The organism is Amycolatopsis roodepoortensis, from assembly GCF_014873915.1.
GTDB lineage: Bacteria > Actinomycetota > Actinomycetes > Mycobacteriales > Pseudonocardiaceae > Amycolatopsis > Amycolatopsis roodepoortensis.
On record NZ_JADBEJ010000005.1, the window covers coordinates 1,309,536 to 1,367,206 of the forward strand.

Sequence of the window (57,671 nt, forward strand, 5' to 3'; positions counted from 1 at the left end):
CCACTGAGGACCCAACCGTCGGCGTCCCGCTTCGCGGTGGTGGTGATCTTGTGCGAGTTCGACCCGGCGTCCGGTTCGGTGATCGCGAAGACCATCCGCCTGCTGCCGTCGGCGATGCCCGGCAGCCAGCGCTTCTTCTGCTCGTCGGTGCCGAAGCGCGAGATGACCGTGCCGCAGATCGCCGGCGAGACGACCATGAGCAGCAGCGGGGAGCCCGCCGCGGCGAGTTCTTCGAGCACCGCGGCGAGATCCGCGATACCCGCTCCCCCGCCGCCGTACTCTTCGGGCAGGTTCACGCCGAGGTAGCCCAGCCGTCCGGCTTCGGCCCAGAGTTCCTCGGTCTTGAGCCCGGCGCGCGCCTGCTTGGCGTAGTACTCGTACCCGTACTTTTTGCCGAGTTCGGTGACCGCGGCCCGCAGCGCGACGCGCTCCTCGGGCTCGGTGAAGTTCATCGCGTTCATTCGTCGTCTCCTACCACCGCGAGGATCGTGCCCACTTCGACCTGTTGTCCGACCACCACCGGGAGTTCCGTCACGACGCCGTCGGCCGGCGCCGCGATCCGGTGTTCCATCTTCATCGCTTCGAGCCACAGCAACGGATCGCCGGTCTTGACGGTGTCGCCCGCCTCGACCGCGAGCCGGACGACCGTGCCCGGCATCGGCGCCACCAGCGATCCGGCGGCGAGCGCCGCGTCGGGGTCGGTGTACCGCGGCACCACAGCCAGTTCGACGGAACCGTCCGGCGAATCGACGTACACCGTGTCGCCGTACCGCGCGACGGCGAACTTCCGCCGCACCCCGGAGACCTCCAGGACCACGCCACCGTTCTCGGCGGAAACCAGTTCGACACCCTCGAAACCGTCGGCGCGCAGACCGTCACGGCCGAGGCTGTAGCCGACCTCGATCTCGTCGTCGCCATGACGAAAACGTTTGCGCTGCCCTTGGGACCGGACGTTGCGCCAGCCGCTCGGCAGCCTGCTCTGCACCCGGGCCTCCGAGCGATTCGCGGCCGCACCGGACAACGCCGCCGCGAGCGCTGAAATCCGTACAGTGTCCACAGTGGCCAGTGGGGCCGCCAGGGTTTCGAGCCCGTGCCGGTCGAAGAACGCCGTGTCGGTCTCCCCGGCGAGAAAAGCCTCGTGCCGCAACACGTTCACCAGCAGGTCGCGGTTGGTCACCACGCCGTGGATCTCCGCGCCGGCCAAGGCCCCGGCCAGTGCCCGCGCCGCGCTCCGGCGATCCGGGGCGTACGCGATGACCTTGGCGAGCATCGGGTCGTAGTGCACGCCGACGGTCTGCCCGCTGACGAACCCGGAGTCCAGTCGGACGCCCGGACCGACCTCGAATTCCCGCTGTGCGGCGGATAGCTCGAACCGGTGCAAGGTGCCGCTCTGCGGTTGCCAGCCCGCAGCGGGGTCCTCGGCGTAGAGCCGGACCTCGATCGCGTGACCGGTCGTCTCCGGCTCGTCGATCGGGAGGTGCTCGCCCTCCGCGATCCGCAACTGCAGCGAGACGAGGTCGAGCCCGGTCGTGGCCTCGGTGACCGGATGTTCCACCTGGAGCCGCGTGTTCATCTCCAGGAAGTAGAACCGCCCGTCCGGACCGGCGAGGAACTCGACCGTCCCGGCTCCGACGTAGTCGATCGCCTGCGCGGCCTTGCGCGCGGCGTCGAACAACGCCTCCCGCATGGCTTCGTCGACGAACGGCGACGGCGCTTCCTCGACGACCTTCTGGTGGCGGCGCTGGATCGAGCACTCACGCTCCCCCACCGCCCACACCGTGCCGTGGGTGTCGGCGAGCACCTGGACCTCGATATGCCGCCCGGTCTCCAGGTACCGCTCGCAGAACACGGTCGGGTCGCCGAACGCCGACGCGGCCTCCGCGCTCGCGCCTTCGACGGCCTCGGCGAGTTCGCCGAGCGTGCGCACGACACGCATCCCGCGTCCGCCACCACCGGCGGACGCCTTGACCAGCAACGGAAGGTCGGCTTCAGTGACCTCGGCCGGGTCCAATTCGGACAGGATCGGGACACCGGCTTCGGCCATCATCCGCTTGGACTCGACTTTGGAGCCCATGCTTTCGATGGCTTCCGGCGGTGGGCCGACCCAGGTCAGCCCGGCGTCGATCACGGCGCGGGCGAACGCGGCGTTCTCCGACAGGAAACCGTAGCCGGGGTGGATCGCGTCGGCGCCGGTCTCGACGGCTGCCTTGATCAGCAGTTCGGCACGGAGGTACGTGTCGGCGGGCGCGTTGCCCGGCAGCCGGACGGCGACGTCAGCCTCGGCGGTGTGCGGCGCGTCGGCGTCCGCGTCGGAGAACACCGCGACCGTGCCGATCCCGGCGTCGCGGCAGGTGCGGAACACACGGCGGGCGATCTCACCGCGGTTGGCGACCAGAAGTTTCTCGATCATGCCGCTCACATCCTGAAGACGCCGAAGCCCTCGGCGCCCTTCACTGGTCCATTGTGGATCACGGACAGGCTGAGCCCGAGCACCGTGCGGGTGTCGCGGGGATCGATGATCCCGTCGTCGTAGAGCATCCCGGAGAGGAACATCGGCATCGACTCGGCCTCGATCTGGCCCTCCACCATGGCGCGCATGGCGGCGTCGTGCTCCTCGTTGTACTCCTGCCCGCGCGACGCGGCGGCGGCGCGGGCCACGATGGACAGCACGCCAGCCAGCTGCTGCGGCCCCATGACCGCGGATTTCGCACTGGGCCAGGCGAAGAGGAACCGGGGATCGTAGGCACGGCCGCACATCCCGTAATGCCCGGCACCGTACGACGCGCCCATGAGCACCGACAGATGCGGCACCTTCGAGTTCGACACGGCGTTGATCATCATCGCGCCGTGTTTGATGATGCCGCTCTGCTCGTATTCCTTGCCGACCATGTAGCCGGTGGTGTTGTGCAGGAAGACCAGCGGCGTGTCGATCTGGTTGGCCAGCTGGATGAACTGCGCGGCCTTCTGCGATTCCTCGCCGAACAGCACGCCTTGGGCGTTGGCGAGGATGCCGACCGGGTAGCCGTGGATACTCGCCCAGCCGGTGGCGAGGCTGCTGCCGTACAAGGGTTTGAACTCGTCGAAGTCCGAACCGTCGGCGACCCTGGCGATCACCTCGCGCGGGTCGAACGGCACCTTGAGGTCGGTGGGCACGATGCCGAGCAGATCTTCCACGGAATACAGGGGCTCGGCGTAGTCCGGTTTCGGCGTCGGCCCCTGTTTGGTCCAGTTGAGCCGTTTGACAATACTGCGGCCGAGCCGGATCGCGTCCTCTTCGTCCGCCGCGAGGTAGTCGGCGAGCCCCGAGGTCCTGGCGTGCATCTCGGCGCCGCCGAGCGATTCGTCGTCGGACTCTTCGCCGGTCGCCATCTTGACCAGCGGCGGGCCGCCGAGGAAGACCTTCGCTCGTTCCTTGACCATCACGACGTAGTCCGACATGCCGGGCAGGTACGCGCCGCCCGCGGTCGAGTTGCCGAACACCAGCGCGATCGTGGGCACCTTCGCCGCCGAAGACCGTGTGAGGTCACGGAAGATCCGGCCGCCGGGGATGAAGATCTCCTTCTGCGTCGGCAGATCCGCCCCGCCGGACTCGACGAGGTTGATCACCGGCAGGCGGTTCTGCGCGGCGATGTCCGCGGCGCGGTAGCTCTTCTTGGCCGTCCACGGGTTGCTCGCCCCGCCTTTGACCGTCGGATCGCTGGCGGAGATCATGCACTCGACGCCTTCGACGACGCCGATGCCGGTGATCACGCTGGCGCCGACCTGGTAATCCGAACCCCAGGCCGCCAGCGGCGACAGCTCCAAGAACGGCGAATCCTCGTCGAGGAGGAGCTCGATCCGCTCGCGGGCGAGCAGCTTGCCGCGTTTGCGGTGCCGGGCGACGTACTTCTCGCCGCCACCCGCGATCGCCTTCGCGTGCTCGCCGTCGATCTCGGCCAGCTTGCCGAGCATGGACTCGCGGTTGGTGGCGAACTCCTCGCTCCGCGTGTCCACAGTGGACCTGATCGTGCTCATGCGGTGTATCCCAATCGCTTCGCGGCCAAGCCGGTGAGGATCTCGTTGGTCCCGCCGCCGATGCCGAGGATGCGCACGTCACGGTAGTGACGCTCCACTTCGGACTCGCGCATGTAGCCGAGTCCGCCGTGCAGCTGCACGGCCTCGTTGACCACCCATTCGGCGGTCTCGACGGCGGTGTTCTTCGCGAAACAGGCTTCGGCGATGACCTCTTCGCCCGCGACGTGCCGCTGGGCGACCTGCCGGGTGTAGGTCCGGGCGACGTCGATCTTCCGGACCATCTCGGTGAGCTTGTGCTGCACCAGCTGGCGGGAGATCAGCGGACGGCCGAAGGTCTCGCGCAGGCGGCACCAGTCCAAGGTCAGGTCGAGTGCCCGCTGCGCGTGCGCGTAGCCCTGCACGGCCAGCGAGACCCGCTCGGTGACGAACTGCGTGGCGACCTGTGCGAAGCCGCTGTTCTCGGCGCCGATCAGGTTTTCGGCGGGCACACGGACGTCCACATAGGACAGCTCGGCGGTGTCCGAGCAGAGCCAGCCCATCTTCTCCAGCTTGCGGGAGACGGTGAAGCCCGGCGTACCGCGTTCGACCACGATGAGCGAGATCCCGTGGGCGCCGGCCTCGCCGGTGCGGACCACGGTGGTCACGAAGTCGGCGCGGCAGCCCGAGGTGATGAAGGTCTTGGCGCCGTTGATGACGTACTCGTCGCCCTCGCGCACCGCCGTGGTGCGGATCCCGGCGACGTCGGAGCCGCCGTCGGGTTCGGTGACCGCGAGCGAGCCGATCTTGTGGCCCTCCAGGGTCGGCCGGACCCAGCGTTCGATCTGCACCGGATCGCCGGCCGCCGCGATATGCGGGACGGCGATACCGCAGGTGAACAGCGAGGCGAACAGCCCGCCGGAGCCGCCCGCGTAGTGCAGTTCCTCGGCGATGACCACCGCGTCGAGGTAGTCGCCGCCTCCGCCGCCGACCTCTTCGGGGAAGCCGACACCGAGCAGCCCGAGCTCCCCGGCCTTGCGGTGCAGTTCGCGGGGCAGTTCGCCCTCGCGTTCCCAGTCTTCGAGGTGGGGAAGGATCTCGGTTTCGGCGAACCGCCGCACGGTCTTGCGCAGTTCGGCGCGTTCCGGCGTGGAGAAGGGGTCGGTCACAGGAGGGCCTCCGGGATGTCGATCTCGCGGGAGCGCAGCCATTCCCCGAGCGCCTTCGCCTGCGGGTCGAACCGCGCCTGCGACGCGACGCCCTCGCCGAGGATGCCTTCGACGACGAAGTTGATCGCCCGCAGGTTCGGCAGGAGATGCCGCCGGACCTCGAGGTCCGCGGTCTCCGGGAGCAGCAGTTTGAACTCGGTGACGGTGAGCCGGTGCGCGAGCCAGCGCCACGCCTCGTCGGAACGCGCCCAGACGCCGACGTTCGCGTTGCCGCCCTTGTCGCCGCTGCGCGCGCCGGCCACCTTGCCGAGCGGTGCGCGACGGACCTGCGCCTGGGTGAACGGCGCGGGCAGCCGATCTTCGTCCACATCGGATAGTGGCAGCGTTTCGGCGGCGGGCGCGATGTCGCGGCGCGTTCCGTCCGGCAGGACGGCCACGTGCGGCACCTCGTGCGCGTCGACGAAGGCGGGCCGGTACACGCCGTAGGGCGAAGCGGCCGCGGGCGGCGCGGTGACGTGGAACCCGGGATAGCTCGCCAGCGCAAGCTCGATGGCCGCGCCGCTGAACGCGCGCCCGGCGACCTCCGGATCGGCGTCCTTCACCGCGACGTGCAGCAGCGCGCTCGCCTGCTGCTCGGTCTCGGCGTCGGGATGATCGGTGCGGGCCAAGGTCCACTGGACGTCCGCCGGCGGCTTGGCCTTGAGCGCGCCTTCGAGTTGTTCCTTGACCAGCGCGGCTTTCGCCTCGATGTCCAGTCCGGTGAGGACGAACGTCGTCTCGTTGCGGAAACCGCCGAGTCCGTTCAGGCAGACCTTCAGGGTCGGAGGCGGCGGTTCTCCGGTGACGCCGCTGATCCGGACGCGGTCCGGGCCGTCTTCGGTGAGCGTCAGCGTGTCGAACCGCGCCGTGACGTCCGGCCCGGCGTACCGGGCGCCGGTGATCTCGTAGAGCAGTTGTGCGGTAACGGTTCCGGTGTTCACCACACCGCCGGTGCCGGGGTGTTTGGTGATCACGCTGGAGCCGTCGGCGGAGATCTCGGCGATCGGGAACCCCGGGACGCCGATCTCGTGTTCGGTGAAGAAGGCGTAGTTTCCGCCGGTGGCCTGCGTGCCGCATTCGATCACGTGCCCGGCCGCGACCGCGCCCGCCAGCGCGTCGTAGTCGTCGCGCGCCCAGCCGAAGTGCGCGGCGGCCGGGCCGACGATCACCGAGGCGTCGGTGACACGCCCGGTCACCACGATGTCGGCGCCCGCGTTCAGGCATTCCGCGATGCCCCACGCGCCGAGGTAGGCGTTCGCGGTCAGGGTCTTACCAAAGCCGAGCTCTTCCGCGCGCTGGATGAGGTCGTCGCCCTCGACGTGCGCGATCGCTATGTCGACACCGAGTTTCGCGGCGAGTTCGCGGAGCGCGTCCGCGAGCCCGGCGGGGTTGAGCCCACCGGCGTTGGCGACGATCTTGACACCCTTTTCCTTGGCCAGCGCGAGATTCTGTTCCATCTGGCGCAGGAAGGTCTTGGCGTACCCGCGGTTCGGGTCCTTCATCCGGTCGCGGCCGAGGATGAGCATGGTCAGCTCGGCCAGGTAGTCGCCGGTCAGCACGTCGAGCGGGCCGCCGGCGAGCATCTCGTGGACCGCGGAGAACCGGTCGCCGTAGAACCCGGACGCGTTGCCGATCCTGATCGGGGCCGGGGTCACGCGAACTGCCCCGGCTTCCGTCCGGCGCCGGGAGGCCCGGCGAAGGCCTGCGCGATCCCGAGCCATTCCTCGACGTCCTTGCCCGTGGCGACCAGGTCGGTGTCGGCGGGGTGACGGCGCTGGGTGATCACGAGACAGAAGTCGACCGCGCTCCCGGTGAGCCGCTGCGCGGCGTCCTCGGGTCCGAACGCCCAGGTGGTGCCGTCGGGCGCGGTCAGCTCGACACGGAACTCTTCAGTGGGCGGCGCGAGCGAGTTGAGTTTGTAGGCGAAGTCGCGGGTGCGGGTCCCGAACCGGGCGATATGCCAGATCCTGGCCGTGTTCTCCCGTGCGAGGCCCAGTGCGTCGTAGATGTCCTGACCGTGCGCCCAGGTCTCCATCAAACGCGCCGTCACCATCGACGCGGCGCTCATCGGCGGGCCGTACCAAGGGATCTTCTGCCCGTCGGGCACCGCGGCGAGTGCTTCAGCGAGTTCCGCGCGGCCGGCGCGCCACTCCGCCAGCAGCTCGCGGGGCGGCGTCTTCGCGCCCTCCGCCGCGCCGTCGTCGACGTAGGACTCGCCCGTCGCGAGGAGCCCTTCGATCTCTGCCTGCCACTCGGCCTCGGATCCGCGCGCCGCGATCAGCGCTTTCTTGTCCGTCCAGGCCAGATGAGCGATCTGATGGGCGATCGTCCAGCCTTCGGCCGGGGTCTTCCTCGCCCAGTCCGACGCGGGCAGCTCCGCCACCACGTCGTCGATGGCCTGCGATTCCGCCGCGAGATCCCCAAGGATCACGCCAAGGTCAGCCATGCCCGCCTCCTCGCGTCCTCCCCAGGCTGGCACCCCGCGATGGAAAAATCAAGCACGCCTGATTGTTTTGCGGAGACGAGGTCAGCCGGAGATGATGCCCAGCGCGACGGAACGTCCGCCCTCCAGCGCGCGAATGCCCTCGTCCGCCGCCAGCTTCACCTGCTCCGGCGTGGCGCGCTCGGGGCCGAGAAGCGCGGTGATGGACGCGGCGAACACCCGCGCGGGATCGTCGACCGGCAGCCTGCCCTTGAGCGAAGGGGCCGACGTCAGGAAACCCGCGAGGAGGGCCTGCAACGCGAAGGCCTGATCGGCCACGGCCCAATCGGTCCTGGCGAGGTCGTGCCGCCGCCAGATGGGCAGGATGTGATGCAGGAACGCGCCCGCGCCCAGCGTTTCGAGCAGGGTCGCCGACCGGGGGTCGTCGGCGAGGACGCCGAGCAGGACGTCGTCGCCGGTCTGCAGCGCGTTGACGTACGGATGCCGGGCCGCGACCTCCAGCATGTTCGGGCCGAGGCGCGACGGCCGGGCCAGCTCGGGGTCCGCGGTGACCGCCGCGACGACCTCGTCGGCGAGCGCGATGAAATCGCGGCTGATCAGGCCGAGCAGCAGGTCTTCCTTGGTCTTCCAGTACAGGTAGACGGTGCCCTTGCCGACGTGGGCCTTGGTGGCGACCTCCGCGATGGTGACGCCCTTGCTGCCCCGGCCCAGGAGCAGTTCGCCCGCCGCCGCCAGGATGCGTGCCGCCTTGGGCGAGCCGTGTTCAGGCAGTTCCGCCAACTGTGGTCCTCTCCGGTATCGCGCCGACGATATCCGCATTCTTGTACAGCGCGATCTCGTCGAGCCGCATGATGCGGTCGGTCAGGCGTTTGCCGAGTTTGAAGCGGCTCAGCATCGGAACCGCGCGCCGGAGCAGAAGCTGCGCCCGGTTGTCCACGACGAAGATCTTCCGGTCGGCGAACGCGCCGTCCTGGTAGTGGTCGACGTAAGGCCGCAGTGCTCGTTCCCAGGCGGAGAGGGCGGCGCCGAGATCACCGGGGTGCCGCTCCAGCATGCCGCCGAGCAGATCGGCCCCGGTGAGCCCGGACGAGACACCCATGCCGGCGTAGAGCGTGACGCACCAGGCGGCGTCACCCATCAGGACCACACGTCCCTTGTGCCAACGGTCCAGGCGCACCTGCTCGACGGAGTCGAACAGGACGTCATCGGCGGACTCCAACGCGCCGACGACGTCACCGAGCACGTTTCCCAGCGGCCGCGGGCCGAACGCCGCCCGCACTCGTTCCGCGGGTGGCCGGGTGAACTCGGCGTCGACGTCGTCGGTGCGGTAGGTCAGCATGATCGTCGGGTCGTGGTCGGAGAACGCGAAGACCCACATCGAGCGGTCCGGTTCGAGCAGCGTGGCGCCCTGGCCGGGGGCGAGACCGGCGGGCGTGCCGGTGTACTGGAAGGCCGCGACCATGTAGCCCATCCGCCGCAAGTACTTCTCGTGCGGCCCGAACACCAGCGACCGCACCGTGGATCGCAGCCCGTCCGCGCCGACGACGAGGTCGAAGCGTTCGGTCGTCGCGGTGTTCGACGTGGTGTCGAGCAAGGTGACGTCGACACCGTCGGCGTCCTGCTCGATGGCGGTGGGGACGGTCGAGTACCGGATCTCCACATCGTCAGGGAGAACGGCGAAGGCGGCCTGCTCGACGTCACTCCGCAGCATCATCCAGGGCTTGCCGGGCAGGTCGGCGTACGACATCCCCGGACGGCTCGAGCCGTCACGGGCGAGGTCGAGGCCCTGCGCCAGCGAGGCCCGGTCGTGGATGGCGCCGGCCATGCCGAGCCTCCTCGCGGCGGCCTGGCCCGCCCCGAACAGCGCGACGAAGTACCCGCCGGACCGCCTTTCCGGCGCCTTCTCGATCAGCACCGGCCGCCAGCCGGCCCTGCGCAATCGGGCCGCCGTCGCGATCCCGCTGACACCCATTCCGACGACGAGTACCCGTCCCGCTTCGCTCTCGGTCATACTTCCGAACATACTGACCAAAATGTTCAGTTGGTCAGTATGTTGTCCGCGTCACAGCCGTGTCGTCCGCTCAATCACGCGTGTCGTCCTTCCAGTCCCGCGTGTCGTCCGTCTGATCACAGCTGCCGTCCGCCCAGTCACGTGAAGCCCCGGCGGGCGGGCACGCCGCTCGTGTCGCGCCCAACCACCTGGGCAAGCCGCGGGCGTTGCGAAAGCCACTTTCGCAACGTTGAAGGTTGCGAAAGTGGCTTTCGCAACGCGCCACCTTCACAGCCCCCGCCCCCACAGGCCCGGACAGACGGCTCGCGTGATCAGACAGCCGGCACGCGTGCCCCGGAAGCACTTAAGGCACGCTCTACTCCCCCGCCCGCTCGAATTCCCGGATCAGCACCGGGTACTGCTCCCCGCCGTGCCCGGCGGCGATCGCGCGGTCGGCCATCGCCTTGATCAGCTTCGGCAGTTCGGCGTTCACGCCCAGCGCCTCGCTCTCCTCGACCATGTGCGCCATCGCCCGCGCGTCGGTCTCCAGCGCCGACACCTCCGCTGGGAAGGAATCCTTGTCGATCTGTTCCGCGTAGCCGGGCAGCCAGTCCGCCACCCCAGCGGCGATCTGCCGCGCGAAGGGCGCGTACGTCGCGGCGTCGACGCCGGCCGTCTTGAGCATCGCGGTTCCCTGGAGCCACGCGTTCAGGACGCTCCACATCATCGTCAGCCCGGCGACGTCGTACAGGGAAGCCAGCCCGGGGTCCTCGCCGAGGTAGCTGATCGTGCCGAGCGCGCCGAGCTCGAAGTCCGGCCGCGGCCCGCTCAGCAGGATCACCGCCTCGGCGGTCCCGATCGCCGACGGGATGGCCATGATCGCGCCGTCCACGTACCGGGCGCCCTGCTTTTCGGCCCAGGCGGCGGTTTCCCGCGCCTGAGCGGAGTCACCCGAGGTGAGGTTGACCAGTGTCGTGCCCGCCAAGCCAGCGTCGCCGAGCAGTTCGCGCACGGCGGAATAGTCGGTGAGGCACAGGATCGTCACGGCGCCGAGCGCGTCGCCGATCGTCGGCGCGAGCCGCGCACCTTCGGCCACCAGGGAGTCCGCCTTGGCGGCCGTGCGGTTCCACACGGTCGTGGGATGCCCGGCCTTCAGGAACGCGCGGGCGAGCGCGGTGCCCATGAGACCGAGGCCGACGACGGAAATCGGGGTGTTCGCGTTGTCTGTCATGGCACGATCGTCAACGTTGATACCGGTATGAAGGTCAAGTGGGGAAAGCGATGAAGATCGGTGAACTGAGTCACCGGACGGGCGTCAACGCCCACCAGCTGCGCTACTACGAAGCACAAGGCCTTTTGGAGGCGAGCCGCGGTTCGAACGGCTATCGCGAGTACGACGAGACGGCTTTGCTGCGGGTGAAGCAGATCCGCCATCTGCTCGCCGCCGGGCTGTCGTCCGAAGACATCGCGTACCTGCTCCCCTGCGCTATCGGCGAGGAACCCGAGCTCATCGGCTGCCCCGAGCTGCTGGCCGCGATGCGCGAGCGGCTCGGCCGCCTGGACGAGCAGCTGGCCAAGCTGACCCGGTCGCGCGACGCGCTGGCCGAGTACATCGTCGTGGCCGAGCGTGTCGGCGGCGACGCCTACCCGCCCTTCGACGGCGCCGTCGCGTGAACGAGGCGATCCGGCTGCGGGAGCAGGGCACCGACGAGGCACGCCGGCGGTTGATCGAATTGGCCGAGGGGAATCCACGGGACGCCGTGATCGCCTACCAAACCGCGTGGGCGCACGATTCTGCCGGGCTGGAAGCCGAAGCGGCCCCGTTCTACGAACAGGCGCTCGCCGGCGAAGGTCTGTCCACAGAGGACAGGCACGGCGTGTTCGTCGGGCTCGGCAGCACTTATCGCGTCCTCGGCCGGTACGACGAGTCGCTCGCGACGTTGCGGCGCGGCCTCGGCGAGTTCCCGGACGACGCGGCGCTCAGGACGTTCCTCGCGATGGCGCTCTACAACGTCGGCGAGGCGCGCGAGGCGGCGGGAACCCTGCTGAAGGTGCTCGCCGCGACCAGCACGGACGACGGGGTCCGGCGATACCGGCGGGCGGTCGAGTACTACGCCGACCATCTGGACGACGTCGAATGAGTCTTGTTGACACCTTGTCAACGTAGCCTTACTTTCACGTCATGAGCGCGTACGCCGAAATCACCTACGAGGTCGCCGACCGCATCGCGACGGTCACGCTCAACCGGCCAGAGGCCCGCAACGGCTACACCATCCGCATGGCCGACGAACTCGGCGACGCGATGGACCGGGCCGACCGCGACGAGGACGTCCGCGTGGTGATCCTGACCGGCAACGGCAAGGATTTCTCGGTGGGCGCCGACCTTTCGCAGGGCGGTTTCGACTTCGACCCCGAGTCCGGGCCCGACGCGGCATGGCAGGAGCCGGCGGGACGCTGCTCGAAACGGATCTTCACGATGAACAAGCCGGTGATCGCGGCCCTGCGGGGCGCGGCCGTCGGCGGCGGCGTCACGATCACGCTGTCCTGCGACTACCGGCTGGCATCCACGGACTCCCGGTTCGGTTTCGTGTTCGTCCGCCGCGGGATCTACCCCGAAGGCGCGTCCGCGTGGTTCCTGCCGCGGCTCGTCGGCATGGGCACGGCACTCGACTGGATGATCAGCGGGCGCGTCTTCGGCGCCGAGGAAGCGAAAACCGCCGGGCTGGTCCACAGTGTTCACGAGCCCGAAGAAGTGCTCGGCAAGGCACGCGAACTGGCCATCGAGATCGCCACGACCACGTCGCCGGTGTCGGTCGCGGTGACGCGGCAGCTGTTGTACCGGATGGCGAGCGCGGAGTCGCCGTTCCCCGTGCACGAACTGGACTCCAAGCTGATCGGCGGCCTGGGCTCCAGCCCGGACGCGATCGAGGGGGTCATGTCCTTCCTGCAGAAACGACCACCGGAGTTCTCCATGCGCGTCGACACCGACCAGCCCGCCTACCTGCCGTGGCGGAACTCGTGACCGCCTATCCCCCGGAGCCGTGGAACCTGGCGGGTCAGGCGTACCTGTCGATCTGGCGTGTCCCGGTGAGCGAACTGCCCGAACTGCCCGGCGGTGTCGAGCCGGTGACCGTGGGCGGCCGCGCCCAGGTGTTCACCGCGTGGATCGACTACCAGGAGCCAGGGCAGCTCCAGTACCACGAGCTGCTGGCGACCGTCGCGGTCCGCGGCCGGCGCCTCTCCAGCTCCATCACCGACATCTGGGTCGACAGCGAGGTCTCGCTCGCCGGCGGGCGGGCGCTGTGGGGCATCCCCAAGGATCTCGCCGCGCTCGATTTCACGCATGGGCGGACCTTCACAGCCTCGGCGGCCACCCACGAAGACTGGATCGCGACGGCGGCCTTCACGCCCCGCCCGAGTCTCCCGGTGCGGATGCCGGCGGCCTTCGACGTCGTCCAGATGCTGGACGGCCGTCTCAAAAGGAGCCCCGTCCGGGCGACGGCACGTCCGCGCCCGGCGGCCGCGGACTGGCGGATCAACGAGTCCGGCCCGTTCGGCTTCCTCGCCGGTCAGCGGCCCGCGCTGAGCGCGTGCCTGCACGATTTCAAGATCGTCTTCGGCGGCTGACCAGCCGCTCAGCGTGATCGTCTAACCCGCCAGGGTGAGCCGACGACACGCCACCCATTGGGGCACGTGCAGCCTCCGACCCCTACATGTAGTCTCTGGGAACCGGCACCGCCCAGCGACGGGGAGACCGCTCGGGAGCGGTGGTCGGACAGCTTTGTGAACGTGCAGCGCACGGCCTTGTGAGGCCTTGTGGTGCTTCAACGCGCCCTTTTTGGAGTGACGCATGTCAGTCGATACCGGTCAGCGGCCACCTTCGTCTTCGGACACCACGCCCGCGACCGTGCGGGTCATCCGGCGGGACGGCAGCGTGTCCCCCTTCGACGCGAACAAGATCTCGGTCGCCGTGACCAAGGCCTTCCTCGCCGTCGAGGGCGGTGACGCGGCCGCCTCGTCGCGGATCCACCACCTGGTCAAGGAATTGACCGAGCAGATCGAGACCACCCTGCTCCGCCACGCCGGTCCCGAGACCGCGCTGCACATCGAGCAGATCCAGGACATCGTCGAACTCGCGCTGATGCGCGGCGAGCACCACAAGGTCGCCCGCGCGTACGTCCTGTACCGCGACGAGCGCGCGAAGGCCCGCGAGGCCGAGAAGCCCGCTTCGTCCGACGTCGCCATCAGCGTCAAGGCCGCCGACGGCTCGCTCCGCCCGCTCGACTGGGCCCGCGTCTCGCACGTCGTCGGCGAGGCCGTCGCCGGTCTCGAAGACGTTTCGGCCGAGCCGGTGCTGGCCGAGACCAAGCGCAACGTCTACGACGGCATCAGCGCCGACGAACTCGCCCTCGCCCAGATCATGGCCGCGCGCGTGCTCGTCGAGCAGGAGCCGAACTACTCCTACGTCAGTGCCCGGCTGCTCGCGGACAAGCTCCGCGGCGAGGCGCTCAGCTACCTCGCCGGTGTGCCGCAGCAGGCCAGCCAGGACGAGATGACCGCGCGGTACCCGCAGTACTTCCGCGACTACCTCAAGCGCGCCATCGAGCTGGAGCTGGTCAACCCCGAGCTGCAGACCTTCGACCTGGACAAGATCACCGCGGCCATCCACGCCGAGCGTGACCTCGACTTCGGCTTCCTCGGCCTGCAGACCCTGTACGACCGGTACTTCCAGCACCACGACGGCGTCCGTTTCGAGCTGCCGCAGGCGTTCTTCATGCGCGTCGCGATGGGCCTGGCGATCCGCGAGGATGACAGGGAATCTCGTGCGATTGAATTTTATGAGCTGCTCTCGACGTTCCACTTCATGGCGTCCACCCCGACGTTGTTCAACTCGGGCACCACGCGCCCGCAGCTGTCGTCCTGCTTCCTGACCACCGTGGACGACGACCTGGACTCGATCTTCCAGGCGTACAAGAACAACGCGCTGCTGGCGAAGTACTCGGGCGGCCTCGGCAACGACTGGACCCCGGTCCGCGGCCTCGGCGCGCACATCAAGGGCACCAACGGCCAGTCGCAGGGTGTCGTGCCGTTCCTCAAGATCGCCAACGACACCGCGGTCGCGGTGAACCAGGGCGGCAAGCGCAAGGGCGCGGCCTGCGCGTACCTCGAGACCTGGCACGTGGACATCGAGGAATTCCTCGACCTGCGCAAGAACACCGGTGACGACCGTCGTCGCACGCACGACATGAACACCGCGAACTGGGTGCCGGACGAGTTCCTGCGCCGCGTCGAGGCCGACGCGCAGTGGACGCTGTTCTCGCCGAACGAGACGCCGGACCTGCACGACCTCTACGGCAACGCGTTCGCCGAGCGCTACCGCGAGTACGAGGCCGCCGCCGAGCGTGGCGAGCTGAAGGTGTTCCGCAAGGTCCGCGCGGTCGACCTGTGGCGCCGCATGCTGACCATGCTGTTCGAGACCGGCCACCCGTGGATCACCTTCAAGGACCCGTGCAACCTGCGTTCGCCGCAGCAGCACGTGGGTGTCGTGCACTCGTCCAACCTGTGCACCGAGATCACCCTGAACACCACCACCGACGAGGTCGCGGTCTGCAACCTCGGCTCGGTGAACCTGCTCAAGCACGTCACCCCCGAAGGCCTCGACACGAAGCGCCTCGAGAAGACCGTGCGCACGGCCGTCCGCATGCTCGACAACGTGATCGACATCAACTTCTACACGATCCCGGAGGCGCGCCGCTCCAACCTGCGTCACCGCCCGATCGGGCTGGGCCTGATGGGCTTCCAGGACGCGCTGTTCGAGATCGGTGTCCCGCTGTCCTCGGACGAGGCCGTCCAGTTCGCGGACACCAGCATGGAGCACATCAGCTACTACGCGATCTCGGCGTCGACCGACCTCGCCGAGGAACGCGGCCAGTACCAGACGTTCGAGGGTTCCTTGTGGAGCAAGGGAATCCTGCCGATCGACTCGATGCAGCTCCTGATCGACGCGCGACAGGGCGACGCGCTCGACGTCGACACCTCGTCCACTTTGGACTGGGCACCGCTGCGCGAGCGGGTCAAGACCGTCGGTATGCGCAACTCCAACGTGATGGCGATCGCGCCGACCGCGACGATCTCCAACATCTGCGGGGTCGGGCAGTCGATCGAGCCGTTGTTCCAGAACCTGTTCGTCAAGTCGAACATGTCCGGTGACTTCACCGTGGTGAACCCGCACCTGGTCCGCTCGCTCAAGGAGCGCGGGCTGTGGGACGAGGTCATGGTGTCGGACCTGAAGTACTTCGACGGCAGCCTCGGCCAGATCGACCGCGTGCCGGACGACCTGAAGGCGCTGTACGCGACCGCGTTCGAGATCGAGTCCAAGTGGCTGGTGGACGCCGGTTCGCGGCGCCAGAAGTGGATCGACCAGGCACAGTCGCTGAACCTGTACATCGCGGCGCCCAGCGGCCGCAAGCTCGACGAGCTGTACCGCTACGCCTGGCACAAGGGCCTCAAGACCACGTACTACCTGCGGGCGCGGTCCGCGACGCACGTGGAAAAGAGCACCCTGCGCGGCACCGACGGCAAGCTGAACGCGGTCTCGGCCACCCCTGCCCCGGCCACGCCCAAGCCCGCCGCCGCTCCGGCTCCCGCCGCTTCGCCCGCCCCGTCGGCTTCCGCTTCGGTCTCGCCGTCGCCCGCCGCCGCGGTCCCGGCCGTCCCGGTGACCGCCCCGGAGCCGAAGGAGATGCCGCAGGTCTCGGACGTCGACTTCGTCGCCACCGACGGCGCCGCCTGCCGGATCGACGACCCCGACTGCGAAGCCTGCCAGTAAAAACATCCTCGTGAGTGGTAAGGGCGGTTCTAACCGTCCTTACCACTCACGACGCCCTCTTGGAGCTTTGATGACCACCTTTGACGCCTCCGCCGACGCCACCGGCCTCGGTGAGATCGAAGTCGGCGCCGCCCGTATCAACGTCGACGACAAGCGGATGATCAACGCCCGCGCCGACGTCAACCAGCTGCTGCCGATGAAGTACACCTGGGCGTGGGAGAAGTACCTCGCCGGCTGCAACAACCACTGGATGCCGACCGAGGTCGCCATGCAGGCCGACATCGCGCTGTGGAAGTCGCCCGACGGCCTCACCGAGGACGAGCGCACCATGCTCAAGCGCAACCTCGGCTTCTTCGCCACCGCGGAATCGCTGGTGGCCAACAACATCGTGCTCGCGGTGTACCGGCAGATCACCAACCCCGAATGCCGCCAGTACCTGCTGCGCCAGGCGTTCGAGGAGGCCGTGCACACGCACACCTTCCAGTACATCTGCGAGAGCCTCGGCCTGGTCGAGGGCGAGCTGTTCAACATGTACCGCGAGGTCCCGTCCATCTCGGACAAGGACGCGTGGGCGCTGAAGTACACGCAGAACCTGGAGAACCCGGACTTCGAGACCGGCACCCCGGAAGCCGACCAGGCCTTCCTGCGCGACCTCGTCGCGTTCTACGTGATCTTCGAGGGCATGTGGTTCTACACCGGCTTCGCGCAGATCCTCTCGCTCGGCCGCCGGAACAAGATGGTCGGCATCGCCGAGCAGTACCAGTACATCCTGCGCGACGAGTCGATCCACCTGAACTTCGGCATCGACTGCATCAACCAGATCAAGATCGAGAACCCGCACCTGTGGACCGAGGAGTTCCAGGCCGAGGTCCGCACCATGCTGACCGAGGCGTGCGAGCTCGAGGTCGCCTACGCCCGTGACACCATGCCGCGCGGCATGCTCGGGCTCTCGGCCGAGCTGATCGAGCAGTACATGCACTTCATCACCGACCGGCGGGCGCAGCAGATCGGTCTCGCGCCGATCTTCGGCGAGACCGAGAACCCGTTCCCGTGGATGTCGGAGGCGATGGACCTCAAGAAGGAGAAGAACTTCTTCGAGACCCGCGTCATCGAGTACCAGTCGGGCGGCGCCCTCGACTGGGACTGACCCCCGCACGCAACTCGCGTGCTCGAATACGCCACTCGCGTGATCAGACGCGTAACTCGCGTGATTGAGCGGCGAACTCACGTGATCAGACGGACGACACGCCGGGCGGCCTCCGCCCGGCGTGTTGCGTTTCCAGACACGCGAGTTACGCCCCCGATCACGCGAGTTACGCCCCTGATCACGCGAGTTACGCCCCTGATCACGCGAGTTCGCCGTTCAATCACGCGTGTCGTCCGTCTGATCACGCGTGGCGTCCGGTTCGTCACATGTCCAGCGGGCCACTAGCGCGCCTCGGTACGCTCCGGGGTGCTACTGGTTCGCCCGGCCTCCCCGGCCGGTCGAGGTAACAGGGAACCCGGTGCGAATCCGGGACTGCCCCGCAGCGGTATGTGGGAACGAAAGCCGTCACCGTGCGAGACACGGTAAAGCACTGGGACATGGCGCCCCGGGAAGCGACGGCCGGTAGGCGCGAGCGAGTCGCCCACGAGTCCGAAGACCTGCCTGTGGTACGCGCGCCGACGGCGTGCGTGAGTCCGGGCCTCGTGGGATGGGCGCGACCGAATGGCGGTCACTCCTGCGCGCGCTCCGGGCTCTCACGACAAGCTCGCGAGGAGAGAGCTGTGACCGAAATCGGCACGACAGTGCTGGGCTACCCCCGGATCGGACCGGACCGGGAACTCAAGCGTTCACTCGAACGCTATTGGGCAGGCAAGATCGACGAGGCCGAACTGCTGGCCACCGGCCGTGCGCTGCGCACCCGGGCCTGGCGGGAACTCAAGGCCGCGGGACTGGATTCCGTCCCCTGCAACACCTTCTCCCACTACGACCAGGTGCTCGACACCGCCGAGCTGTTCGGCGCGCTGCCGGAGCGCTTCACCACGCTCGGCCTCTCGCCGCTCGACACCTACTTCGCCGCCGCGCGCGGGGTGCAGGACGCGCCGGCGATGGAGATGACGAAGTGGTTCGACACGAACTACCACTACATCGTCCCCGAACTCGGCCCGGGCACGACGTTCTCGCTCGACGGCACCAAGCCGCTCGACGAATACCGTGAAGCCCGCGCGGTCGGCGTCGAAACTCGGCCGGTGCTGGTGGGCCCAGTGACGTTCCTGCTGCTCGCGAAGCCGTCGGAGACCGCTCCGGAGGGCTTCCGCCCGCTGGATCTGCTCGACGGCCTCCTCGACGGCTACGTCGAACTACTGCGTCGCCTGTACGACGAAGGCGTCGAATGGGTCCAGTTCGACGAGCCCGCCTTCGCGGCCGACCGCACCGAGCGGGAGCTCAACGCGCTCATCCGCGCCTATCACCGGCTCGCGAAGGAGACCGCGCGGCCCAAGATCCTGGTCGCCGGGTACTTCGGCGGTCTCGGTCGCGGTTTGGGTGTGCTCGCCCGCTCCCCGATCGACGCGATCGCCGTCGACCTCGTCACCGACGAGTCCTTTGTAGACGCCGTCGCCGCCGAGCCCGCCCTGCGGGACAAGGAGGTTCTCGCCGGTGTCGTGGACGGGCGCAACGTCTGGCGCACGGATCCGGCCCGCGCGCTCAGCCGGGCGGCGACCCTGCTGGGCACCGCGCGGTCGGTCAGCGTGTCGACGTCCTGCTCGCTCCTGCACGTGCCCTACGACGTCGAACGGGAGGACGGGCTCCATCCGCGCCTGAAGGGCTGGCTCGCCTTCGCCAAGCAGAAGGTCGACGAGGTCGTCCTGCTCGGACGAGCGCTGACGGAAGAAGGGGTCGACCTCGCCGCCGCCCGTGCCGCGGCCGCGGATCGCGCGGCGGCGGCCGATCTCGCCGACTCCGGAGTGCGCGCCCGGCTGGAGGCACTGCGGCCGGAAGACACGGTCCGCTCCCCCTACGTTCGGCGCGCGGCGGCACAGCAGGCCGCGCTGGAACTGCCACCGTTGCCGAGCACCACGATCGGCTCGTTCCCGCAGACCACCGAGGTCCGCAAAGCGCGGGCGGCGCACAAGGCGGGTTCGCTGGACGACGCGGGCTACGAGGCCGCGATGAAGGCCGAGATCCAGCGCGTCATCCGGCTGCAGGAAGACCTCGGCCTGGACGTTCTGGTGCACGGCGAGCCCGAACGCAACGACATGGTGCAGTACTTCGCCGAGCGGCTGGCGGGCTTCGCGGCCACCGACTTCGGCTGGGTGCAGTCCTACGGTTCGCGCTGCGTCCGGCCACCGATCCTGTACGGCGACGTCTCGCGTCCGGAGCCGATGACCGTCGAGTGGGCGCGCTACGCGCAGAGCCTGACCGGCAAACCCGTCAAGGGCATGCTGACCGGTCCGGTGACGATCCTGGCGTGGTCGTTCGTCCGCGACGACCAGCCGCTCGGCGAGACCGCCCGCCAGGTGGCGCTGGCCATCCGCGACGAGGTGCACGACCTCCAGGCGGCGGGCATCCGCGTCATCCAGGTGGATGAGCCGGCCCTGCGGGAACTGCTCCCCCTGCGCGCCGCGGCGCATGAGGCGTACTTCGCGTGGGCCGTTTCGTCGTTCCGCCTCGCGACGTCCGGGATCGACGACGCGACGCAGATCCACACGCATATGTGCTACTCGGAATTCGGCGACGTGGTCAAGGCGATCGACGCGCTCGACGCCGACGTCACCAGCATCGAGGCCGCGCGGTCGAAGATGGAGGTCGTCACCGACCTCGGCGCGGCAGGCTTCGGCCGCGGCGTCGGGCCGGGCGTCTACGACATCCACTCGCCGCGCGTCCCCGGCGTCGACGAGGTCAGCGGGCTCCTGCGGACCGCGGTCGGTGCCGTGCCCGCCGAGCGGATCTGGGTCAACCCGGACTGCGGCCTGAAGACCCGCGCCTACGCCGAGGTCGAGCCGGCCCTGCGGAACCTCGTCGCGGCCGCCCGCACGGTCCGCGCCGAACTCGCCTGACCGGCCCGTGAAGGCCTCCTTCCCTACCCTCAAGGCAGTGAAGGAGGCCTTCACGGAACTTCCATCGAGGTATTGTCAGGACGTCAACAAGGGTGCGATGGTGGAGCGGTAACCGATCTCAGCGGGGAGATGGTCACCCATGGCGAACGCCGTCGAAAAGGTCACCGGGGCGCTGCGCGAGCGGGTTCCGCCGCTCACCTCGATCCCCCTGCCACGTTCGGTCGACCAGCGCTGGCTCGGCGCGACGTGGCCGGTCCGCGAACTCGCGCCCGCTCCTCCCGGCCTCAAACCGGTCCTCGGCGACGAGGGCCCGCCGGTCATCGGCCACGCGCTGGACTTCATGCGCTTCGGCATCGAGTTCGGCCTGAAACGCTACGAGACCTACGGACCGGTGTCGTGGATGGGCGCGTTCGGGCGCCGCATCGTCGCGCTCACCGGCCCGGAGGCCACCCAGATCGCGTTGGTGAACAAGGACAAGGCCTTCTCCCAGGAGGGCTGGAAGTTCTTCATCGAGCAGTTCTTCGACCGCGGCCTGATGCTGCTCGACTTCGGCGAGCACCATCTGCACCGCCGGATCATGCAGGCGGCGTTCACCCGGCAGCGGCTCACCGGTTACGTCGACCAGATGGGACCGGCCCTGCGCGAGGGCGTCGCCACGTGGGCGGACCGGCCGAACCCGCGGATCTACTGGTCCCTCAAGCAACTCACGCTCGACGTCGCGACGCGTGTGTTCATGGGCATGCGATCCGGCGACGACGCGGCCTCGATCAACCGCGCGTTCGTGAACTCCGTGCGCGCCGGCACGGCCATCGTGCGCTTCCCCGTTCCCGGCGGCCGCTGGGCGGCGGGCCTGCACGGCCGCAAGGTCCTCGAACGCTACTTCTCGGCGAACCTGCCCGCGAAACGGGCGGGCGACGGCGACGACCTCTTCACCGCGTTGTGCCACGCCACCACCGAAGACGGTGACCGCTTCACCGACGCCGACGTCGTCAACCACATGATCTTCCTGATGATGGCCGCGCACGACACGTCGACGATCACCAGCGCCGCCGCCGTCTACCACCTCGCCAAGAACCCCGAGTGGCAGGAACGCGCGCGCCAGGAATCCCTCTCGCTCGGCGACGACGTGCCGGACATCGAGGCGCTGGAGACCCTGACGACGCTTGACCTGGTGATCAAGGAAGCCCTGCGGCTCGTGGCCCCGGTTCCTTCCCTCACCAGGAAAACCGTGAAGGACACCGAGGTCCTCGGGCATTTCATTCCCGAAGGGACACTCGTCGGGGTTTCCCCCACCGTCAACCATTTCTCGCCGGAGCACTGGACCGACCCGATGCGTTTCGACCCGGACCGCTTCGGCGAGGCACGCCGCGAGGACAAGTCGCACCGCTACGCGTGGATGCCGTTCGGCGGCGGCGCGCACAAGTGCATCGGCCTGCATTTCGGGACGTTCGAGGTGAAGGCACTGCTGCACGAGATGCTGCGGGCGTATCGGTGGTCGGTGCCGGAGGACTACACCGCACGCTGGGATTACGTGTCCCTGCCGGTTCCGGCGGACGGCCTGCCGATCCGCTTGCGGTCTCGATGAAGCCACACCACGATCGAGTACTCTTGGTAACTTCCGGTCACCACTCGTGTAGCAGCGATCACCCTTTCAGCCGGTAGACACCCCGGATCGCGCATGATGCCGTGGCACTACACCCGGCCGGCTCATACCTAGTGTGGGTCCATGGGCTCGGACACCCGGTCTGAGCTGGCCATCGACCGCGCATTAAGAGGTGAAGTGTGCCCGAACCTGGTTCCGCGCCAGGGTTGGTGGACGTCGCTCGGAGATGGGCCGAGACGCTCGCTGACACTAAAGGAGTATCGCTTCCCAAGGAGCAACTCGAACAACTGCTGCTCGGAGTCGCCCAGGACGCCGTTTTGGCCGAGCCCGACCATCAGCCTGCCGTGCTGCGCTTCTCCAAGCTCTATTCCGCTTCTCCCATCGGGATCGCCCTCGCCGACGCCAACGGCGTGATCGTGGAGGCGAACGCCGCGCTCGGCCGTCTCCTCGGCTGCCGCCCCACGGCGCTGCGCGGCCGGGAGATTCCCGATCTCGGCTCCGCCGACCACGACGTCGCCCGCCTGCGGAACGCGCTCGCACAGCTCATGACGCACGGTCAGCCGACGCAGCAGGAACGCCTGCTGGTGAAGCACAGCGAGGAGGGCTCGCTCTGGGTCGACGTGACCCTGACCGACCTCCCGGGTGACCGGCCCGGTTCGGCCTATCCGGTGCTGATGGTCGCCGACGCCAACGAGATCCACCTGCTGCAGGAACGGTTGCTGCACCAGAACGTGCACGACCCGCTGACCGGCCTGCCCAACGCCACCGCCTTCGGCAACGCCCTCGAAACCGCGCTGGCCGGGTCCGGCAGCGATCAGGTCGCGCTCGTCTACCTCGACGTCGACGGCTTCAAGGTGATCAACGACGGTCTCGGGGCCGGCGTCGGCGACCAGGTGCTGCGCGGAGTCGCGAAGAAGCTCACGTCGGTCTTCTCCGGCCGGTACGACAGTTCGGTCGCCCGGCTGTCCGGCGACGGGTTCGCCGTCCTCCTGCGCGGCGACTTCACCTCACCCCAGGTGATCGCGCTGGTCGAGCAGGCCCTGGACGAACTGGTCGAGCCGATCTACCTCGGCGGGCACGGGATCGGGGTCAGCGCGAGCGCGGGCATCGTCGTCCGCCCGGTCGCCGAAGGCGGGCCCGAAGACCTGCTTCGCGCCGCGGAAATCGCCCTGCACCGCGCCAAGGAGGCGGGCAAGGCGCAGTGGATGCTGTTCGATCCGGAACTCGACGCGCGTGACCGGAGCCGCTACCAGCTCGGCGCGGTCATCGCCGGCGCGCTGGAGAACGGCGAGTTCTCGCTGATCTACCAGCCGACGGTGAAGCTCGCGAATCCCGACCAGCTGGCCGCGGTCAACGCCGGATTGCGCTGGAGCCACCCGGAGAAGGGCGAGCTGGACTCGGACGAGTTCTATCCGCTCGCGCAGATCACCGGGATGACCATCCCGCTCGGCCGGTGGCTGCTGGCCGAATCGCTCGCCGCCACCGCGCGATGGCGGAACAGGTTCGGCGAAGCCGCACCCGATGTCTGCGTGCGGCTGCCGAACCGGCTGGCCATCGAGCCCGATCTGGTGCTGCTGGTCAAGGAACAGCTCGACCGGCACAATCTGCCGGCCCAGGCGCTGCGGCTGTGCACGGACCGCGAATCCATCCTCGACGGAGGCGGCGAGGTGCTCGACTCCTTCGCCGTACTTGCCGATCTGGGCGCCCAGCTGGTGCTGACCATCTCCGGTTCGGACGATCTGGAGCTGATCCCGCGGCACGGGCTGCCGGTCCGCCACGTGATCCTGTCCGGCGCGGTCGTCGACGCGCTGGCCGACGGCGAGGACGAGGCCGACGTCCGCCACTTGTGCCAGCTGGTCGCCAGGGCCAAGGAACTGAAGCTGCGTATCGGCGCGGAAGGCGTCCTCAGCCATGAACAGGCCGAACGGCTGCGGCGGTACGGCGTGCTCGCGGCGCGTGGTTCGTTCGTGGCGGATTCCGCGACCGGGGACGAGGTCGACGAGCTCATCGAACGGCACGCCCACTGACGTGACAGGATCGGTCCATGGACCAAGGTGACATCGCCCCGGACTTCACCCTGCCCGACGACAAGGGCGAGCAGCGCACGCTGTCGGACTTCCTCTCGTCCGGCCCGGTCGTGCTGTTCTTCTACCCCGCCGCGATGACGAGCGGCTGCACCGCGGAAAGCTGCCACTTCCGCGACCTGGCCGCGGAATTCGCCGAGGTGGGCGCGCACCGCGTCGGCATCAGCCCGGACGCCGTCGCCAAACAGCAGGAGTTCTCGGCCAAACACGGTTTCGACTATCCCCTGTTGTCCGATGTGGACGGTGTGGTGGCGAAACAGTTCGGTGTCTGGCGCAAGTTCAGCCCGCTGCACGCCAAACGGCACACCTTCGTCATCGACACCGACCGCAAGGTGCTCGAGGTGATCAAGAGCGAGCTGAAGTTCACCGTGCACGCCGACAAAGCCCTCGCCGCCCTGCGGGAGCGCAAGACTAAGAGCGCTTGAGCCGCCAGATCCGGTTGACGCCCGCGCAGGCGGGAGCGAGCGGTGGTTCGGCGGCCTCGTCGCCGATCATCGTGAACCCCAGCCGCGCGGGCACGGCACCGCTCGCGAGGTTCTTCTCGTCGTGCCGGATCTCGACCTCCGGCGCGCCGAGCCGGAAGGCCTCGGCAGTCAGGAGCCGCGCGGCCCTGGTCGCGTAGCCGCGGCCGGTGTGGTGCCTGCCGAGCCAGTAGCCGATCTCGATCCGGTCGGGATGCGTGATCATGCCGGCGCCGCCGACGAGGCCTTCCCCGGCGAGGATCGCGAAGTCGTAGGCCTTGCCCTCGGCCCAGTTCTTCGCGGTGTTCTCCAGGAAGTCGGCGGCTTCGCGACGGCCGTACCCGTAAGCGGCCCAGATCATCCACGCGCCGAGGTGCGCGGCCGAATCCCCCGCGACGGCGGCGAGGGTTTCGAGCTGCTCCGGCTGCCAGCGGCGCAGGGTGACGGCTTCGTCGGCGAGGGTCTCGGCGGGCGCTTCCATCAGTCTCCTCGTGAGTGGTAAGGACGGTTCTAACCGTCCTTACCACTCACGAGGCCGAGGGTCAGGTGAGGATCGCGCTGTCCGGGATCTCCGTGTCGTTCTTCAACGCGTCGAACAGCAGCTTCGACTTCGTCTTGTCCCAGTTCTCCGCCGAACCACTGGTCACCGGCACCGTCGTGGTGACGACGCCGCCGGAGGAGATCCCGCGCATCGCCAGCGCCAGCCCCACCAGGTTGTGCACGTGGTCGCCCGAATCCATCGTCAGCGCGTCCGGCGCCGTCGACAGCAGCGGGAACAGCGAGAACGGGTTGAGCAGGGTGCCGGGGCTGCCGATCTCGCTGACCATCGCGCCGATGAACTTCCGCTGGTTGGCCACACGGTCGAGGTCCGAACGCGGCGTCGCCTCGCTGTGCCGCATGCGGACGAACCCGAGCGCCTGCGGACCCTGGAGGTCCTGGCAGCCCGCGGGGATCTTGATCTTGGTGAGGGTGTCCTCCATCGGCTTGTCCACGCACATGTGGACCCCGCCGATCGCGTCGACGATCTTCGCGAAGCCACCGAAGCCGATCTCGGCGTAGTGGTCGATGCGCAGGCCGGTGGCGCCTTCGACAGTCTGCGCGAGCAGCGTCGGGCCGCCGATCGAGAACGCCGAGTTGATCTTGTTCTTACCGTGCCCGGGAATGGTCACCTGCGAGTCGCGCGGAAGGCTCAGCAACGTCGGTTTGACGCTGTTGGACGGGATGTGCGCGATCATGATGGTGTCGGTCCGCTTGCCGCCGCCGGCGGCCTTGCTGTCCCCGGTGACGAGCTTCTCCTGCTCTTCGGGGGTCAGCCCGTCCCGGCTGTCGGAGCCCACGATCAGCCAGTTGGTGCCTTCGGCCGCGACGGGGCGGCCGGAGTAGTCGGCCAGCGCGTCGACGCGGTTGATGGAGAACTCCAGGTACACCCACACCCCGGCGAGGAACACCACGAACACGGTCAGCAGGGTGAGCAGCACCTTGCCGAAGCCCCAGCGCTTACGCCGCCGCGGCGGGCGCGCGTCGTCCATCGGGCGCCCCGGAGGGGGCTGCGGCGGGCCTGGACGGCGCGGGGGCGGGCCGGCGGGCCGTTCCTGGCCGCCGTGCCCCATGGGCCTGGTCCGCTCGTCGTACGGGCTGCTCCCCCGGCCCGGCAGCGGCATCATCTGCGCGGGCTGATGCCGCCGGGGGCGGCCGGACGGCGGCCGCTGCGGCGGCGGCATCCGTCGCCCTCGGTCGTCGCCTCCATACGTCATGCCGAATCACCCGTCCCGATCTCGCGTGTGGGGCCCAGTCAACCGCAGACCCTAGGTGAAGGACGTCCGGCACCCCGCATCGGTTGGGTGGACCTCACCGTCCGTTTTCGGCGAATCCGAACTGGTGGACCTTGAGGTACCCCGAGCGGAACCCCGCTTCGGAGTACGCCAGATAGAACTCCCACATCCGTTTGAAGACGTCGTCGAAGCCCAGTTCGGTGATTTCGTCCCACCGCTGAGTGAACTTCTCCCGCCATCCCCGCAACGTCCGGGCGTAGTCCTGGCCGAACTCGCGCACGCCCTGCAGTTTCAGCCGGGTGTGTGCCAGCACACCCTGTTCGATCGAAGTGGTCGACGGGATGAGCCCGCCAGGGAAGATGTACTTGTGCATCCAGGTGTAGGACCGGGCCGCGGCGAGCATGCGTTCGTGGTCCATGGTGATGGCCTGGAGCCCGAACCCGCCGCCCGGCTTCAGCCGCTTCCCGACGGTCTCGAAGAACGTCGGCCAGTACGCCTCCCCGACCGCTTCGATCATCTCGACACTGACCACGGCGTCGTACTCGCCGCCCGCGTCGCGGTAGTCGCACAGCCGGACGTCGACCCGGTCGGCGAAACCCGCCGCCGCGATGCGCTCGGTCGCCAGCTTCGCCTGCTCTTCGGAAATGGTCAGTGACGTCACTCTGGCCCCCCGCGCGGCGGCCCGGATCGAAAGTTCGCCCCAGCCGGTGCCGATCTCGAGCACGGTGCTGCCTTCGCGCACCCCGGCGTAGTCGAGGACGCTGTCGATCTTGCGGTGCTGGGCGGCCGTGAGGTCGTCGTCCGGGCCGAACAACGCGGACGAGTACATCATCGACGGATCCAGGAACGCGCCGAACAGGTCGTTGGACAGGTCGTAGTGGCGATGGATGTTCGACCGCGCGCCCTCGACGGTGTTCTCCTCGCCCGCGGGGTGACCGCGGTCGACGAACCGGCGGAACCGTTGCAGCAGCGGCGGGATGAGCGTCGCCATCCGTTCCGCGAACGGGGTCAGCACCTCGGCGAGCGCGTCGCTCGTCCAGTCGCCGACCATGTAGGCCTCGCCGAAGCCGATCTTCGCGTCCACGCCGAGGCGGTGGAAGAAGGCGGCGGGGCGGTTGAGCCGCATCTCGGGCGCGTCCGGCCCGCCCGCGCCGAGCTGCGAACCGTCGGGCATGCGCACGCGGACGTTAAGCGGGCGCACCGCGTGCCGGAACAACTGCTCGGCGATCCGCGCCCGGAAAGGGGAATGCGGCGGGGTGGCCAGCCCCGGCCACCGGTTTTCGTCAGGGGTGGGCGGGCCGGACGAACCGGCCGTCCGATCGACGCTCGACGTGGACATGAGAACTCCCTCCCGCCCGGTCTAGACCGGGATCCGCAGCCGTTCCGAACTCGGACGCCCCCAGGCGCCGCTCAGCGTCTCGTCGCTTCCCCCGGCTTCGATCAGCTCCAGGGTGAACGCCCGTACGAGCCGGTTCCAGACGCGAGACCTTCGTAGCATCGCGTGCCCCTCGCCGCCTATTTCAAATCGCGCCGACCGCGATGTCACCTTTTCGGCGCGTTCCGCGAAAGCGTGTGACGCCACGGGATCGGTCATGCGGTCCTTGGTCCCGTGCGCGATGAGGACGGCGCGGCCGCCGACGGCGTCGATGGGTTCACCCGGTGGTGTCCACGGCGCCAGCGCGCAGACGCCGATGACGGCCGGATCGTCGGCGACGCGCAGCGCGACCCGTCCGCCCATCGAATGGCCGACGAGGATCACCGGGACCCCGGGGTGATCGTCGTGGATCTGTTTCAAGGCCCAGCGCGCGTCGGCGAGCGCGTCGGTGCCGTGGTCGTTCCAGCCGTAGATCCGGTTGCGCAGGAGGCGCACCTCGACCCCGTGCGCCCGGCCCGCCCGATGGACGTCCTTCGCCAGCGGCACCATCCGCTGGTAGGCCAGCCGCCACGGCGCCACGCGGGCATGACTGTGCTCCGCGCCGCCGTGCAGGACCAGCACCACGCCGTTCACCCGGCCGCGTGCCCGCCAAGTCCGCACCGCGGGATCAGCCTCGCTCACCCTGGACCCTCCAGTCTCCGAAACCCCGGCCGCAGTGATCGGGTCAACCTCGATCATGACCCGATGTATTCCACTTCGGCCATTGGTCCACGCGATACATTCGTCGCTGATCTCCAGACGGAAGGGCGGATGTGGTGAGCACCACCGAACGTTGTGCAGGCGTCGCCGAACGGCTCGCGGAGGCCGAACGGAGTAACGCGGAGCAGATCCGGGAGTCGGCGGAGCTGATCCTGGGGGTCATCCGGGCGGACGCCCTGGTGTTCACCGCCGGAGCCGGGCATTCACTGGCCGCGGTCGCCGAGACCTTCTACCGGGCGGGCGGGCTCGCCTGCGTGTACCCGGTCTACCACCCCGAACTGCTGCCCCTGCACGGCGCGCAGCACAGCACCAAGACCGAACGCCGCTCCGGGCTGGCCGAAGAGGTGCTGGCCGAGCGCGCGCCGGGCCCGGACGACCTGCTCGTGGTGTTCTCGACGTCGGGGGTCAACCCGTATCCGGTCGAACTGGCCGCCGGCGCCCGCAAGCGCGGGGCGTCGGTCATCGCCGTGAGTTCGGCCGCGTCGGTGGCCGCGGCGCCCAAACGCGCGGCCACGACGCTCATCGAAGAGGCGAGCATCGTGCTCGACTCCCACGTCCGTCCCGGGGACGCGAGCTACCCGGCGGACGCGCCGCGGACCGCGCCGCTGTCCACGGTGATCAACGCGTTCCTGTGGAACCTCGTGCTCGCCGAGGTCGTCGACCTCGGTGCGGCGCAGGGCGTCGACATCCCGTTGTGGCGCAGTTCCAACGTGGACGGTGGCGACGAGGCCAACGCCGCGCTGCTTGCCAAGTACGGCGCCCGGGTTCCGGCTCTCCGCTAGCTCCTCCACCGCGCGGACGAGTTCCTTGACTCGTCCGCGCGGGGCTTCTACGGTCACATACCGACCGGTCGGTGTCCGCAGGAGGTCCGTGCCATGACCGAGATCCACGGCGAGTGTGCGGCGGGCTTCGAACCCGTGCGCGCCGCCTTCGAGGAGAACTTCGCCGAACGCGGTGAGCTCGGCGCCGCGTTCTCGGTGACCCGGCACGGCGAGACCGTGGTCGATCTCTGGGCGGGCTGGGCCGATCCGGACCGGACGACCCCGTGGCGGGCGGACACGCTCACCAACGTCTGGTCGACCACCAAGGGCATGACCGCGCTCTGCGCGCACCACCTCGCCGACGCCGGGCTGCTCGACCTCGACGCGCCGGTCGCGAAGTACTGGCTGGAATTCGCGGCGGCGGGCAAGCGGGAGATCCCGGTGCGCTGGCTGCTCTCGCACCGCTCGGGGGTGACCGGGATCGGTCTCGAGCGGCCGGTGGCGGTGAATGAACTGTACGACTGGGACCACATCACCGGACTGCTCGCCGCGCAGGCGCCGCTCTTCGAACCGGGCACCGCCAGCGGCTACCACGCGCTGTCGTTCGGGTTCCTCGTCGGCGAGGTGGTCCGCCGGGTGAGCGGGCAGGACGTCCGCGCGTACTTCGCCCGGCACATCGCCGGCCCCTTGGACGCGGATTTCCGGATCGGCCTGGACTCCGAAGCCGATCTGGCGCGCTGCTCAACCCTCGTCGAACCCGTGCTCAGCGAAGAGATGACGACCGCGCTGACGCAGGCGTTCGCCAACGCCGGACCGGTCGCCCTCGCGGCGCTGGCGAACCCGCGCGTGCAGGGCCTCGACGCCAACGAACCCGAGTGGCGGCGCGCGATCCTGCCCGCCCTGAACGGGCACGGCACCGCCAGGGCCATCGCGACCATCTACGGAGCACTGGCTTCGGGTCGGCTGCTTTCGGCCGGAGCGCTCGCGACCGCCCGCGAAGGACAGGGCCGCGAGGCCGACCTCGTCGGCGGGCTGGGCAACGAATGGGCGCTGGGGTTCTACCTCGGCAGCGAGGAACGTGGTTTCGGACCGAATCCGCGCGCCTTCGGGCACGACGGGTTCGGTGGCTCGTCCGGCGGCGCGGATCCCGAAAGCGGGATCGCCTTCGGCTACACGATGAACCGGATGGGGCCGCTGATGCGGGACGATCCGCGGAAGATGGCGCTGGTGAACGCGACCTTCGCCGCTCCCGCCCTCGTGAGTGGTTAGGACGGTTCTAACCGTCCTAACCACTCACGAGCCACCTGAGGGTCACGCGGCCGCGGGTTCCTCCGAGAACTGCGTCAGGTACAGCGCCGCGTAGCGCCCTTCCCGGGCGAGAAGCTCTTCGTGCGTCCCCCGCTCGACGATCTCCCCGTGCTCGATCACCAGGATCTGGTCGGCCGCCCGGACGGTCGACAACCGGTGCGCGATGACCAGCGCGGTCCGCCCGTCGAGCGCGTCGGTCAGCGCCTCGCCCACGGCCGCCTCGGACTGCGAGTCCAGATGCGCGGTCGCCTCGTCGAGGACGACGACCCTCGGCTGTGCCAGCAGCAGCCGGGCGATGGTCAGCCGCTGCCGCTCCCCGCCGGAGAGCCGGTAGCCCCGCTCCCCCACCACGGTCTCCAGCCCGTCCGGCAGCTCCCGGATCAGCTCAACCAGCCGTGCCTTCTCCAGCGCCGCCCAGATCTCGGCGTCGGCGACCCCGGGCCGCGCGTATTCGAGGTTCGCGCGGATCGTGTCGTGGAAGAGGTGCCCGTCCTGGGTCACCACGCCGACGGTTTCCCTCAGCGAGGCGAAACCCAGGTCGCGGACGTCCACATCGGACAGTTTGACCGAGCCGGCGTCGACGTCGTAGAGGCGGGGCAGCAGTGAGGCGATCGTCGACTTGCCCGCGCCCGACGAACCGACCAGCGCCACCATCTGGCCGGGTTCCGCGCGGAAGCTGATGCCGTGCAGCACCTCCTCGCCGCCCCGGTGATCCAAAGTGGACACATCCTCCAGCGACGCCAGCGAGTACCGGTCCGCCGCCGGGTAGCCGAACCGGACATCGGAGAACTCCACCGAGACCGGACCTTCGGGAACGCGGCGCGGCTCCGGCTTCTCCTCGATCATCGGCTTGAGGTCGAGCACCTCGAAGACCCGCTCGAACGACACCAGCGCGGTCATCACGTCCACCCGGACGTTCGCCAGCGCGGTGAGCGGCGAGTACAGCCTCGTCAGCAGCAACGCGAGCGCCACGACGGTGCCCGGCGCGAGCGCCCCGGTCAGCGCGAGGTAGCCGCCCAAACCGTAGACCAGTGCCTGCGCGAGCGCGGAAACCGTGGTCAGGCTGGTGAGGAACCAGCGCGTCAGCATCGCCGTGCGCACGCCGATGTCGCGCACGCGCCCGGCCCGCGCGCCGAACTCGCCCGCTTCACGAGCAGGGTCGCCGAACAGCTTCACCAGCGTCGCGCCCGGCGCGGAGAACCGTTCGGTCATCTGCGTGGTCATCGACGCGTTGAGCTGACCGGCCTCCCGCTGCAGCGCGGCCATCCGCCGCCCGAGCCGCCGCGTCGGCAGGATGAACACCGGCAGCAGCACCAGCGCCAGCAGGGTGACCTGCCAGGACAGCGTCACCATGACCACGAGCGACAGCACGAGCTGGATCACGTTGGTGACCAAACCGGACAGTGTCGCGGTGAAGGTCCGCTGCGCGCCGATGACGTCGTTGTTGAGCCTGCTCACCAGCGCGCCGGTGCGGGTGCGCGTGAAGAACGCGACCGGCATCCGCTGCACGTGGCGGTACACCGCGAGCCGCAGGTCGAGGATGATCCCCTCGCCGATCCTCGAAGACTGCGCCCGTTCGGCCAGCCCGAGCCCGGCGTCGATCAGCGCCAGCACGGCGATCACGACGGCGAGCCACACCACGAGCGAGACGTCGTGCCCGCCGACGATCGCGTCGACCACCTTCCCGGCCAGCACCGGCGTGCTCACCGCCAGCACCGCTGAGACGACGGTGAGCACGAGGAATATCAGCAACCTCCGCCAATGTGGCCTGGCGAACCGCGCGACCCGGCGCAGCGTGCCCTTGTGCAGCCCCTTCGGAACGTCGGCCGACTTCATCGCCGAGTTCATCAGCGACCAGGTGTTGTCCATGAGAACCCTCTCTTCGCCCCCAGAACCTCGATATTAGTCGAGAGTTTTCCCGGATATACGCATGACCAACACCAGACCACACCGGATGCTTCCCGGTTTCCGCGTCCTCTTTCCGGCGGATGCCGCCGCGTCGGTAGCCTGAGCCGGTGACCACCGACCCAGACCGGCGACGACTGACCATCGACCTGGTCTTCTACACGGGATGCCTGATCTTCGCCGTCGTGAACACGGCCGTCGCGGAGTTCTACGGTTATCGCGTGTGGGCGAACTTCGCCGTAGCGGGTTACGGCCTCGCCGTGGTCCACACCGGCCGGCTGACGATCGCCGCCCGGCGCGGCAAGCCGCTGTCCGGCGCGCTCGGTTCGCGGTGGCTCGGTATCGGCGCCATCGGCCTGTTCGCCATGATCCTTCCGTTGGGAATGCTCGTCATTCGCCGTCTGACCGGAGTGGACTGGCTCGTCACGCCGAACTCCTGGGCGGCGCAGCCCGAGGTCTGGGTGATCGAGCGGTCGGCGAAACTCCTTCTGGAGAACGGAACCCCGTACGTCGACGTCACCGCGCTCGGTCGCGCGGTGGAAGTAAACGATTACACGCCATACGGTCCGGTGATGACCGTCTTCGGTCTGCCGCGCGCCCTCTTCGGTGGCGGGCCGGTCGCGGACGCCCTCACCGACGCGCGCTGGATGTTCGCGCTGGCGGCAGTGGCGTGCGTGCTGCTGACGCTGCGGCTGCTGAAGTGGCCGGAAATCCCGGTCAGCGCGGCCCAACTCGCGCTCGCCTGCCCGCTGACGGCACTGACCTGGGCGGTCGCCGGCCCGGATCTGGCCATCGTCGGACTGCTGGTGCTGTCCTTCGCACTGGCCGCGACCGGACGCGCGATCCTGTCCGGTCTGGTGCTGGCCTTGGTGGTCAGCGCGAAACTCATCGTCGCGCCCGCGATCGTGGTGCTGGGTGTCCTGTTGATCACGCGCCGTGGCCCTCGCGCACTGGGCGGATTCGCCGCGGCACTCGTGGTGACGACCCTCGTCCTGCACGTGCCCGTCTACCTGGTCGACCCCAAGGCCTTCGTCGAGCACGTCTTCCGGTTCCCGATGGGAATCGGCGTGATCAAGTCACCGGCGGCGAGCCCGTTGCCCGGCCACCTCATCGCCTCGCTCGGCCCGGTGGGCACGGCGGTTTCCTTCGCCCTGCTCGGGATCGCCGCCGTCGCGATCCTGGTCTGGTTGCTGCGCCGTCCGCCCTCGACCGGCTCGGACGCGCTGCTGCGCATGGCTGTCGGGCTCGTCGCGCTGATCATGCTCACTCCGGCGACGAGGTACGGCTACCTGGTGTATCCGCTGGTCCTGCTCGGTGCCAGGCTGGCCTTCCTGGCCGCGGAAACCCGTGAAACAGCGGTCCCTGGAAAGGGAACTGCGCCCCCCGCGCAGCAGTCCGCTACTTCCTCGTGACTACTTCTTCTTGACCCTGGTGGCACCGCCACGGCCGCGCAGCTGGACGCCGGACTCCGAGAGGACCCGGTGCACGAACCCGTACGAGCGACCCGTGGACTCCGCGAGAGCGCGGATGCTCGAGCCCTTCTCGTATTTCTTCTTCAGGTCAGCGGCCAGCTTGTCACGCGTGTTGCCGGTGATCCGCGCGCCTTTCTTGAGATCAGCCACGTCGATCGCCTTCCCGCCGAGAGTGTTCTGGGCCACATAACGGCCCCTGTCGCCGCAATGATCGAACACTGAGCGCCGGAATGCCAGACGACGAGCGCAAAACTGCTGAAACCGCGATCACATTGGGCCATTTCAGTGGCCGGATGGCATCGATCAAGCACCCGAACGGACGCAGGCCTCACGCAAGCTGGACAAGTTCCAGATAATCCGCCGACCAATGGTCCTCGGTGCCGTCCGGCAGGAGGATCACGCGTTCCGGCTCCAGCGCCTCGACGGCGCCCGGGTCGTGCGTGACCAGGACGACGGCTCCGGCGAAGCTGCGCAAGGCGTCCAGGACCTGGGCGCGGCTGGCCGGGTCCAGGTTGTTCGTCGGCTCGTCGAGCAGCAAAACGTTGGCAGCGCTGGACACCAGCCCGGCGAGCGCGAGCCGCGTCTTCTCACCGCCGGAGAGCGTGCCGGCGGGCTGATCGAGCTGCTCGCCGGTGAACAGGAACGAGCCGAGAAGGTTCCGCAACTCCTGCGCTCCGGTGTCCGGCGCGAGGTGACGGATATTTTCCCACACGGACGCGTCGTGGTCGAGAGTTTCATGTTCCTGTGCGTAATAGCCCAGACGCAATCCGTGACCCGGAATGGTCTCGCCGGTATCCGGAGTTTCCATTCCGCCGAGCAGCCGGAGCAATGTGGTCTTTCCGGCACCGTTCAATCCGAGCACGACGACCTTCGACCCGCGGTCGATGGCGAGGTCGACTCCGGTGAAGATCTCGAGCGAACCGTAGGACTTCGAGAGCCCCTCGGCGGTGAGCGGCGTCCGGCCGCACGGGGCGGGCTCGGGGAACTTGATCCGGGCGACCTTGTCGGCCTGCCGGGTCTCGTCGAGCGCGGAGAGCATCTGCTCGGCACGGCGGGCCATGTTCTTGGCGGCCACGGCCTTCGTCGCCTTGGCGCCCAGTTTGGCGGCCTGCTGCTGCAGCGCGGACGCCTTCTTCTCGGCGTTCGCGCGCTCGCGGCGGCGCCGCTTCTCGTCGGTGGCGCGCGCGTCGAGGTAGCGCTGCCAGCCCATGTTGTAGAGGTCGAGCTCGCCGCGGGTCGCGTCGAGGAACCACACCTTGTTGACGACGTCCGCGAGCAGTTCGACGTCGTGGCTGATGACCACGAGACCGCCGTCGTGCTGCTTCAGGAAGCCGCGAAGCCAGTTGATGGAGTCGGCGTCGAGGTGGTTGGTGGGCTCGTCGAGCAGCAGGATCGTCTCGGATTTCCCGCCCGCGCCCGCTTCGGCGGCGGCGAACAGAATCCGGGCGAGCTCCACCCGGCGGCGCTGACCACCCGAGAGCGTCTGCAGGGTCTGCTCGAGCACCCTGTCTGCCAGGCCGAGGTTGGAGCAGATCCGCGCGGCCTCGCTCTCGGCGGCGTACCCACCGAGAGAGGCGAAGCGCTCTTCGAGACGGCTGTAGCGGTTGACCGCCTTGTCGCGTTCCTTCTCGTCCGCCAGCTCCGACATCGCGGTCTGCGCTTTTTCCATGTTGCGCAGCAAGGTGTCGAGGCCGCGCGCGGAGAGCACGCGGTCCTTCGCGGTGACGGAGAGGTCGCCCTCGCGCGGGTCCTGCGGGAGGTAGCCGAGCTCGCCGCTGCGGCGGACCTCGCCCGCGTACGGCTCACCCTCCCCCGCCAGCACCTTGAGCGAGGTGGTCTTGCCGGCGCCGTTGCGGCCGACCAGGCCGATGCGGTCGCCCTGCTGGATGCGGACGTTGGTGTCGTCGAGCAGAATGCGCGAGCCGGCGCGCAGCTGCAGGCCAGAGGCCGTGATCACGGGAACTCCCGGTACAAGGGGTGGATGAGCGGACAGCTTCGACTCGTCTGCCGTCGGGCAGACGAGGAGCTACTCCAAGAGGATGTCCACGCGATCAGTGTACGGGCCGGTGTCGAGCGGTTTTATCCGACCGTGCCCGACGTCACGGCCCGGAGAGGGTGATTTCGACCGCGACCGCCCGCTCCGCCGCGTCTTCGAGCACCGTGCGGCGCGGTTCGGCGATGTCGAGGACGCGGGCCTCGGCACGCTCGAACAACGGCGCGAGACGCTTGTCCTCGCGCAGGGATTCCAGGGCGCGGCGGTCACCACCGAGCACGACCGCGTCCACTTCGGACAGTTGCGGGACGAGCACCTCGAAGGCGTCGTCCGCGGCGGAACGAAGCGCCGAGCGCGCCTGCCCTTCCCGCCGCCGCGCGAACCGTTGCTGAGACCAGCCGCCCGCCGCTGAACGGCCCTGGACGAGATGGCGGTCCGTCCTGGACTGGACGACCACTCCCCCGCGCGCGATCCCGACGCTGTGCCCGCCGCGGCGCACCAGCAGGAGCGCGATCCTCCGCGAGATCAGCGCGTGTTCGATGAGGGGGCCGACGGCGAGACCCGGCACGGTTCCTTCGGCGTTCAGCGGTCCGAAAGGGACGGTCGCGACGGCCACCACGCCGTTGCCCGCGACGACGGTGACGGTGTCCGCCTTGTGTTCTGTGAGGCGGACGCCATCGTTGCGGACGGCGAAACGGGCGTACCAGCCTTCGAGGCGATCCGGCGCGATTTCGACCGCCCGTCCTCCGCCTGCCACCTGCCGCTCCCTCGCCATGGGTTCAACGTACGGGGCGCGGCGCGGATCGGCAGGTGGATCGGTCGTAGCCGTTTCGCGGCGACGTCCCTGGCTGTGGACGGTGATGCGGCTGGGGGGCATCGGCCATGTCGCGAAAGCCACTTTCGGGACATCTGACGTCGCGAAAGTGGCTTTCGCGACCCGGCCCCGACCCGCCTGGCATGCCGGGAGGCCCTGCCCGTGCGGCTGTCGCCGTTCCGCGGCACCGGCAGGCGCGTGCGGGCGTTGCGAAAGCCACTTTCGCAACGTTAAAGGTTGCGAAAGTGGCTTTCGCAACGCCCCCAACCCGCGTGAAGGCCCCCTTCCCTCGACTCAGCCGAGCGAAGGGGGCCTTCACGCGCAGACCGAGAGGACTAGACCGGCTTCACCGGCCCCCGCCCCACCGACTTCCCGACACCCGCGGGCCGCTCAGCCACGCCGGGCTGAACGAAACCGTTGATGTGCAAGGAGACCGCGCGGATCGACCCGGTGTCGCCACCGGCGACGTCCACCGCGGTGAACTTCCAGGTGCCGTCGGCGGCACCGGCGGCCAGGCCGCCGAGCGCCTGTGCCGGCTTGTAGGTGCCGGTGAACGGCGCGTTCGCCGCGCTCACCGAACTGAACGCGGCGGCCGCGGTGTCGGCGAAGACGACCTGGCACAGGTTGTTCCCCGAGCCGCCGCTGCGCTGGAACACCGTCGCCTTCGCGCCCGAGGGCGACGTCAGCGTGCCGACCAGGTCACCGACGTACGAGTGGTTGATGCCCACCGTCGCCGAGGTCTGGTCGGTGCTGCAGGTCGCGCCGTCCACCGAGAACGTCAGCTTCGACGCGCGCCCGACCCCGCTCACCGTGATCGGCACGGTCACGCCGGTCGGGTCGCTGTCCGGGATCGCCACGGCGTCACCGACGTAGGCGAAGTCCCGCGACACCGGCGACGGGGTGCCGACCGGCAGCGAGAACGTGGACGTCGTCGGCGAGTACGAACCCGCGAAGGTCACGCGCGCGTTCAGCACCACCGGCACCCCGAGTTCCTGCGTGGCGGGAACGGTGATGGTGAAGTCGTTCACGCCGGTCTGCCCGGGGCTGATCGTGCCGTACGACTTCGACCGCGGCGCCACCGTGACACCGGGGGTCGGGCTGGAGAGCACGACGCTGGTGGACGTCGCGGTGCCGTCGCCGCGGTTGGTCACCGGAAGGGTGACCTTGGCGGTGTCGCCCGGGTCGAGCGCGGAGCCGCCGTCGGCCGGGGTGACCGTCGGCTGGCCCGCGGACGCGAGCGGCTGCGGGCTGGCGCCGGTGTAGGCGAGCACCTTGTCGGCCAGGATGACACCCGCGCCGCTGGAGTTGTCGCGGCCGGGGGCGAGGATGTCGACGGCGGTGTTGACCAGCGCCTCGCGCACGTCGGCCGGGGGCAGCCCCGGGTTGCCCGAGAGCACCAGGCCCGCGATCGCGGCGGCGTGCGGCGCGGCGGCCGAAGTGCCGTAGAACGTGGTGAAGCCGGTGACGCTGGTGGAGACGCCGTCGGCCGCGGTGATGTCCGGCTTCGCGCGGACCTCACCACCGGTCGCGGACACGTTGCCCGGGGTGATCGGCGTGCCGTCGGCCTGGTAGAACATCCGCCGCGGACCGTCCGAAGTGAACCGTTCGACCTTCGTGGCCGCGCCGAACGCGCCGGGGAACGGACCGGCCGGGTTGGCCGGGTCGCCCGGTTCGAGGGCACGGGGGAACGCCTTGGCCGCCGGTGCCGCCGCGACGCTGAACGCGTCCCGCGCGGCCGAGTGGCCGACGGTCACGCCGGGGCTGGTGTAGGCCTTGAGGCCGTCGGCCGAGTCGGAGAACCGGCCGCGCAACGCGGACAGCGACAGATAGCGGCCTTCACCGGAGAATTTGACGATGGCCAGACGCAGCCCGGTTCCGCCGGCGGCGGGCGTGTCCACCCGCTCGTAGGCGTCCTGCGTGCCGGTCTGGTTGTCCTGGCTGAAGTCCACGACGTTGCCCGCCGCGTTCAGCAGATACAGGTCGTAGTCGTTGTTCGACGCGCCCAGCGGGTCCGACCAGAACAGCGTGACCGGGATCCGCGCCGAGGAGGCGTCCGAAATCGGCTCGAAGATCTGGTTGCCCGCGGCACCGGCGAAGTTGTGCGCGGTACCGGCGAATTTGCCGACGCCCTTGCCAGAGTCGACGAAGTCGCCTTCCCAGTGGCCGGAAGTGCCGTCGGTGACGTTGCCCTCGTTACCGGCCGAGGAGAAGTACAGCGCGCCGTCGGCGGTCACGTCGTTCACGGCCTGGGCGATGATCCAGTCCTGGAACGGCGATTCCTTGAAATACAGGACATCGTCGACGATGACGTCGCAGCCCGCGTCGAACCGAAGTTTGCGGATGTTGTCGGCGAAACTGGCGTCGGAGTTGAACGCGCTGGCGAAACCGAGCGACGCGTTCGGCGCGAGATCGTGGATGATCTCGAGCATCGCGGTGCCCTCGTCGCCGTCTCCTTCCTGGCCCGGGATCACGTCGATGCCCGCCGGGAGTTCGCCGCGTGCCTGCGAGGTCGCGAGCGAGTCGATACCGTCGGACAGCGCGCAGATCTTCGTGCCGACGCCGGTGACGCCGAACTGCTGGCGCGCGGTGTCGGCGTTGTGCGCGCGATCGCCCTCGCTGTTGACCGGTCCGGCCGCGATACCCGGCTGCGCCTTGGCGTCGACGGCCTTCTTCAGCTCGTCCGCGATCCGGGCGGCCTTCTCTTCCTTGCTTTCGCGCTTGCCCGCGACGGCGGGTTCGGCGAGCTGGCGGGCGGTGAACGCCTCGTTGGCGGTCTCGACCTTCTTGACGTCGGCGCGGGCCGCGATCGCCGGGACCGCGTTCAGCGGAACCTCGGCGCGCACGCTGCCGTACCGCTGCGACACCGCGCGAATCCCCGCACCGGATTCACGCAGTCCCTTGAGGAGTTCTTCCGAGACCTGGCCACGGACGTCCACGAGTACGGTGCCGGCCGCGGAGACATTCGCCCCAGACCCCAGTGCGGGAACCGCGGAGGCCGACATCCGCTGCGCGCGGAGTTTCTGTTCGACGAGCAGCCTGCTGTCCACTTTGGACTCGCCGGCGTTCTGGCTCTTCTTGATCGACTGCAGTGCCTCGATCTGCCGGACGGTGTTCGCCGAGAACGCGTCCGGGGATCCGTTTTCCGCCGCCGCGCCGGGCGGGCTCACCAGGCCGAGCGCGGTGACGAGGGCAGCGGTGCCCGCGGTCAGGATCGTTCTTCTTCTCCTGCTAGAACGGGTTGGACGCACGTGCGCCTCCGATTCCTAGGCGCGTGCCCCGACTCACGCTGACCGACGCCGGCGATCACCGGCTCGATCAAGCTAAGTACCGGGCGTGCACCGGCGGCAGGCGCCGTTCGGGTGACGTCGGATGGGTATTTTCCGGATTCGGCCGCAGGCCGTGGGCCGTTCAGGGTAATCGTGTCGTCACAGGACGAACGAGTCCGACCAGGGCTGGGAAGCACGACCGGACAAGCCGTCCATAAGGGTCACCGCCTGCTTGTCCGTCAGCGAAGCCACGAAGTCGACGACCGCCCGCCCGCGCGCCAGACCGCGGACGGCGTCGGCACCGGTGACCGGTTCCCCGGTCGCTCCGATGAGCAGTTCCGGCGACGTCCGCGCCAGCGCGGAGAATTCGGACTGGGCCAATTCCACCAGGTCGTGCAACCGTCGCGGGAGCCGGTAGAACTCGTCGCGATCGAGCAGCCACGCGTCGAGCGCGTCGACCAGCGTGGTCACCAGGCTCGCCTGTCCTCGTTGGTGCAGCGCGAGTTCCGGGCGCAGCAGCACGAACCGCCGGTGCACGAATTTCAGCACCTGCACCTCGTGCCACTGGGCGGGACGCAGCGTGAGATGCCCCGTCCGGGTCGACGGTGAAGCCACCACCTGGACACCGTCGACGAGCCGCGCGGTCCATTTCGCGGAGAAGGCGGCGGTGGCCTGTTCGGCCTCGATGGACCCGTCGAACCCGGTGGCGAGCAGGCCGTCGACGAGTTCGGCGCGGACACGGGCGACGGCGCTGGTGAAGGCGTCGTCGTCGACGATCCAGCCGTCCTTGGCGTGCATGCGGCGGCGCAGCCGTTCCAGCGAGCGGCCGGGCAGCCGCCGTTCGGCGGTCAAGGTCGCGTCGTCCAGCGCGGCCAGTTCCAGCGCGTGGTCGACCCAGCCGGAGAACTCGGCGGCGACCGGCGCGTGCTGCAGGACCCCGATCCGGTGGAAGTCCTGGAGATCGTGGATGGCGTAGGCGATGTCGTCGGCGGTGTCCATCACGGACGCTTCGACGGTCTGCTGCCAAGGTTCGATCCGGCCGTCGAACGGGGCACGCGCCTGGGTGAAGTCGTCGAGTTCGGTGCTGTAGGCGGAGAACTTGCTCGCGCCAGTGCCGGGGGCGTCGGCGGGCTCGGCCGCGCCGCGCGGCTGGACGGGCATCGACGTCGGATGCGGGTCGGGCACGTGCAGCCGCGCCCACGGGTACTTCAGCACCGCGGCGCGCACCGCCGTGGTGAGGTCGAGCCCGGAGGCGGACGGGCCGCGCACGTCGGTGGTGGTGATGATCCGGAACGACTGCGCGTTGCCTTCGAAACCGTCGGCGAGGCCGAAGCGGTGGCGGGCGATCCGGTCCAAAGTCTGCTCGCCGAGGTGCCCGAAGGGCGGATGTCCCAGATCGTGCGCGAGCGACGCGGCCTCGGCGACGTCCGGATCGCAGCCGCCCAGTTTCGCGGCGAGCTCGGCGGAATCGCTGCTCGCGTTGATCCGCTCGGCGATGGCGCGCGCGACCTGCGCGACCTTGAGGCTGTGCGTGAGCCGGTTGTGCAGCAGGCCGGAACCGCCGGCGCTGACCACCTGCGTCACCCCGCCGAGCCTGGCGAAGAACGGCGACGCGGCGATCCGGTCGCGGTCGATCCGGAACGGGCTCGTGGCGAGGTCGGTGAACCCGGCGCTCTCGCTCTCCGGATCGCGCCGCCACGTCCTCGGGTCCGTCTGTTCCATGCGTGACACCGTATCCGTCGGCGCCGCATGACGAGATGTCAAGGGTGTCATCCGGAGCCAACGTCGGCGGCCCCTCGGCAGCCACCCTCTCCTGTGTCAACCCCAAGCGCGACCGTGACTCACCAGTATGACTCGTTGGTCCACGGTTCGAACACAGCGAACTCGAGCACGTCGTCGTCTTCGTCCAACCCTGCCAGGCCTTCGGTGCTGTAGTTGCCGCGTAACCACTCCAGCAATGTCGTTATCAGCCCGTACGGCAGGGGTGGGCCTTCGTGGGCATGCCGTGGCGCGATGGCCAGCGGCCATTCGTCTGGGTCACCCGCTGTCATCCAGCCGAGGACATCACAGTCGATGGATTCGGCGAATGGGAGAAAACCGCCGACCTCCGGCCAGACGGTATAGGAATAGGATGCCGGGAAGTTCTCCCGTCTCCGGCGGTATCCATCGAGGTAGTCGGTCGCGTGTCTGGGGTATTTGGCGGGGTCCAGCGGTGTGTAGAACCGGAGGAACTCGCCCCAGGCTCCGGCGCCGTAGTGACTCATGAGCGTCACGTAGTTCGACGGCAGCGGGGTACCGAGCTCACCGAACAGTTCCTCCCAGGTGCGGCTGCCCAGATACGGCGTGTCCGGTGGAGGCACAAGCTGAACCAGAGCGTCCAGACCGGTCCCGGTGGTGACAGCAGCGCGGCGGCGTAGGTCCTCGGGCGGAGGTGGCGAAGGCGGCGCCCAGGCGACCGCATCGGCGAGGAAAGCTGTCCGCCGCGCAGTCGCCGACAATGGACCCAGCAGTCGACCGCCGTGCAGTTGCAACCCCTCCCCGACGATCACGTCGAGCAGGTCCGCCAATGGCATCCCGCAGTAGACCCACGGATCGGTGTGGTTGTGACGGTCGAACACGACGACCGGCCACAGGTCGGGATCCGACGAAGCAGAGGTGTCCCAGAACAGGTCCTGCGACGCGCGGGTCGTTCCCCACGCAAACAGGCCGCCCGGTTCCGGGTGGAACTGAGGTACCTCGATTCCCTTGTCTCGCGACGACCGCCGGGCCGACCTATGGGTGTCAGACAGCCAGTCACCATAGTCGAACCGATCAGGCTGTGAGCACGGCACATGAAGCCAGACGAACTCGCCGATGTCCAACGGACCATGGGCAGCCAACGCTTTGTAATCAGCGGGCAGAGTCAACCCAAGCCACGATTGGACAGCGTCCCAGTCGATCGGGATCGGCTGTCCAGAGATCTGCATGACCGGATCATCTCGCATACGGAATCCGGCCATGACAGGGCCACTGACATCCGACTGTCGGCCAACAAGACGCAAGAGCCCGAGCTGGGAACCGGGTCAGGCCTGCCGCTGCCGCGGGCCGGCTACCGAAATCCGAGAAGGCGCTCTGAGACACTGCGCAGGTGACGGACGTGGTGATCGCGGGTGGCGGCCCGGCGGGGCGGGCGCTCGCGCGTGCCTGCGCCCGGCGCGGCCTGGAGACGATCCTCGTCGACCCGGCGCCAGGACGGCGCTGGCGGGCGACCTACGGGTTGTTCGCCGACGAACTGCCCGCGCTGCCCGGGAGCGCCGTCGCGTGCGCGCCTTCGACCACGCTCGCCTTCGGTACCCGGCCGCACGTGCTCGATCGGCAGTATCTGGTGCTTAACAACGACGGCCTGCGCCGGTGGCTCGACCGCGGTTACGACGTCGTCGCCGGGACGGTGGCCGGCGTGGACCACGGCGGGCAGGGTTCGTCGGTGCGTCTCGAGGACGGACGAACCCTCGCGACCGGCCTGTACGTCGACGCGTCCGGTGCCCGGCCGCGAGGCGTCCGGTACGAGCAGACGGCGTTCGGCGCCGTCCTCCCGGCCGAGGACGCGCTGCGCCTGGTCGACGCTCCGGACACCGCCGTGTTCATGGACTGGCGGGAGGCCGAGTCCGGATTCCTGTACGTCCTGCCGCTCGGCGACGGCACCGTCCTGGTCGAGGAGACCTCGCTGGCCCGCAGGCCGGGCCTGCCGACCGACGTTCTGGCGGCGCGGCTGCGAGCCCGGCTGAGTGCCGTCGGTCTGACGTCGCGCGGGCGCGAGGAGCGCGTCCGGATCGTGCTCGACGTACCGGTGCCCCGCCGCGGCCGGACCGTGCCGTTCGGGGCCGCCGGCGCGCTGGTGCATCCGGCGACCGGGTACAGCGTCGCGACGTCGATCCGGCTCGCGGAACCGGTGGCCGACGCCGTGGCCCAGACTTGGGATCGAGGGCCCGCCGCGGCGGCGTCGGCCGCGCACCGCGCGCTGTGGCCGTCTTCGGCACGCGCCGTGCACGGATTGCGACGGCATGGCCTGCGCGCGTTGTGCGGGATGCCGCCCGAACTGGTCCCGGTGTTCTTCGATCGGTTCTTCACCTTGCCCATCGCGCATCAGCGGGCATTCACCAGCGGTCGCGAAGATATTTCGGGTACCACCGAAGCAATGTCGGCGCTTTTCCGGTTGTCACCATGGCCAGTAAGAAAACACCTGATCGGGTGGCGTGCGTTACGCCGTTCTAGGTAACCCAGGTGCCTTCACGATGAACATCAGTTGACACGTATTTCGTTTCGTGCCGCCACCCGCGAACATTCGCTTGTGACGTTGCAGATCGCTGTCCGCTTCGCTTACCAGCCGTTGTACAGCCTGCACACCGGTGGCGTCGTCGCGTTCGAAGCCTTGGCCCGGCCAGGCCGCGGCACCGCCCACGAACTGCTCGCCGACGCCCGGCGCAGCGGCAGGCTGGCCGAGGTCGACGTCGGCCTGGCCGCCGAGGCCGTCCGGCAGCTGCGCGAACCGCAGTCCACCCTCCCCCTGCACCTGAACCTGTCCGCGCGGACGGTGGCGGCGCCGCCGTCACAGTTCGACCCCCTGACCGACGCGCTCAGCCTGGCGGGCCGCCGGACCAGGGACGTCGTGCTGGAGATCGGGCCGCCGTTCACGCAGATCCCCGCCGACCTGCTGCTCACGGGCATGCGACGGCTGACCGAAGTCGGGTTCCGGCTCGCGCTCGACGGCCTCGGCCGCGGCGACCTCCCGCTCACGCTGCTCGCTTCGGCGCCCGTCGACCTGGTGAAACTGGACCGCAGCGTGCTGCGCGGCCTGCCGCACGACCCGGCCGCCGTCGCGGTGGTCGAGGCGGTACTGCACTTCGCGTCGCGCACCGACAACCGTCTGGTCGCCACCGGTCTCGAAACCACGGAGCAGCTGGAGTCCGCGCGACGGCTCGGCGTGCGGATCGCGCAGGGCAACCTGCTCGCCCCGCCGGACGGCGACCACGCGCCGCTTCCCGCGCCGGACGCGCCAGGGCCGTTCATCCCCGGCACCGCCCGCGCGCGCCGCGTCGGCGACTTCCTCCGGCCCGCGACCACGCTGCCGGAAGACGCGACGTGTGACGACGTACGCGAGGTGCTGGCCGCCGCCGACGGGCCGAGCGGCATCGTCGGCATCGACGACCGGCACCGTCCACAGTGGTCGATCGACCGGACGCGGTTCCTGGTCGCGGTCACCGGGTTGTACGGTCACGCGCTGCACGCCAAGCGGCCGGCGTCGCGGCTCGCCGACCGGCCGCACACGATCCACGCCGACGCGAGCGCGCTCGAATTCCTCGAACTGGTCACCGACGCGGACTGGGGCCGGACCGGTGACGACGTCGTGGTGGTCGACGACCGCGGCCGGTGTGTCGGCGTGGTACTGGTGAACGAGGTCGTCCGCGGGGTCGCGGAGGCGAAGGTCGAGGAGGCGGTCTCGCTGAGCCCGCTGACCCGCCTGCCCGGCAGTGACGCCGTCGCCAGGGACGTCGACCGCCGGATCAACGCGCGGGAGCCGTTCGTCGCGGCCTGGCTGGACGTCGACTCGTTCAAGACGGTGAACGACACCGCGGGGTTCGCCGCGGGCGACGACCTGATCCGTGCGCTCGGCCGGACCCTCACCGATCTGGAGGCCCGGCTGCGCCGGATGCGTGTCAGCCACGTCGGCGGGGACGATTTCCTGATCGCCTGCGACGTCGACGAGATCGGCACGGTCGCCGCCGCGCTGCTGGACACGGCGTGGTCGGCCGACGGGCTGCCGGTGACGGTTTCGCTGGCGACCCTGGTGTGCGGGCACGGCGCGATCCGGTCCTACAAGGACGCGTCCCGGCTCCTGGCGCCGCTGAAGAAACGCGCCAAGGAGGTCCCCGGGTCGAGCTGGGTGCTCGGGCGGCCGGGTTCGGACCGGGTCGAGGTCCTGCGCGGGATCACGACGCGCGGCCTCCCCTCGCAACGCGCCGCCGCCGGCTTCTGACCCCGCATTTCGTGGTTTTCAGAGATCGTAGGCGGCGCGGTAGGCCGAGAAGCGTTCGTCGACCTCGCCGGCGGTGAGCCCGAAGTTCGCGAGGTCGTACCGATGCACGGGTTTCCTTTCCCCGGACCGGCTTTCGGCGTGCACCACGGTCATCGCGTCCCGGGCGACGTCGCTCAGCGGCAGCCCGAAATGCCGGTAGACGCCCTCGACCGTGCCGATCGGGTCGGCGACGAAATCCTCGTACCGGACATCGCAGAACTGCGCCGGATCGTGGCGTTTCCTTGCCTCCAAAGACTTTTCCGCACCGCGCGCCCAAAGATCCAGCTGGTTGCGGCCGATCACGTCGCCGCGGAAGACGTCGGACCAGCCCGCCGAAGCCTGCTCGTTCAGGCTGCACACCGACGCGACGATCGTGCTCGGCGCGCGATGGGTCTGGACGATCAGCGCGTCCGGATACACCTCCAGCAGCGCGTCGAGCGCGAAGAGATGGCTCGGGTTCTTGAGCACCCAGCGGCGTCCGGCGTCCGGCAGGCCGATGAGCTGCAGGTTGCGCCGATGCCGGCGATAGGCGTCGGTCCAGCTCTGCCCGTCCAGCCAGCGCGAGTACGAGGGCACGTGCGCGAGACATTCGTAGGACACCGATTTCAGCGACTGCCGCAGGAGCTGCCAGCATTCCTCGACCTGGTCGGCGGACATGTGGTGCAGGCCCATGAACTCGGGATGTTCGACGTGGTGCTTCTCGTAACCCGCTTGGATCCCTTGGAAGACCGGATTCTCCGCCCAGGTCTCGCGCGGCGGACGCGGTTGCGGCACCTCGGTCAGCCAGACTTCCAGCCCCTGATGCGCCGGGTCCTCGGTGAGCAGCCGGTGCAGTGCCGTGGTCCCCGTGCGCGGCAGGCCGGTGACGAAGATCGGCCGCTCGATGGGAACCTCGGCGTATTCCGGATTCTGCTTCCACGAGGCCTCGCTCAACGACCTCGCCACCAGTGCGCCGCGCAGGAACGCGCGATGGATCTTGTTGCCGTACGGGGTCAGACCCGCCTCACCGGCGTACGAATCCAGCAGCACGCGGAGACCTTCGAGATGATCGTCGCCGCCGAAGTCGTCCAACCCGGTGAGTTTCGCCGCCGACGCGTGCAGATCCTCCACGGTGCCGACGTTTTCGCGCCCTGGCAGCATGTTCTCCCTCTCAGTGGTGGTATTCGCCGGCGTTGACATCGAGGCACTGGCCGGTGACACACCGGGCGAGCGACGAGGCCAGGAACACGACGGTGTCGGCGATCTCGTCCGGTTCCGGCAGGCGGCGCAGGTCGATCGTCTCCGCCGTCTCGGCGTACACCTGCTCCGGCGGCACCCCGCGTTCCTTGGCCAGGTAAGCGAAGTACCACTTCAGCGAGTCCGCCCAGATGTAGCCGGGAGCCACGGAATTGACCCGGATCCCGCGCGGCCCGAGTTCCGAGGCGAGGCTCTGGGCGAGCGCGAGCAGGCTCGCCTTCGCCATCTTGTAGGCGCCGAACGTCCGCCGGGAATGCCGCAACACGGCCGAATTGATCATCACCACCGAACCGCCGCTTTCGGCGAGCGCGGGCGTGAACAGGCGCGTGAGCCGAAGCGCGGCGAGCACGTTGGTCTCGAAGCCCGCTCGCACGTCGGCGAGGTCGACGTCGGCGAGATCCATGATCGGCGGGATGGCGAAAGCGTTGTTCACCAAGGCGTCCACCCGGCCGAACGCCTCCAGCGCGGCCTCGGTGAGGTTCGCGGCCGAAGTGTCGTCGGTGATGTCGGTGGGCACGGTGACCGCGCGGCGGCCGAGCGCGTCGACCTCCTTCGCGACCTCGGCGAGCCGGGATTCGGTGCGGGCGGCGAGGACGACGTCGGCGCCCGCCGCGGCACAGCGCGTGGCGATGGAGCGGCCGAGCCCGGGACCGACACCGGAGACCACGACCACCTTGTCCCGCAAGAGATCCGTCATCCCAGCATCCTCGCCGCGACCGCCTGCTGACGGGCCGAGATCCGGTCCGCCCACTCTTGTGGGGTCACGCGCGCCTCGTCGTAGAAGGGCAACCGGTCGGCGAGTTCGCCGAACTTCACCACCTCGACCTCGGGACCGTCGGCCTTCTCCAGCGCGCGGGACAGGCGCTGCCACCGGATCTGGACGTAACCGCGGTCGTGTCCGGTGCGTTCGAGCCAGTTCGCCAGGCCGGGGTCGCGTTCGCTGATCACGAAGCGGATCTTGCCGTCCGGGTCGACCCGCGCCTGGTCGGCGGTGAGGCTCGTCTGATGGTTGATGTAGTCCAGCGAGAGATACCAGACGCTGCCGAGCTGGATGCCCTGGTACGGCGCGTCCGAACGCGGCACCGTCACGATCATGACCTCTTCGTCGCCGAGTTCGTAGTGCCCGGCCGAGGAGTACTGCGTGGTCAGGCCGCCCGGCGTCGGCCGCGGCTCGGTCATCGTGTTCACCGGCAGGTTCAGGTAGAACCATTTCGGGAAGGCGAGGAAGGTGCGGAGCCTGCTCAGCAGGATCTTGCCGGTCACGCCGTAGCGTTTGGCCAGCCCGTCGCGGGTGAGTGGCTCCGGCGCGCCACCCGCGGTGTCGGCGCACTGGATCTGGATCGTGCCGCGGCGCTCGGTGGCCCAGTCGCTGTAGACCTCACGCACCACGAGCATCGACGAACCCGGGCCGAGCACGAAATAGTTGGGGCCGGGGTCGGGTTTCGCCGGCCCGAAGCGGAGTTCGAACGAGCCGTCCTCGGCGATCTCGATCTCGCGGTCGTCGAAGGCGGCGAGGCTGTCCGGCACCTCGACGGGCGAGTAGTCGCCGTTGAGGACCTGGAAACTGACGTCGGCCGTGCTCCCCCGCGTCCCGGTGACGACGTATTCGCGGTCCTCGCGGATGTTCGCGTTGAAGTACAGCGTGTCCGGGTTGTCGAGGCCCATCTTCGTGTACGGCCCGGTGGACTGGGTGAAGAACGGATAATCCCGTTCGTAGGCCCACGCCATCTGCAGGGACGCGCGGATGCTGCCGGCGAGGTAGTCGTACCCCTCGACCAGATCCTGTTCGGTCCGGATGTGCGGCGCCTCGGCGATGATCTTCTCGGCTTCGACGATCGCGTCCGCGAACGGTTGAGTGAGCACCGGCGACTCCTCATACTGGTACAAATACGTACCGGCTTGGTACGTTCTTCGCGCCATCAGACTAGAACGCGTTCTAAGGATGGGTCAATGCCCCGGCACTCCCCGCCCACCGAGCGAGTCGTGCGGCTGCTCGACTTCTTCGCCGCGCACCCAGGCCGCCGCTTCGGCCTGTCGGAACTCGCCCGCGAGCTGGACCTGGCCAAACCGACCTGTCTCGGCATCGTCACCGAACTGACGGCGGGCGGCTACCTGGTCCGGGATCCTCAGCCGGTCACGTACCGGCTCGGCCCTGCGATGGTCGCCGCCGGCCGCGTCGCGAGTGAAGGCTTCGGCGCGAGCGAGGTCGCGCGACGTCATCTGGAGGAGCTGAGCAGGCGATACGGCGCCACGTGCACGGCGTCGGCCGTGGTCGGCGACCGGATCCTGATGCTGCAGAGCGCCGGTCCCGGCCGGATCAAACTGGGCGAGACCTACCCGTTCGCGCCGCCGGTGGGCCTGATGTACGTGCTGTGGGATTCCGACGCGGCGTTCGACGCGTGGCTCGCCAAACCGCCGGCGGTTCCGGTGCGGCTGGACGAAGCACACCTTCGCCGCGTCGTCGCCGAATGCCGGGAGCACGGTTACCTGGTCGAGAGCCTGACTTCCGCGGGCCGCCGGCTCTACGCGCTCATGGCGGGCGTCGGCGCGGAGGAACTCCCGCCGGAAGTGCGGGGTCTGGTGGGAGAACTCGTATCGAGCCTCGGCGAGCGCGTCTACCTCGGCGCCGATCTGGAGCCGCGCCGCAAGCACGCGGTGAGCCTGCTCGCCGCGCCGACGTTCGACGCTTCAGGACGGCAGGAACTCGTGCTCACGCTTTCGGTCGGCGAACCGATCACCGGCGCGGAGATCGCGCGGCGGGGCGCGGCGCTGGTCGCCACCGCCGATGCCGTCACCGCCGAATCCGGCGGCCGGCACCCCCGCGTTTAGGCCTCTAAATGCGAGCGTCGCGAAGGGCACCTTCGGGACGTCCAACGTCTCAAAGGTGCCCTTCAGGACAGGCGAGCCCGCCCCGCCGCCGCATTTAGAGGACGAAATGCGGGGGTCAGGAAGCCCACCGGTTCGCGGTCAGCTTCAGGCTCGGCACGTCGTCCATCGACATCATCGTTTCGTACAGCCGGTCGTACTGGGTCGAGGCGGTCAGCCACACGCCGTCCACCCGCCGGTAGGTGTCCTCGTAGTACGCCGCGCCCTCGATGATCACCCGGTGCTCGGGCACGATCACCTTGTCCCGCATCAGCCAGGTGCCCGTCGCGGTGTCGCCGTCGACGTCGATCTCCGGCTGCCCGGCGAAGTGCACCGTGGTGATACCGGGGCCGACGGCGTTCCGAAAGAACTCGACGATCGCTTCGCGGCTTTCGAAGGTCAGCGGTTTGCCGTACGACGGCGTGCCGTAGCGCGCGTGCGCGTCGGCGGTCAGGGTCTCGGCCATCTCGTCCCACAGCTTGAGGTCGAGGCAGCGGAGGTAGCGGGCTTTGAGGCGACGGATCTCTTCGAGCGCGACCAGGTCCATGCCGACAGCGTCCCCCAGCCCTTGACCAAGCACAAGAACTTGTTCTACTTTTCTGATCTCGAACCACGGAGGTCACGATGGCGTCCCCGGCATACGAGCTCACCCATCTCGAAGCACTGGAAGCCGAAGCCGTGCACATCTTCCGCGAGGTCGCGGCGACCTTCGAACGGCCGGTCCTGCTGTTCTCCGGCGGCAAGGACTCGATGGTGATGCTCCACGTGGCGGCCAAGGCGTTCTGGCCGTCGCCGCCGCCGTTCCCGGTGATGCATGTCGACACCGGCCACAACTTCGACGAGGTCATCGAGTTCCGTGATCGCACCGTCGGCGCGTACGGGCTCAGGCTCGTCGTCTCCAGCGTCCAGGACGACATCGACGCGGGCCGGGTCGTCGAAGACCCGAAGGCCGGCCGCAACCGTCTCCAGACCGCCGCCCTGCTCCGCGGGATCCGCGAGCATTCCTTCGACGCCGTGTTCGGCGGAGCGCGGCGCGACGAGGAGAAGGCCCGCGCGAAGGAGCGCGTGTTCAGCTTCCGCGACGAGTTCGGCCAATGGGACCCGCGCAATCAGCGGCCGGAGCTCTGGGACCTCTACAACGGCAGGCACCGCAAGGGCGAGCACATCCGCGTCTTCCCGCTGTCGAACTGGACCGAACTCGACATCTGGCAGTACATCGAAGCCGAGAACGTCGACCTGCCGTCGATCTACTACTCGCACCGGCGCCCGGTCGTCCAGCGGGACGGCATGCTGCTCGCGCACACCCGGTTCCTCACCTTGAACGAAGGCGAAAGTCCTTACGAGGCAACAGTTCGCTTCCGCACCGTCGGCGACGCGACCTGCACCGGCTGCGTCGAGTCGACGGCGACGTCGCCCGGCGAGGTGGTCGCCGAGGTGGCGGTCAGCAGGCTCACCGAACGCGGCGCCACCCGCGCCGACGACCGGATCTCCGAGGCGGGCATGGAAGACCGGAAGAAGGAAGGCTACTTCTGATGAGCGCTTCGCTGGTCCGCCTAGCGACCGCGGGCAGTGTCGACGACGGGAAGTCGACCCTGATCGGCCGTCTGCTGTTCGATTCGAAGACGGTGTTCACCGACCAGCTCGAAGCCATCGAACGTGCCGGCCGCGACCGCGGCGAGGCGTACCCGAACCTGGCGCTGCTGACCGACGGTCTCCGCGCGGAACGCGAACAAGGCATCACCATCGACGTCGCCCACCGCTACTTCGCCACGCCCCGGCGGAAATTCATCATCGCCGACACGCCGGGACACGTGCAGTACACCCGGAACATGGTCACCGGCGCGTCCACCGCGGATCTGGCGCTGATCCTGATCGACGCCCGCAAAGGCGTGCTCGAACAGTCACGACGGCACGCGTTCCTGGCCAGCCTGCTGGGGATCCCGCATCTGGTGCTTTGTGTCAACAAAATGGACCTGGTCGGCTGGTCCCAGGAACGCTTCGAAGAGATCCGCGAGGAGTTCCGCCGCTTCGCCATGAAACTCCAGGTGCACGACCTCACCTTCGTGCCGATGTCGGCACTGCACGGTGACAATGTCGTACACCGCGGCACCAGTATGCCTTGGTACGAAGGAACTTCCCTGCTGCACCATCTCGAACAAGTGCATGTCGCCTCGGATCGCAACCTCATCGACGCGCGATTCCCCGTCCAGTACGTGATCCGGGAGCACAGCCGTGACTTCCGGGGCTATGCGGGCACCGTCGCGGGAGGGGTGTTCAAGCCCGGCGACGAGGTCGCCGTGTTGCCGTCCGGTTTCACCACGACGGTGCGCGCGATCTGGGGCCCGGGTGGCACCACGGTCACCGAAGCCTTCGCCTCACAGGCCGTCACGATCGAACTCGAAGACGATCTCGACCTCGGCCGCGGTGACCTGATCTGCCGCCCCGGAAACCGGCCCCACACCAGCAGGGACGTCGACGCGATGGTGTGCTGGTTCTCCGAGCAAAGCTCACTGACACCCGGCTCCACCTACGTCGTGCGGCACACCACCAGGGAGACCAAGGCCGAGATCCGCGAGCTGGACTACCGGCTCGACGTCACCACCCTGCACCGTGACGAGACCGCGAAGTCGTTGTCCCTCAACGAAATCGGCCGGATCCGGCTGCGCGCGCGGCAACCGCTGCTGTTCGATTCCTACCGCCGCAACCGCTCCACCGGCGGCTTCCTCCTCGTCGACGAGCACTCCGGGGCGACGGTCGCGGCGGGAATGATCACCGGCCCGAGCGTGACCGCGTCGAACGTCGTCTGGCACACCGCCGCGGTCAGCAGGGCGGAGCGAGCGACACGGGGGCTCACCGTCTGGCTCACCGGGCTGTCCGCGTCCGGGAAGTCGAGCGTGGCAGTGGAACTGGAGCGGCGGCTGGTCGCCTCCGGCAGGCCCGCGTACCTGCTGGACGGCGACAACCTCCGGCACGGGCTGAACGGGAACCTCGGTTTCAGCCCCGCCGATCGCGCCGAGAACGTCCGCCGCGTCGCCGAGGTCGCCAAGCTGTTCGCCGACGCCGGGGTGGTGTCGGTGGTCTCCCTGATCAGCCCGTACCGAGCCGACCGCGAACTCGCCCGCGCCGCACATGAGGCGGCCGGGTTGCCGTTCCTCGAAGTCTTCGTCGACACGCCGCTCGAAGTCTGCGAGGACCGCGACCCCAAGGGGATGTACGCGAAGGCGCGGGCCGGCGAGATCAGCGGGTTCACCGGGGTCGACGCTCCCTACGAGCAGCCGGAGAGCCCGGATCTGGTGCTGCGCCCGGAAAACGGGGATCCGGCCGCGATGGCCGCGCTGATCCTCGCCGCCCTGGGGTAGCTGAACTCATAGCGACCTGTTGAGGGATCAGGCGTGTTGTGAAAGCCACTTTCGCAACCGCCAACGTTGTGAAAGTGGCTTTCGCAACGTCGGCGGGTGGCTCCAGAGGTCGATCGTGATGCGACGTCGCCTCGGTGCCGGCACAGCACGTCGCGAAAGCCACTTTCGCGACGTCTGATGTCCCGAAAGTGGCTTTCGCGACATGAGCACCGACTCCAGCGCCCTTCAGCCGCCGTTGGTCGCCCGATACGGAGCGGTCGCGTACGTGCGCGCACCGGCGGCCGTCAGCTTCTCGACCGAACGGAACATCGTCTTCCCGAGCTTCGCCCGCGCCTGCAACGCCGGATGCGTCGCGGCGTAGTCGTCCTTGTTCACCGCCGGATCGCCCGCGAACTCACCGGAGGCGAACAGCGAATAGGTCAGGACCGGCTTGCCGTCCGCGCTGAACATCACCCCGGCCTCGTTGCGGCCGTCGTTGAACCAGCCCGCCTTCGTGGCGACCCGCAGCCGCTCGGCCGAGGTCAGGCCGAGCCGGACGCCGTCGGTGAACGCGCTCAGCGAACGCAGGATGTTCAGCAGGTACTCGGTCGACTTCGCCGAAAGCAGCGTCCCGCCGACCAGTTTCCGCAGCAGCGTATGCATCTCGGCCGGGGTCGTCTTACCGAGGAAGAAGCGGTTCGGGTTCGCCACCGGAACGACCTGGGTGTGCACGAATCCCTTGCCGCGCAGGATCTCGTTGAGCTCGGCGGCGGGGCAGACCAGCCCGCACAGGCGGACGGCGGTGTTGTCCGACAGCGTCAGCAGCGCGGCCATCGCGTGCCCGAGCGTCACCGAACTCGGGTACGCGCCGTCGAGGGCGAAGATACCGTCGGTGTCCTTGATGACGATGTCGGCCGTTACGTCGACGCGCTGGTCCAGGGTGAGCAGCCCGCGGTCGATCTTGTCGAGCACCGCGGTGGCGACGGCGATCTTGTTGACGCTGTACGCCTCGACGACGTCGTCGGCCCGCTCGGACACGGCGGGCACCAGGTTCCCGGCGGAATCCGCGACGCTGACATACGACGACCAGGTGCCGCCCGCCTTCGCGGTTTCCCGGGCGTACACGGCGGAAATCCGGCGCGCGGCGGCCGAGGCGTCGGCGGCGGGAGCGTCTGATTCGGACTCTTCGGCGGCCTGAGCGAGATGCGCCGTCCCGAGCACCGCGCCCGCGGCGGCGACCGTGCCCAGCCCCAGCAGGCGACGGCGATTGACGTTGGTGTCCACTCCGGAACCCTACCGCGGTCAGCCCGCCGGTGTGACGAATCCGGTGTCGTAGGCCTTGATCACCGCTTGCGTCCGGTCCCGCGCGCCGAGCTTCGCGAGCACGTTCCCCACGTGCGTCTTGACCGTCTGCACACCGAGGTACAGCTCGCCCGCGATCTCCACATTGGACAGTCCACCCGCCATCAGCCGCAGCACCTCGCTTTCGCGTTCGGTGAGCCCGGCGCCGGCGAGACCGTCCCGCGGGCCCCGGTTCGCCTGCTGCGCGGCCAGCCGCCGGATCGCGGCCGGGAACAGCAGCGACTCCCCCGCCGCGACCGTCCGGATCGCCGCGACGATCTCCTCGGGCCGGGCGCGCTTCAGCAGGAAGCCGCTCGCCCCGGCGAGCAGGGCGTCATAGACGTAGTCGTCGTTCTCGAAGGTGGTCACCACGATCACCTTCGGCGGATTGTCCATGGTCGACATCAGATGCGTGGTCGCGCGGATACCGTCGACCGAGGGCATCCGGACGTCCATCAGCACGACGTCGGGCCGGGACCGCGAGACCAGCCCCGGCACCTCGGCCCCGTCGGACGCTTCGCCCACGACCTCCAGGTCGGGCTCGGAGGCGACGATGGCCCGCAGCCCCGCCCGGATGAGCTGTTCGTCGTCGACCAGCAGCACCCCGATGCTCATCGCCGATTCCCCCATGGCACCGCCACCTCGACCTTCCAGAATCCGTCCGCCCGGCCCGCGGTGATCGTGCCTCCGAGCACTTCCACCCGTTCCGTCATTCCCCGCAGCCCCCGGCCGCCCCCGTCGCGTGACGGCTCCGCGGCGCCGAGCGGGTTGGACACCCGCAGGCGCAACAGCTCCGTCCCGGCGTCGACGAGGACCGTCACCGGAACCTTACCGGCGTGCCGCAGCGCGTTCGTCAGGCATTCCTGCAGGATCCGGTACGCCTCACGGGAGACGACCGGCGGCACCGAAGCCGGTTCACCCCGCACCTCCGCCGACACCTCGGCGCCCGCCAGCCGCGTCGCTTCGACCAGCGCGGGCAGCTCCGCGAGACCTGATTGCGGCGTCCGCGACGATGCCTCGTCACGCAGCAGGCCGAGCACGTGGTCGAGATCGTCCAACGCCGCGCGGGCGGATTCCTCGATGGCGGTGAGCGCCTGCTCGGTGAAATCGGGATCCGACCGCAGCGTCCGGCGCGCGGCCCCGGCCTGGATGGTCACGACGCTCAGCGCGTGCCCGACCGAGTCGTGCAGTTCGCGCGCGAGCCGGTTGCGTTCGGCGAGTTGTTCGGTGCGCTTCTCCAGCTGGGCGATCCGCTCCGCGGCCGAGATCCCCAGCAGGCTCTTTGCGCAGCGGGTCAGCACCGCACCCGCTCCCCACACGACATAGGCGAGCACGACGACGCCGAGCAGGAACGCCAGGGGGATCCACGCGCTCGCCCAGCCCCTCGGCACCTCGATCGGGTCCTCGGTGGACAGTGCGATCCGGCCGGTGAACGGGGCCGCGATCGTGAATCCGAACGCGACCGGGACGACGAGGCTCGCCAGGCTGATGACACAGCCGGTGCTCACGTGCAGCAGGAACATCGCGGTCGACCGCAGGCGGACGGGCCAGTTCGTCGCGCGCCCGAACGTCACCCCGGGGACGGGATCGTCCAGGAGTTCCCGTACGGCCGCGCCCTCCAGCACCCGGACGGCGGGGATGAACGACGACGCGACGATCACCAGGACGGCGGTGATCATCGCGATGACGAGCCCACGCTCCACCGTCACCACAAGGGGAAGCAAGGACGGCACCACGATGGCGGCGAAGAGGATGTACGGCACGCTCAGCGCCCCACCGAGGATGAAATACACCCAGCGGCGGTAGGTCGCGCGGTCGACGAGCGGGCCGAAAAGTCGCATGCGCTCTTTCTAGCGTGCGCCGGCTTCGCGCGTATCCCTCACGAGTATCTCCGCGATCTCCCTCGCGAGCGTGACGCGATGCGCGTCCCCGTCGATGCCGGTGTGCGCGACAGCGCCTTCGAGCAGGAGGAAGAGCTGCTCCGCGAGCCGTTCCGGATCGGCCGCGCCGGGGGCGTCCTCACGGATCAGTTCGGCGAACTTGGCCCGGACCGCCGCCTTGTGCCGCCGGATCACGTCGAGGCCGGGATGTCCCGCGGTCAGTTCGGCGGCCGCGTTGAGGAACGCGCAACCCCGGTCACTCCCGAGCCGCGGGTGCTCGATGTAGGCGTCGAAGACCACCAGTGCCCGAGGACGATCGGCTTCGGCCAGCCGCTCTTCGAGGTACGCCCACCAGACGTCGTGACGACGCCGCAAGTACGCGACGGTGAGCTCCGTCTTCGACCCGAAGGCCGCGTACAGCGTCTTCTTCGTGACACCGGCGGCTTCGGCCACCGCCGCGACACCCACCGCGTTGAGGCCCTCTCGGTAGAAGAGCTCGCTCGCGGCGTTCAGGACACGCTCGCCGGCTGGGGTCAGCATGGCTCCGAGTATACCGATCGGTTGACCTGAGCGCGAAATGCGGGAACACTCGTGAACTATACCGATCGGTATACACCTGAAGGAGAGCTGATGGTTTCTTCGTACAAACACGAACTGACCCTCACCGCGGCCGGTCTGTCGCTGATCGCGGTCTCCTACGGACTCGCGAGGTACGCGTACGGCCTCTTCGCGCCGACCCTCCGAACGGAGTTCGACCTCGACGGCAGCGCTCTCGGCGCCATCGCGGCGGGAAGTTACGTCGCGTACTGCCTCGCCGTCGTCGCCTCGACCGCCATCACGACCCGCTGGGGCGCGCGGGCGGGCGCGCTCGCCGCCGGGACGACG

Annotated in this window: 47 protein-coding genes and 1 riboswitch (2 of these 48 cut by a window edge); of the genes, 19 read left to right on the forward strand and 28 right to left on the reverse strand. The window is 69.1% G+C overall.

What is annotated here, in order from left to right:
• The 9 genes from H4W30_RS25495 to H4W30_RS25535 all read right to left on the reverse strand — a co-directional run.
• Nucleotides 1–461, reverse strand: partial view of an acyl-CoA dehydrogenase family protein gene (locus H4W30_RS25495; RefSeq protein WP_192745167.1) — the start only. The gene continues 706 nt to the left of window position 1, outside the view; 461 of the gene's 1,167 nt are visible here — the first part of the coding sequence; it begins with the start codon at nucleotides 459–461; its stop codon lies off the left edge, out of view.
• Nucleotides 458–2,410 carry an ATP-binding protein gene (locus tag H4W30_RS25500; protein ID WP_192745168.1) on the reverse strand — a complete coding sequence of 651 codons (1,953 nt, stop codon included), beginning with the start codon at nucleotides 2,408–2,410 and terminating at the stop codon, nucleotides 458–460. The genes H4W30_RS25495 and H4W30_RS25500 overlap by 4 nt, the downstream gene beginning before the upstream one ends.
• Before the next feature lie 5 nt (nucleotides 2,411–2,415).
• Nucleotides 2,416–4,014 (reverse strand): acyl-CoA carboxylase subunit beta, encoded by a 1,599-nt coding sequence (locus H4W30_RS25505; RefSeq protein WP_192745169.1) that lies wholly within the window; start codon nucleotides 4,012–4,014, stop codon nucleotides 2,416–2,418.
• Entirely contained in the window at nucleotides 4,011–5,159 is a 1,149-nt protein-coding gene (locus H4W30_RS25510; RefSeq protein WP_192745170.1) for an acyl-CoA dehydrogenase family protein, read from the reverse strand. Before H4W30_RS25510 ends, H4W30_RS25505 begins: the two co-directional genes overlap by 4 nt.
• Complete coding sequence (locus H4W30_RS25515) at nucleotides 5,156–6,853, reverse strand: acyclic terpene utilization AtuA family protein (protein ID WP_192745171.1); 1,698 nt, start codon at nucleotides 6,851–6,853, stop codon at nucleotides 5,156–5,158. Before H4W30_RS25515 ends, H4W30_RS25510 begins: the two co-directional genes overlap by 4 nt.
• On the reverse strand, nucleotides 6,850–7,644 hold the full coding sequence (locus H4W30_RS25520) for a TIGR03084 family metal-binding protein (protein ID WP_192745172.1): 795 nt from the start codon (nucleotides 7,642–7,644) through the stop codon (nucleotides 6,850–6,852). The genes H4W30_RS25515 and H4W30_RS25520 overlap by 4 nt, the downstream gene beginning before the upstream one ends.
• 81 nt (nucleotides 7,645–7,725) lie before the next feature.
• Complete coding sequence (locus H4W30_RS25525; RefSeq protein ID WP_192745173.1) at nucleotides 7,726–8,421, reverse strand: TetR/AcrR family transcriptional regulator; 696 nt, start codon at nucleotides 8,419–8,421, stop codon at nucleotides 7,726–7,728.
• A complete protein-coding gene (locus tag H4W30_RS25530; protein WP_225949870.1) occupies nucleotides 8,405–9,652 on the reverse strand; it encodes an FAD-dependent monooxygenase in 1,248 nt (415 codons plus the stop codon). The genes H4W30_RS25525 and H4W30_RS25530 overlap by 17 nt, the downstream gene beginning before the upstream one ends.
• A 355-nt stretch (nucleotides 9,653–10,007) precedes the next feature.
• On the reverse strand, nucleotides 10,008–10,862 hold the full coding sequence (locus H4W30_RS25535) for an NAD(P)-dependent oxidoreductase (RefSeq protein WP_192745174.1): 855 nt from the start codon (nucleotides 10,860–10,862) through the stop codon (nucleotides 10,008–10,010).
• 50 nt (nucleotides 10,863–10,912) lie between these two features.
• Here H4W30_RS25535 and H4W30_RS25540 point away from each other — a divergent pair, with 50 nt between their 5' ends.
• From H4W30_RS25540 to H4W30_RS25585, 10 genes are all read left to right on the forward strand, one after another.
• Nucleotides 10,913–11,305: a MerR family transcriptional regulator gene (locus tag H4W30_RS25540; protein WP_192745175.1), complete on the forward strand. Its 393-nt coding sequence runs from the start codon at nucleotides 10,913–10,915 to the stop codon at nucleotides 11,303–11,305.
• Complete coding sequence (locus H4W30_RS25545) at nucleotides 11,302–11,772, forward strand: tetratricopeptide repeat protein (protein WP_192745176.1); 471 nt, start codon at nucleotides 11,302–11,304, stop codon at nucleotides 11,770–11,772. Before H4W30_RS25540 ends, H4W30_RS25545 begins: the two co-directional genes overlap by 4 nt.
• Before the next feature lie 41 nt (nucleotides 11,773–11,813).
• A complete protein-coding gene (locus tag H4W30_RS25550) occupies nucleotides 11,814–12,653 on the forward strand; it encodes an enoyl-CoA hydratase-related protein (protein ID WP_192745177.1) in 840 nt (279 codons plus the stop codon).
• Nucleotides 12,650–13,258, forward strand: coding sequence for an acetoacetate decarboxylase family protein (locus tag H4W30_RS25555; protein WP_192745178.1), 609 nt, complete (start codon nucleotides 12,650–12,652; stop codon nucleotides 13,256–13,258). The genes H4W30_RS25550 and H4W30_RS25555 overlap by 4 nt, the downstream gene beginning before the upstream one ends.
• A 223-nt stretch (nucleotides 13,259–13,481) precedes the next feature.
• Complete coding sequence (locus tag H4W30_RS25560; RefSeq protein WP_192745179.1) at nucleotides 13,482–16,460, forward strand: ribonucleoside-diphosphate reductase subunit alpha; 2,979 nt, start codon at nucleotides 13,482–13,484, stop codon at nucleotides 16,458–16,460.
• A 70-nt stretch (nucleotides 16,461–16,530) separates the two neighbouring features.
• On the forward strand, nucleotides 16,531–17,607 hold the full coding sequence (locus H4W30_RS25565) for a ribonucleotide-diphosphate reductase subunit beta (protein ID WP_126731854.1): 1,077 nt from the start codon (nucleotides 16,531–16,533) through the stop codon (nucleotides 17,605–17,607).
• A gap of 296 nt (nucleotides 17,608–17,903) precedes the next feature.
• Nucleotides 17,904–18,126, forward strand: a riboswitch (cobalamin riboswitch).
• Nucleotides 18,127–18,227: 101 nt separating this feature from the next.
• On the forward strand, nucleotides 18,228–20,501 hold the full coding sequence (gene metE / locus H4W30_RS25570; RefSeq protein ID WP_192745180.1) for a 5-methyltetrahydropteroyltriglutamate--homocysteine S-methyltransferase: 2,274 nt from the start codon (nucleotides 18,228–18,230) through the stop codon (nucleotides 20,499–20,501).
• Nucleotides 20,502–20,640: 139 nt separating this feature from the next.
• Nucleotides 20,641–22,086 (forward strand): cytochrome P450, encoded by a 1,446-nt coding sequence (locus tag H4W30_RS25575; protein ID WP_192745181.1) that lies wholly within the window; start codon nucleotides 20,641–20,643, stop codon nucleotides 22,084–22,086.
• Between the two features lie 227 nt (nucleotides 22,087–22,313).
• Nucleotides 22,314–24,131, forward strand: coding sequence for a diguanylate cyclase domain-containing protein (locus tag H4W30_RS25580; RefSeq protein WP_378234190.1), 1,818 nt, complete (start codon nucleotides 22,314–22,316; stop codon nucleotides 24,129–24,131).
• Nucleotides 24,132–24,148: 17 nt separating this feature from the next.
• Nucleotides 24,149–24,613, forward strand: a complete 465-nt coding sequence (locus tag H4W30_RS25585) for a peroxiredoxin (RefSeq protein ID WP_192745182.1) — start codon at nucleotides 24,149–24,151, stop codon at nucleotides 24,611–24,613.
• Here H4W30_RS25585 and H4W30_RS25590 read toward each other — a convergent pair.
• From H4W30_RS25590 to H4W30_RS25605, 4 genes are all read right to left on the reverse strand, one after another.
• Complete coding sequence (locus tag H4W30_RS25590; protein WP_192745183.1) at nucleotides 24,600–25,130, reverse strand: GNAT family N-acetyltransferase; 531 nt, start codon at nucleotides 25,128–25,130, stop codon at nucleotides 24,600–24,602. The genes H4W30_RS25585 and H4W30_RS25590 overlap by 14 nt on opposite strands.
• A gap of 61 nt (nucleotides 25,131–25,191) precedes the next feature.
• Nucleotides 25,192–26,403, reverse strand: coding sequence for an LCP family protein (locus H4W30_RS25595; RefSeq protein ID WP_192745184.1), 1,212 nt, complete (start codon nucleotides 26,401–26,403; stop codon nucleotides 25,192–25,194).
• 94 nt (nucleotides 26,404–26,497) lie between these two features.
• Nucleotides 26,498–27,760 (reverse strand): SAM-dependent methyltransferase, encoded by a 1,263-nt coding sequence (locus H4W30_RS25600; protein ID WP_192745185.1) that lies wholly within the window; start codon nucleotides 27,758–27,760, stop codon nucleotides 26,498–26,500.
• Between the two features lie 21 nt (nucleotides 27,761–27,781).
• The gene (locus tag H4W30_RS25605; RefSeq protein ID WP_192745186.1) at nucleotides 27,782–28,477 is read right to left on the reverse strand and encodes an alpha/beta hydrolase; all 696 of its coding nucleotides are present in this window, start codon (nucleotides 28,475–28,477) and stop codon (nucleotides 27,782–27,784) included.
• 131 nt (nucleotides 28,478–28,608) lie between these two features.
• Here H4W30_RS25605 and H4W30_RS25610 point away from each other — a divergent pair, with 131 nt between their 5' ends.
• Together H4W30_RS25610 and H4W30_RS25615 are read left to right on the forward strand one after the other, a co-directional pair.
• Nucleotides 28,609–29,337: a sugar isomerase domain-containing protein gene (locus H4W30_RS25610; protein ID WP_192745187.1), complete on the forward strand. Its 729-nt coding sequence runs from the start codon at nucleotides 28,609–28,611 to the stop codon at nucleotides 29,335–29,337.
• A 93-nt stretch (nucleotides 29,338–29,430) separates the two neighbouring features.
• Nucleotides 29,431–30,585, forward strand: a complete 1,155-nt coding sequence (locus tag H4W30_RS25615) for a serine hydrolase domain-containing protein (RefSeq protein WP_192745188.1) — start codon at nucleotides 29,431–29,433, stop codon at nucleotides 30,583–30,585.
• Between the two features lie 42 nt (nucleotides 30,586–30,627).
• Here H4W30_RS25615 and H4W30_RS25620 read toward each other — a convergent pair whose 3' ends face one another.
• Nucleotides 30,628–32,493, reverse strand: a complete 1,866-nt coding sequence (locus H4W30_RS25620) for an ABC transporter ATP-binding protein (protein WP_192745189.1) — start codon at nucleotides 32,491–32,493, stop codon at nucleotides 30,628–30,630.
• 146 nt (nucleotides 32,494–32,639) lie between these two features.
• On the opposite strand from H4W30_RS25620, the gene H4W30_RS25625 reads away from it, so the two are divergent.
• Nucleotides 32,640–33,941 (forward strand): glycosyltransferase 87 family protein, encoded by a 1,302-nt coding sequence (locus H4W30_RS25625; RefSeq protein ID WP_192745190.1) that lies wholly within the window; start codon nucleotides 32,640–32,642, stop codon nucleotides 33,939–33,941.
• On the opposite strand, the gene H4W30_RS25630 is transcribed toward H4W30_RS25625, so the two are convergent.
• The 6 genes from H4W30_RS25630 to H4W30_RS25655 all read right to left on the reverse strand — a co-directional run bounded on the left by H4W30_RS25630 (nucleotide 33,942) and on the right by H4W30_RS25655 (nucleotide 43,040).
• Complete coding sequence (locus H4W30_RS25630; RefSeq protein ID WP_003071237.1) at nucleotides 33,942–34,151, reverse strand: helix-turn-helix domain-containing protein; 210 nt, start codon at nucleotides 34,149–34,151, stop codon at nucleotides 33,942–33,944.
• Nucleotides 34,152–34,329: 178 nt separating this feature from the next.
• Nucleotides 34,330–35,958, reverse strand: coding sequence for an ABC-F family ATP-binding cassette domain-containing protein (locus H4W30_RS25635; protein ID WP_034311834.1), 1,629 nt, complete (start codon nucleotides 35,956–35,958; stop codon nucleotides 34,330–34,332).
• Nucleotides 35,959–36,100: 142 nt separating this feature from the next.
• Nucleotides 36,101–36,769, reverse strand: coding sequence for an acVLRF1 family peptidyl-tRNA hydrolase (locus tag H4W30_RS25640; protein WP_192745191.1), 669 nt, complete (start codon nucleotides 36,767–36,769; stop codon nucleotides 36,101–36,103).
• A gap of 374 nt (nucleotides 36,770–37,143) precedes the next feature.
• Nucleotides 37,144–40,020, reverse strand: coding sequence for a S8 family serine peptidase (locus H4W30_RS25645; protein WP_192746820.1), 2,877 nt, complete (start codon nucleotides 40,018–40,020; stop codon nucleotides 37,144–37,146).
• A gap of 213 nt (nucleotides 40,021–40,233) precedes the next feature.
• Nucleotides 40,234–41,796 carry a deoxyguanosinetriphosphate triphosphohydrolase family protein gene (locus H4W30_RS25650; protein WP_192745192.1) on the reverse strand — a complete coding sequence of 521 codons (1,563 nt, stop codon included), beginning with the start codon at nucleotides 41,794–41,796 and terminating at the stop codon, nucleotides 40,234–40,236.
• Between the two features lie 119 nt (nucleotides 41,797–41,915).
• Nucleotides 41,916–43,040: a hypothetical protein gene (locus H4W30_RS25655; protein WP_225949871.1), complete on the reverse strand. Its 1,125-nt coding sequence runs from the start codon at nucleotides 43,038–43,040 to the stop codon at nucleotides 41,916–41,918.
• A 161-nt stretch (nucleotides 43,041–43,201) separates the two neighbouring features.
• Here H4W30_RS25655 and H4W30_RS25660 point away from each other — a divergent pair, with 161 nt between their 5' ends.
• A complete protein-coding gene (locus H4W30_RS25660; RefSeq protein WP_192745194.1) occupies nucleotides 43,202–44,329 on the forward strand; it encodes a lycopene cyclase family protein in 1,128 nt (375 codons plus the stop codon).
• Nucleotides 44,330–44,401: 72 nt separating this feature from the next.
• A complete protein-coding gene (locus tag H4W30_RS25665) occupies nucleotides 44,402–46,087 on the forward strand; it encodes an EAL domain-containing protein (RefSeq protein ID WP_192745195.1) in 1,686 nt (561 codons plus the stop codon).
• 18 nt (nucleotides 46,088–46,105) lie between these two features.
• Here H4W30_RS25665 and H4W30_RS25670 read toward each other — a convergent pair whose 3' ends face one another.
• From H4W30_RS25670 to H4W30_RS25680, 3 genes are read right to left on the reverse strand one after another with little or no spacing between them, the layout of a single operon-like run.
• A complete protein-coding gene (locus H4W30_RS25670) occupies nucleotides 46,106–47,266 on the reverse strand; it encodes a sulfotransferase family protein (protein ID WP_192745196.1) in 1,161 nt (386 codons plus the stop codon).
• A gap of 10 nt (nucleotides 47,267–47,276) precedes the next feature.
• On the reverse strand, nucleotides 47,277–48,059 hold the full coding sequence (locus H4W30_RS25675; protein ID WP_192745197.1) for an SDR family oxidoreductase: 783 nt from the start codon (nucleotides 48,057–48,059) through the stop codon (nucleotides 47,277–47,279).
• A complete protein-coding gene (locus H4W30_RS25680) occupies nucleotides 48,056–49,225 on the reverse strand; it encodes a DUF1214 domain-containing protein (RefSeq protein WP_192745198.1) in 1,170 nt (389 codons plus the stop codon). The genes H4W30_RS25675 and H4W30_RS25680 overlap by 4 nt, the downstream gene beginning before the upstream one ends.
• A gap of 87 nt (nucleotides 49,226–49,312) precedes the next feature.
• On the opposite strand from H4W30_RS25680, the gene H4W30_RS25685 reads away from it, so the two are divergent.
• Nucleotides 49,313–50,191, forward strand: a complete 879-nt coding sequence (locus H4W30_RS25685; RefSeq protein ID WP_192745199.1) for an IclR family transcriptional regulator — start codon at nucleotides 49,313–49,315, stop codon at nucleotides 50,189–50,191.
• Nucleotides 50,192–50,306: 115 nt separating this feature from the next.
• On the opposite strand, the gene H4W30_RS25690 is transcribed toward H4W30_RS25685, so the two are convergent.
• A complete protein-coding gene (locus H4W30_RS25690; RefSeq protein ID WP_192745200.1) occupies nucleotides 50,307–50,774 on the reverse strand; it encodes a nuclear transport factor 2 family protein in 468 nt (155 codons plus the stop codon).
• Between the two features lie 77 nt (nucleotides 50,775–50,851).
• On the opposite strand from H4W30_RS25690, the gene cysD reads away from it, so the two are divergent.
• Together cysD and cysC are read left to right on the forward strand one after the other, a co-directional pair.
• Nucleotides 50,852–51,760, forward strand: a complete 909-nt coding sequence (gene cysD / locus H4W30_RS25695; RefSeq protein ID WP_192745201.1) for a sulfate adenylyltransferase subunit CysD — start codon at nucleotides 50,852–50,854, stop codon at nucleotides 51,758–51,760.
• Nucleotides 51,760–53,586, forward strand: a complete 1,827-nt coding sequence (cysC, locus tag H4W30_RS25700) for an adenylyl-sulfate kinase (RefSeq protein ID WP_192745202.1) — start codon at nucleotides 51,760–51,762, stop codon at nucleotides 53,584–53,586. Before cysD ends, cysC begins: the two co-directional genes overlap by 1 nt.
• Before the next feature lie 225 nt (nucleotides 53,587–53,811).
• On the opposite strand, the gene H4W30_RS25705 is transcribed toward cysC, so the two are convergent.
• Genes H4W30_RS25705 through H4W30_RS25720 form a run of 4 tightly spaced genes read right to left on the reverse strand, consistent with a single transcriptional unit; the run spans nucleotide 53,812 to nucleotide 57,326 of the window.
• Nucleotides 53,812–54,849 carry a serine hydrolase gene (locus tag H4W30_RS25705; protein ID WP_192745203.1) on the reverse strand — a complete coding sequence of 346 codons (1,038 nt, stop codon included), beginning with the start codon at nucleotides 54,847–54,849 and terminating at the stop codon, nucleotides 53,812–53,814.
• 18 nt (nucleotides 54,850–54,867) lie between these two features.
• Nucleotides 54,868–55,521, reverse strand: coding sequence for a response regulator (locus tag H4W30_RS25710; protein ID WP_192745204.1), 654 nt, complete (start codon nucleotides 55,519–55,521; stop codon nucleotides 54,868–54,870).
• A complete protein-coding gene (locus tag H4W30_RS25715; protein ID WP_192745205.1) occupies nucleotides 55,518–56,747 on the reverse strand; it encodes a sensor histidine kinase in 1,230 nt (409 codons plus the stop codon). Before H4W30_RS25715 ends, H4W30_RS25710 begins: the two co-directional genes overlap by 4 nt.
• A gap of 9 nt (nucleotides 56,748–56,756) precedes the next feature.
• Nucleotides 56,757–57,326 carry a TetR/AcrR family transcriptional regulator gene (locus tag H4W30_RS25720; RefSeq protein WP_192745206.1) on the reverse strand — a complete coding sequence of 190 codons (570 nt, stop codon included), beginning with the start codon at nucleotides 57,324–57,326 and terminating at the stop codon, nucleotides 56,757–56,759.
• A gap of 90 nt (nucleotides 57,327–57,416) precedes the next feature.
• Between H4W30_RS25720 and H4W30_RS25725 the strand changes: the two genes are divergently transcribed.
• A protein-coding gene (locus tag H4W30_RS25725; RefSeq protein ID WP_192745207.1) for an MFS transporter crosses the window boundary here: on the forward strand, nucleotides 57,417–57,671 show its beginning. The gene runs 963 nt beyond the window's last position; the window shows 255 of its 1,218 coding nt (coding positions 1–255); its start codon is at nucleotides 57,417–57,419; its stop codon lies beyond the right edge, outside the window.

Coding starts and splice junctions, on each gene's coding strand:
- H4W30_RS25685 (WP_192745199.1), top strand. CDS start 49,313: ATGCCCCGGCACTCCCCGCCCACCGAGCGAGTCGTGCGGCTGCTCGAC.
- H4W30_RS25650 (WP_192745192.1), bottom strand. CDS start 41,796: ATGGAACAGACGGACCCGAGGACGTGGCGGCGCGATCCGGAGAGCGAG.
- H4W30_RS25615 (WP_192745188.1), top strand. CDS start 29,431: ATGACCGAGATCCACGGCGAGTGTGCGGCGGGCTTCGAACCCGTGCGC.
- H4W30_RS25690 (WP_192745200.1), bottom strand. CDS start 50,774: ATGGACCTGGTCGCGCTCGAAGAGATCCGTCGCCTCAAAGCCCGCTAC.
- H4W30_RS25530 (WP_225949870.1), bottom strand. CDS start 9,652: ATGACCGAGAGCGAAGCGGGACGGGTACTCGTCGTCGGAATGGGTGTC.
- H4W30_RS25535 (WP_192745174.1), bottom strand. CDS start 10,862: ATGACAGACAACGCGAACACCCCGATTTCCGTCGTCGGCCTCGGTCTC.
- cysC (WP_192745202.1), top strand. CDS start 51,760: ATGAGCGCTTCGCTGGTCCGCCTAGCGACCGCGGGCAGTGTCGACGAC.
- H4W30_RS25710 (WP_192745204.1), bottom strand. CDS start 55,521: ATGAGCATCGGGGTGCTGCTGGTCGACGACGAACAGCTCATCCGGGCG.
- H4W30_RS25675 (WP_192745197.1), bottom strand. CDS start 48,059: ATGACGGATCTCTTGCGGGACAAGGTGGTCGTGGTCTCCGGTGTCGGT.
- H4W30_RS25560 (WP_192745179.1), top strand. CDS start 13,482: ATGTCAGTCGATACCGGTCAGCGGCCACCTTCGTCTTCGGACACCACG.
- H4W30_RS25595 (WP_192745184.1), bottom strand. CDS start 26,403: ATGACGTATGGAGGCGACGACCGAGGGCGACGGATGCCGCCGCCGCAG.
- H4W30_RS25550 (WP_192745177.1), top strand. CDS start 11,814: ATGAGCGCGTACGCCGAAATCACCTACGAGGTCGCCGACCGCATCGCG.
- H4W30_RS25655 (WP_225949871.1), bottom strand. CDS start 43,040: ATGCAGATCTCTGGACAGCCGATCCCGATCGACTGGGACGCTGTCCAA.
- H4W30_RS25620 (WP_192745189.1), bottom strand. CDS start 32,493: ATGGACAACACCTGGTCGCTGATGAACTCGGCGATGAAGTCGGCCGAC.
- H4W30_RS25500 (WP_192745168.1), bottom strand. CDS start 2,410: ATGATCGAGAAACTTCTGGTCGCCAACCGCGGTGAGATCGCCCGCCGT.
- H4W30_RS25505 (WP_192745169.1), bottom strand. CDS start 4,014: ATGAGCACGATCAGGTCCACTGTGGACACGCGGAGCGAGGAGTTCGCC.
- H4W30_RS25585 (WP_192745182.1), top strand. CDS start 24,149: ATGGACCAAGGTGACATCGCCCCGGACTTCACCCTGCCCGACGACAAG.
- H4W30_RS25565 (WP_126731854.1), top strand. CDS start 16,531: ATGACCACCTTTGACGCCTCCGCCGACGCCACCGGCCTCGGTGAGATC.
- H4W30_RS25640 (WP_192745191.1), bottom strand. CDS start 36,769: ATGGCGAGGGAGCGGCAGGTGGCAGGCGGAGGACGGGCGGTCGAAATC.
- cysD (WP_192745201.1), top strand. CDS start 50,852: ATGGCGTCCCCGGCATACGAGCTCACCCATCTCGAAGCACTGGAAGCC.
- H4W30_RS25520 (WP_192745172.1), bottom strand. CDS start 7,644: ATGGCTGACCTTGGCGTGATCCTTGGGGATCTCGCGGCGGAATCGCAG.
- H4W30_RS25715 (WP_192745205.1), bottom strand. CDS start 56,747: ATGCGACTTTTCGGCCCGCTCGTCGACCGCGCGACCTACCGCCGCTGG.
- H4W30_RS25670 (WP_192745196.1), bottom strand. CDS start 47,266: ATGCTGCCAGGGCGCGAAAACGTCGGCACCGTGGAGGATCTGCACGCG.
- H4W30_RS25590 (WP_192745183.1), bottom strand. CDS start 25,130: ATGGAAGCGCCCGCCGAGACCCTCGCCGACGAAGCCGTCACCCTGCGC.
- H4W30_RS25600 (WP_192745185.1), bottom strand. CDS start 27,760: ATGTCCACGTCGAGCGTCGATCGGACGGCCGGTTCGTCCGGCCCGCCC.
- H4W30_RS25540 (WP_192745175.1), top strand. CDS start 10,913: ATGAAGATCGGTGAACTGAGTCACCGGACGGGCGTCAACGCCCACCAG.
- H4W30_RS25720 (WP_192745206.1), bottom strand. CDS start 57,326: ATGCTGACCCCAGCCGGCGAGCGTGTCCTGAACGCCGCGAGCGAGCTC.
- H4W30_RS25575 (WP_192745181.1), top strand. CDS start 20,641: ATGGCGAACGCCGTCGAAAAGGTCACCGGGGCGCTGCGCGAGCGGGTT.